The organism is Microbacterium sp. CFBP 8801 (assembly GCF_014839455.1).
Classification (GTDB): Bacteria; Actinomycetota; Actinomycetes; order Actinomycetales; family Microbacteriaceae; genus Microbacterium.
Genome location: NZ_JACYNU010000001.1, coordinates 1 through 56,403, shown reverse-complemented (window position 1 = coordinate 56,403; position 56,403 = coordinate 1). Strand labels below are relative to the sequence as shown.

The window sequence follows — 56,403 nt, the reverse complement described above, 5'->3', positions numbered from 1 at the left end:
GCGGGCGGTGCTGACGGCCGAGCGGATCGGCCTCAACTTCGTGCAGCGCATGTCGGGCATCGCCACCCTCACCCGTCGCTACGTCGACGAGGTCGCGCACACCGGCGCGCGTATCGTGGACACCCGCAAGACGACCCCGGGCCTGCGCGCGGTCGAGCGCCAGGCCGTGCGTGACGGCGGAGGCCACAACCACCGTTTCTCGCTGTCCGACGCGGTGATGGCGAAAGACAACCACCTCGCCGTGCTCACCGCCGGCGGGATGTCGGTGACGCAGGCCCTCGAGAGCGCGATCGCCCGACTCCCCCACACGACCCACGTCGAGGTCGAGGTCGACCGCCTCGACCAGATCGACACCGTGCTCGCCGCCGGGGTCGGCACGATCATGCTCGACAACTTCTCGCTCGACGACCTCCGCATCGGCGTCGCCCGCATCGCCGGAGCCGCCCAGGTGGAGGCGTCGGGAGGGGTGAGCCTCGACACCGTGCGGGCCATCGCCGAGACCGGCGTCGACGTCATCTCGGTCGGCGCCCTCACCCACTCCGCGCCCTCGCTCGACCTCGGGCTGGACATCCGCATCGAGACGGCGTGACCCTCTACCTCGACAACGCCGCCACCACCCCCGTGCGCCCCGAGGTGCTCGAGGCCATGGCGCCCTACCTCACACGGTTCTTCGGCAACCCGTCGAGCCATCACGAGATCGGCGAGGCCGCGGCATCCGCCCTCGACGACGCCCGCTCGCGGGTCGCCCGGGTGCTCGGCCTGCGCGCCGGAGACGTGATGTTCACCTCGGGAGGCACCGAGTCCAACAACGCGGCCCTCAAGGGTCTCGTGCTGGGCTCGGGGCGCACGCACCTCGTCACCACCGCCATCGAACACGAGTCGGTACTCGCCTCGGCCGACTACCTCGCCCGTTTCCACGGCACCGAGGTCACCTACGCCCCCGTCGATGCCGCCGGCACGCTGACCCCCGACGCCCTCGCCGACGTGCTGCGCGACAAGACCGCGCTGGTCAGCGTGGGCTACGCGAACAACGAGGTGGGCACGATCCAGGATGCCGCCGCCCTCGCCGCCGTCGCCCACGCCCGGGGGGTCCCCCTGCACCTCGACGCCGTCCAGGCCGCCGGGTGGCTGCCGCTGGCGGGGCTCGGGGCCGATGCGATCACCGTCGCCGGTCACAAGATCGGCGCACCGAAGGGCACCGGGATCCTCGCCGTGCGCGGCCGGCTCCCGTTCGAGCCGCTCCTGCACGGCGGCGGTCAGGAGCGCGGTCGCCGCTCCGGCACTCCCGACGTCGCGGGGGCCGTCGCGATCGCCACCGCCTTGACCCTGGCCGAGGACGAGCGCGAAGCCGAGGCGCGGCGCGTCTCGGCGCTCCGCGACGCCTTCGTCGCCCGTGTGCTCGCGCTCGTCCCGGGCGCGCGCCTCACCGGCCACCCCGAGCGACGACTGCCCGGCACCGCCAGCTTCGTGTTCCCCGGTACGAACGGTGAGACGGTGCTGCTCGAGCTCGAACGGCGCGGGGTCGTGTCGTCGAGCGGATCGGCGTGCGCCGCCGGAAGCGACGAGGCGTCGCACGTGCTGCTCGCGCTCGGCATCGCGCACGACGAGGCCCGCACCGCCGTGCGCTTCACCCTGCCGCGAGGGCTCACCGGATCTCTCGACCCCGTAGCGAATGCCGTCGTCGCCGCGGTCGCCGCCGTAGGATCACGCGGGTGAGTTCCACCGCCGTCACCGTCATCATCCCCGGCTTCGACGTGGCGGACTTCGCCGAAGAGGCGCTCGACTCCGTCCGCGGCCAGACGCACTCGAACTGGACCGCCGTCCTCGTCGACGACGCCTCCACCGATGACACGACCCGCATCTTCGCCGACGCCGCGGCCGCCGACGCCCGCTTCCGCGTCGTGCGCCACGAGGAGCAGCGCGGCCTCGGCGCCGCCCGCAACACCGGCCTCGCCGAGGTCGACACCCCCTACACGGCCTTCCTCGACGCCGACGACCGCTATCGCCCCGACGCCCTGGCACGCCTCGCCGACACCCTCGACCGCACCGGCAGCGACTTCGTCGTGGGGGCGTACGTACGCCTGCGCCCGGATGCCGACGGCCCCGGGTACACGGCCGGCGTCGTGCAGCCGTGGGTCGCCGCCGCCACCGACCCGGCGCGGCAGCGCACCACGCTGACGGAGCACCCGGCGGCATCCGGGAACATCGTCGCGTGGTCGAAGCTGAGCCGCACCGCCTTCTGGCGCGCGCGCGACCTGCGCTTCCCCGAGGGCCGCTACTACGAGGACCAGGTGCTCGCGCAGCGCATGTACACGCTCGCGTCGGCGTTCGACGTGGTGCCCGACGTCGTCGTCGACTGGCGGGAACGCCGCGACGGCGGATCGATCACTCAACGCCTGGCCGAGGTCGGCGTGCTGCGCGACTACCTCGACGCCCTGGGCGAGGGCATCGCACTGCTGCGGGCCGCCGGCGCCGACGCGGCCGTTCGCGAGCGCGGAGCGCTGATCCGCACGCTCGATCTTCCGCCCCTGTTGCGGATCGCCGAGGCGCACCCCGACCCGGCGTACCGCATCGCGCTCGAGGCGTTCCTCGAGACGCTGCCGGTCTGAGGGCACGCCGCCGGGCGACTCCGCCCGTCGAACCGTCGGGCGTCCCTTCGCTCATCGCCGCGGCCGATCCCGACCCGCGACGACGGTCGTTCACTCCGGCGGTTCATCCGCCCGGCGGGAGGGAAGTGCCGCGCGGGCGAGGCCCGCCGCGTCGAGCTGCTCGTCGGCGAGGACGAACGAGGCGGCGAGCTGCTCGGCGGCGAGGCTGGAGTACAGCCCGCCCGCGGCGAGCAGTTCGGAGTGGGTACCCGACTCCACGATGCGACCCGCGTCGACGACGTGGATCTGATCGGCGCTGATGACCGTCGACAGGCGGTGCGCGATCGACAGCGTCGTGCGTCCGTGCGACGCGGTCTCGAGGGCCTCTTGCACGATGCGTTCCGACACGGTGTCGAGAGCACTCGTCGCCTCGTCGAGCAGCAGCACGGGAGGGTCTTTGAGCAGCACGCGCGCGATCGCGATGCGCTGCTTCTCGCCGCCCGAGAGGCGGTATCCGCGCTCACCGACGACGGTGTCGTATCCGGCTTCGAAGCCGGCGATGACGTGGTGGATGTTCGCGGCGCGGCAGGCGGCCTCGATCTCGTCGTCGGAGGCCTCGGGGCGGGCGTAGCGCAGGTTCTCGCGCACCGTCGCGTGGAACAGGTACGTCTCTTGCGACACGATGCCGATCTCGTCGACGATCGAGGCCCGATCGAGGTCGCGCACGTCGGCTCCCGAGAACAGCACCGCCCCGCCCGACGCTTCGTACATGCGCGGCGTCAGGTACAGGATCGTGGTCTTGCCCGCCCCCGAGGGCCCCACGAACGCCACGTGCTGCCCGGGTTCGACGGTGAACGAGATCCCGTCGAGCGTGGGCCGCGCGTTCGCGGGTGCGTCGGGGTAGCGGAACTCCACGTCGCGGAACTCGACCCGCCCGACCGGACCGGGCGCGGCCGAAACCGGCAGGGCATCGGGGACGTCGACGATGGCCGGCCGCAGGTCGAGGTACTCGAAGATGCGGGCGAACAGCGCCGACGAGGTCTGCACATCGAGCGCCACGCGCATGAGCCCCATCAGCGGCATGAGCAGCCGCGCCTGCACGGTCGTGAAGGCCACGATGGTGCCGGCGGTGATGGCACCCGCGCCACCGGCGATGAGATACCCCGCGACGAGGTAGATCACGGCGGGGACGCTCGACATGATGACCTGGACCACCGCGAAGAACCCCTGGCCGCTCATCGCGCGCCGCACCTGCAGGTGCACCTGGTTGTCGTTCTCGGCGTCGAAGCGCGCCGATTCGGTGCGCTGGCGGTTGAACGACTTCGACAGCAGGATGCCGGACACGCTCAACGTCTCTTGAGTGATCGCCGAGAGCTCCGACAAGGACTCCTGCGTCTCGCCCGCGATGCGCGCGCGCACCTGCCCCACCCGGCGCTGAACGAAGATGAGGAACGGCATGAGCGCGACGGCGATGAGGGTCAGTCGCCAATCGATGAGGATCATCGCCACGAGCGAGGCGATCACCGTCACCGCGTTGCCGAGGATGCTGGTGACCGTGTTGGTCAGCACGCCCGAGACGCCGCCGACGTCGTTCTGCAGACGCGACTGGATGACGCCCGTCTTCGTGCGGGTGAAGAACCCGAGCTCCATCGATTGCAGGTGATCGAACAGGCGCGTGCGCAGATCGCCCGTCACGCGGTTGCCCACGGTCGCCGTGAACCACGTCTGCCCCACGTTCAGCCCCGCCGACACCAGGAACAGCACCATCATGATGCTGACCAGCACGGCGAGCAGCTGCAGATCGGGGCGCGACCCGTCGATCGGGAAGAGCGCATCGTCGAAGATGCGCTGCACCAGCAACGGCGGGATGACCGCGATCGCGGCCCCCACCACCACGAGCACCGCCGTCATGACGATGCGACCGCGATAGGGCCGGAACAGGTCGACGACCCGTCGTCCGAGGTTCGCGACGCGCGGTGCCTGAGAGTTGCGTCGGCGCTGTTCGGCGGCGTCCACGCCGCGGAACATGCTTCCGCCTACTCCACCCGGGGTCATGCGGGCCAGCCTACGTCCGACCACCGACACCGGCTCCCGCCCGGGCACCGCGGAGGGCGGCCGCGAGACCCCGACCCGCGCTTCCCCGACATCGTCCCGGCGAATTTCTCTCGACGTCGGAATATCCCGCCGGCCGCCGCCGTTCGGTCTGAGGCACGTCGCCTCTCCGGCGCCACGAAGCCCCCCGCACGAAAAGGACCTCGTCATGGCTGCCACCGGCACCCCCGTCGCTTCCCCGCCCGCCACCGCCTCGGGCGTGACCACCGAGCAGAGCCGCGTCATCTGGCTGCTGCTCACAGCCGCGTTCGTCGCGATCCTCAACGAGACGACGATGAACGTCGCGATCCCGTTCCTCATCCGCGACCTGGGCATCACGGCCGTCGCCGCGCAGTGGCTGACCACCGCGTTCATGCTGACGATGGCCGTCGTCATCCCGATCACGGGCTTCCTGCTGCAGCGCTTCACCACGCGTCAGGTCTTCATCGCGGCGATGTCGCTGTTCTCGACCGGCACGCTCGTGGCCTTCCTCGCCCCCGGCTTCGAGGTTCTCGTCGTCGCCCGCGTCATCCAGGCCTCGGGGACCGCCATCATGATGCCGTTGCTGATGACGACGATCATGACGATCGTGCCGCCGCAGCAGCGCGGTCGCATGATGGGGCGCGTCAGCATCGTCATGGCGCTCGCCCCCGCGATCGGCCCGACCATGTCGGGGCTCGTGCTCCAGTCGCTCGGGTGGCACTGGATCTTCGGCATCGTGCTGCCCATCGCCCTGGTCGCCCTCTTCGTGGGCGCCCGCTGGATCCACAACCTCGGCGAGACCCGCAACGCCCCCATCGACATCCCGTCGGTGGTCCTCTCGGCGCTCGGCTTCGGCGGCCTCGTGTTCGGCCTCAGCCAGATCGGCGGCGGCCACGGTTCCGACCCGGATGCCGCGTCGACCTCGCTCGTGACCCTCATCGCCTCGCTCGCGGTGGGTGTGATCGGACTGGGCCTCTTCGTCTGGCGTCAGACACGGCTCCAGCGCAGCGACAGCGCCCTGCTCGACCTGCGCGTGTTCCGCTCCCTCAACTTCACCCTCTCGGTGGCGCAGCTCGGCGTGATGTCGATGGCGTTCTTCGGCGCGATCACGCTGCTGCCCCTCTACCTGCAGACGGTGCTTGAGAAGACGCCCCTCGAGACGGGCCTGGCCGTGCTGCCCGGCTCTCTCGCGATGGGCCTCGCGGGTCCCGTGATCGGGCGCATCTACGACCGCTTCGGCACGCAGGTGCTGCTCGTGCCGGGCGCCGTGATCACCAGCGGCTCGCTGTGGTTCTACACGACCGTCGGCACCGACACCCCGTTCGCGCTGCTCATCGCGGTGCAGACCGTGATGATGATCGGTCTCGCGCTGTCGTTCACGCCGCTGTTCACGGCATCCCTCGGTTCGCTCGAGCCCCGGTTCTACTCGTACGGCTCCGCCGTCGTGGGAACCGTGCAGCAGGTCGCCGGCGCCGCCGGTATCGCTCTGCTGGTCACGCTGATGTCGTCGGTCTCGGCCGCGGCGGGCGGGGGCCTCGAGGCCGGAGCCGCGGGAACGCGGGCCGCATTCCTCGTCGCCGCGATCATCTCGGTGCCCCTGATCGTGGGGGCGTTCCTCATTCGCAAGCCCGCCGATCAGCCCGAGGGCGCGGCGCCGATCGCGCACTGAAACGCGCAACGCTGACCGCGCGCGGCGGTGACGACGCGCGGCGGTGACGACGCGCGGCGAGGCGCAGTGACGACAGCGCCGGGACGCACGTCCCGGAGTACAGGTCAGATCACGGTGCGCCGGACGACACGACCACGACGGGCCGGGCGCGCCGGGGGTGCAGGCTCAGAGCGAGCAGGAACCGCCGCCGCAGCACTGCGACGCCGCGGGGCGAGACTCGTCCTTCTCCTCGACGGGAGCGTTCAGAAGCGTGATCAGCGGCTTCGATGCAGAAGTCGTCTCAGACGTGGTGTCAGCGGACATGCGCTCCATGCTACGCCCGCGTGGGACTCCGGCGGGCCGCCGACGGAACCGGGCGATCGACGCACGTCACCGCTAACGCCGGGGCGCGGCATCCGCAACCCCCGCCCCCGTCCGCGCGGCGGTTTCTAGCGTGGAAGGCGTTCCTAATCGAGAAAGAGAGAGTCGCACCATGACCGATCTCACCGGCAAGCGCATCGCCTTCCTGCTCACCGACGGATTCGAAGACAGCGAGCTCACGAGCCCGTGGGAGGCCGTCACCTCCGCGGGCGCCGAAGCCGTGCTCGTCTCGCCCGCCGACGGCAGCATCACCGGCGAGAAGGGGCACCAGCAGCCCGTCGACCTCGCCGTGGGCTCGGCCTCGGCAGCCGACTTCGATGCCCTCGTGCTGCCCGGCGGCGTGCAGAACGCCGACGACATCCGCGTCGTGCAGGATGCCGTGTCCTTCACGCGCGATTTCTTCGACCAGCACAAGCCGGTCGCCGTCATCTGCCACGGGGGCTGGATCCTCACCGAGGCCGACGTGCTGAAGGGCCGCACCCTCACCAGCTACCCGACCTTGAAGACCGACCTGCGAAACGCCGGCGCCACGTGGGTCGACGAAGAGGTGCACGTCGACCAGGGGCTCGTCTCGAGCCGCAACCCCGACGACCTGCCCGCGTTCAACGCCAAGCTCGTCGAAGAGGTCGCCGAGGGGAAGCACTCCGGCCAGACCGCCTGAACGTCTTCGTCGGCAACGGCCCCGGGCTTCGGCTCGGGGCCGTCGTCGTTTCGGCCGAGCGGGCGTCGGTGGGGCGATGGTCCGACTGGTCTCCCACGAGTCGCGCCCCCGGACACGTCTCGGTCCCGCGCCCGCCCGCCATGGTCCCCGCACCTCCGACGATCGAGGCGAGCGGCCGATCAGCCCGGCAGCACCTGGCACGACGGGCAGTACTGCCCGCCGCCCTTCGTACCGGGGATGTCCTCGATCACACCGCCGCAGTCGGGGCAGGGCTCGCCCGTGCGCCCGTGCACCGCCATGGCCGCCACCTTGGCGGCCTTCTGCTGGGCGATGGGGACGCCCCGCCGCGCCAGCACCGCGGCGGTCAGCGTGTCGTGCAGCGCCGCGTGCAACCGCGAGACGTCGTCGCTCGAGAGGCTCGACGCGTGCGCGACGGGCGACAGTCGGGCGGCGAAGAGGATTTCGTCGGAGTACGCGTTGCCGATGCCGGCGAGCGACTCCTGCTCCTGCAGCAGCGCTTTGAGCTGTTTGCGCCGTCCGCCGAGAGCGTGCGCCAGCGCCTCGCGCGAGAACGCGGGGTCGATGGCATCGGGTCCGAGCTTCGCGACCGACGGAACCTCGTTCGCCGCATCGACGACGTGCAACTGCACCGAAAGCCAGTCCCCCGCGTCGGTGATCCCCAGGATGCCGTCGTCGAGCACGAGGCGCGCGATCACCGCCGCCGGTGCGACGGCATCCACCGAACCGGAGCCGAGCTCGGCGTCGGACTCCGCGCCCGCGTCCGTCCACGTCGCCCACCCGGCCCGACCGAAGCCCACGCCGAGGTGTACGCCGTCGAGGTCGAGGTCGAGGTGCTTGCCGTGCCGGGTCACCCCGGTCACGGTGCGCCCCACGAGCTCGTCGAGCGGCCGCGGCCGTGTCTTGAGCGCACGCCCCTCGACGAGCTCGACGTCGCGCACCACGTGCCCGCCGAGGCGCTCACGCAGGAACAGCGTGAGCGCCTCGACTTCGGGGGCTTCGGGCATGGAACGACCCCGCGCTCAGGCCCCGGGCTCGGGGGCCGTGGGCGTCGTCGCCGGGGTGGGAGCAGCCGCAGCGGTGGTCGGGTGCTGCGCGTTCGCGAACGCGTCGGCCATCGCACGGCCCTGGATGATCTGCGTCAGGTCGATGCCGGTCGCCGCGCGCACGGCCTCGAACGACGAGCGCAGGCCCGTCGCCGATTCGGCGGCGAGGTGTCCGCTGGCACCCTCTCCGCCGAGCACCGTGATGGAGCCGACGCGGTCGAACCCCTTCGCGAACTCGGTCATCATCGGCACGAGCGCCTCGAGGGCACGCTGCGCCAGCAGAGCCTCCTGGTTGTGCGCCAGGGCCTCGGCCTCGGCGCGGATCGCCTCGGCGCGGGCCTCACCGGCCAGGCGCACCGACTGCGCGTCGGCCTCGGCGCGCACCCGCACGGCCGCGGCCTCTTGCTCGGCGATCTGCGCGCGGGCCTGCGCGGCCTTGATCTGCGCGTACGAGTCGGCGTCGGCGTTCTTCTGACGCTGGTACAGGTCGGCGTCGGCGACGCGGTTGACCTCGGACTCCAGGCGCGCCTCGGTGTTCTGCGCCTCCTGCTCGAGCACGGCCTGGCGGCGTTCGGCGCGCGCGAGGGCCTCGGCCTGCTCGGCCTCGGCGTTGGCACGGCCGACCTCGGCCTTGGCCGCGGCGCTGTTCTTGTCGAGCGCGGTCTGCTCGATCAGGTTGGCCTCGTCGGTGGCGATCTGGCGCGCACGGATCTCGCGCACGGCGTTGATGCGGGCGACCTCGGCCTCGCGCTTGACGCGCTCGACCTCGGTGGCACCGAGCGCCGAGATGTAGCCGTTCAGGTCGGTGATGCCCTGGATCTGGAACGAGTCGAGGATGAGCCCCTGCGACGAGAGGTCCTGCTTGATGCCCTCGGCGATCTGGTCCGACAGCCGCTGGCGGTCCCGCATGAGCTCTTCGACGGTCAGGGTCGCGACCACTCCGCGCAGCGCACCCTCGAGCTGCTCGGTGGTGAACTGCTCGATCGCCTTGTCCTGCGAGGCGAAGCGCTCGGCCGCACGACGCACGGATTCGGGGTCGGAGCCGATCTTCACCAGCGCGACACCGCTGACGTTCACGGTGACGCCCGTCGACGACTGCGCCGTGGGCTCCATCTTGATCTGGCGGGCACGGAGCGAGATCATCTCGCCGCGCTGGGTGAGCGGGTTGACGATCGCGCCACCGCCGGTGATGACGGTGATCCGCGACGAGTTGCCGTCAGAGCTCTTTTGGCGCTTACCGACGATGACCAGGGCTTCGTCGGCCTTGGCGACGCGGTACCAGCCGCGGATGATGAGCGAGAGGACCAGGAGGACGACGCCCGCCACCACCACGATGATGGCGACGATGACTCCGACGGCTCCCAATGCGGCGAGTTCCATGCTTCTCCTTCAACAGGCGCCGAAAGACCGACGCGGGGGGAATTGTCTCCAACCTATCCGGGGGGCCGCAGGCGGTGTCCACCCCTTCTGCGCACGAATCCCGTCGCCGGTCGGGTGGGGAGGAGCGTACCGTTGAGGGTGAGGCGGCCCGAACCGCCGAAAGAAGGGTCCCCCATGAAGATCGTTTCGTCGCAGGACTGGCGGGATGCCATCCGCTTCGACGCCCCTGTCCTCGTCGCCGACGTCGTCCCCGGCGACGCCACCCGCTGCGTCGCCTGTGGAACCGACGGCCGCCTGTACGAGCGCACCGAGCTGTGGGCCGTCAAGCATCGCCACCCCAAGCACCACGACGGATTCGTCCGCTTCTACTGCGAGGAGCACACGCCGGCCGCTGCTCCCCCGCCCCCGGCGCCCGTCGAGCTGAAGCGCACCCGCGCGGCCGCTCCTCGTGCCGAGCGCCGCACGCCCAGCTCCAAGCCCACGCCGATCACCGACCGGCCCGTGCGCACGATGTGCCCCGACTGCTTCGTCGAGGTGTCGGTCGGCGGCGACTGCGGGATGTGCGGAGCCCAGGTCGTCTGACGCTCGCAGAAAACGAACCGCCCCGCCGCTTCCGCGACGGGGCGGTCGTGCGTCAGAGCGCCGAGATCGTCCAGCTCGCCTCGTGCGACGCTCCCGGGGCGAGGGCGACCACCCCGGTGTCGAAGTCGTAGGCATCGTCGTTGAACGCGTCGGGCGCGCACGTCATGGGCTCCACTGCGAGTCCCGCGCGGTGCCCGGGCGTTCCGGGGCCGGCGGGCAGGTCGGCGGTGTGGATCTGCACCCACGCGCACGCGGCGTCCCAGCTCATGGCCACTCCCGTGCCCGACGGGTCGGTGAGGGTCACCGTCGCCCGTGAACCGGCATCCCGCACCAGGTCGGTGTAGGCGTGGTCGATCTCGACCGCGCCGAGCACGCGGGGCACGCGGAAGTCGAAGCGCTCGGCATCGACGGCGACGGATGCCAGCGCCACGGGTGCGAGTCGGTCCGGCGTCACCTCGAGCACGCTGTCGGCCGGCAGTCCCAGGGTCCAGGCGTCCAGCGGCGCGGAGCCGGCGACGAGGTAGGGGTGGGGACCGGTCCCCCACGGCGCCGGGGTGTCGGCGAGGTTCGTGGCGCGCACGGTCTGGGTCAGGCCGTCGGCGCCGAGGCGGTAGGTGGTCGAGACGACGAGCCACCACGGGTACCCGGCCTGCGCCGGCACGGCCGCCGTCAGCGTGACGGCGTCGGCGGTGGCATCCGAGACGTTCCAGCTGACCCACGACAACAGGCCGTGCAGGGCGTGACCGCGATCGGGTTCGGTGAGGGCGAGCTGGTGCTCGGCTCCTCCGAAGCGATGAATTCCGTCGACGATCCGGTTCGGCCACGGGGCGAGGGTCGTCCCGCGGTAGGCGGGGCGCAACTCGTCGGCGTCGAACGGCACGACGAGATCGCGCCCCTCGTGGGTCAGGGAGCGCAGCGAGGCGCCGACACTGGCGATCGCGGCCTCGTAGCCGTGGGCGCGCAGGACGACGGGGGTGCCCGAGACGACGGTGGGGGTCTCGGTGGGAGCGGCATCGGTCATCCCGCCATTATCCCGGCCCGCCGCGTCGACTCCCGCACCGCGGAACGACGAATGCCCCGATCCGCGCGGGACCGGGGCATTCGGGGAGGGCGACTTACTTGAAGGCGTCCTTGACGTTTTCGCCGGCCTTCTTGACGTTGGCCTTGCTCTGATCGGCCTGGCCCTCGGCTTCGAGGCGCTCGTTGTCGGTCGCCTTACCGAAAGCTTCCTTGGCCTTGCCGGTGATGTCCTCTGCGGCGTTCTTGATCTTGTCGTCGAGTCCCATGTCGGCTCCTCCCATTAGGTATGCGGGTAATTCCCGTTGCCATCACGGTAGATCGCCGTCCTTTCGGGCTCGGGGGGCTTGAAATTCGTCGCGACCTGAGCAAGCCGACCGGGTTAGGTTCGAAGCGTGCGCCCTGACCCTCGCCTCATCCCGTCGATCCAGGTTGCGCCGTGAGCGCGTCGTCCGGCCCGGGAACGCTCGACGACCTCGTCGACCTTCTCGACGAGTCGCCCGGCGCGCAGCGCGGGAGTGGACGAGCCGGTCGGATCGCCCTGGTCACCTTCCTCGTCGTGGTTCTGATGGTGCTCGCCGGCGGCGGCGGATACGTGTGGTGGGCGTCCTCCGCCGCCCTCCCCGCACCGACCGTCACCTCGGAGGCATCGGCCGTCGCGCCCGGCGCGCCCGCGACGATCGCCCTTCCCGCCGAGGGGGCCATGCTCGTGAGCGTGGCGGGCGGAGAGGACTACCTCGGGCCCGATGCCGCCGGCGCCTTCGCCTCGTCGGGCGGCAACGATCCGCGGCCCCTCGCGAGCGTGACGAAGCTCATCACGGCGATGGTCGTGCTCGATGCGCACCCGCTCGACGGGCCGAACGACCCCGGACAGACCATCTCGTTCACCGAGGCCGACACCGATCTCTACGACCAGTTCTACGTGCAGGGCGTCACGATCGCCCGCATGCCCGATGGCACGTCGATGTCGCAGCGCGACGCGATGGCGACGATGCTGCTGCCGTCCGCGAGCAACTACGCCGTCGCCCTGGCCCGCTGGGGCTTCGGCTCGGAGGGCGCTTTCGTGCAGGCGGCCCGGTCGTGGCTGAGCGCGAAAGGGCTGAACGACACCCGGATCGTGGATGCCACGGGCGTCGACGAACGCAACAGCAGCACGCCCGGTGACCTCGTCGCCCTGGGCCGCCTCGCCGCCGCCGATCCGGTGATCGCGACCCTCACCGCCACCCGCTCGATCAGCGTCGTCGGTCCGGGAACGGTCACGAACACCAACGACCTGCTCGGAACGCTCGGCGTCAACGGGCTGAAGACCGGCAACCTCGGCGACGGCCTGTTCAACCTGCTGTTCACGTCGACCCTCGACGTGGGCGTCAGTGGACCGTTGAAGATCACGGGGGTGCGCATGGGCGGGGCCACGCACGACAGCACCGACGCCGACGTGCGCGCGCTGCTGCAGAGCATCGAAGACGGGTTCCACGATGTCTCCGTCGGCCGGTTGGGCGATGAGGTCGGCACGATCACCACGCCGTGGGGGTCCACGGCCACCATCGTGCTCGCGAAGAACGCCGCATTGCGCACCTGGTCGGACACCCCCGTCGCCGCCTCGCTCATCACCGTCGCTCCGCGCAGCTACGCCGACGGCGAGGTCGTCGGCACCGTCACCTGGACCGCCGGCCCGAACACGGCGAGCGCCGACGTGAAGATCTCCGGCACCATCGAGGAGCCCACGCTCTGGTGGCGGCTGACCCACCCGGACGACCTGGGCTGAGGGGCCGGGGCTTCCGGCATCCCGGGTCCGCGGCCGCGGTCGTCCCCGTCTGAGGTCGCGCCCCGAGGGAGTCGAGTCCGGCTGCTCTTGGTGTGACCGCGGTGTCGAGGGTGGGGGCCCCGACGAACCCCGAGGCACAGCGCGGCGCGCCTAGGAAGTGTGCGACCCCCGGAGCGCGTCCTCGATGACACGGGCATCGACATCGAGGTAGTCGGCCGCGATCGAACGGCGACGTCGCTTGCCTCCGTCGTGACGGGTGAACTCGACGCGCGCCTTCTGCAGACCGGACGCACGGACGATCTCGACGCTCGTCCCCTCCCGCGGCCACTCCTCCGCACGAAGGCGAGGCGCCAGCGCCGACGGCCGCTCGATGGCCGGAAACAACACGGAGGTGGGGGTGATCGTGACGGCGACCTCGGGCAGGCGCGGACGCCGCCGCAGCTGCCGCACTCCCAGCACGATCAGCACGAGGGGAACGACGAGGAGCGCACCTACGACGAGGAAGAAGGCGGCGTCGACGCCGTCACGCGCCGCGGCGATGAACGGCACCAGCACCAGTACTCCGAGCAACGTCCCGAGGATCAGCATCAGGGTGCCCTGCGTGCGCACGAGCTTGCGGAGGGTCTGCTCGACGGCCGTTCTGTCGGCCTCGTCGTAACGCACGACCACGGTCGCGTCGGAGGTCATCGATCCTCCTCAGCGGATGCGTCGCTCCCACCGTCTGAGTCGTGCACGTAGGTCCAGCCGTTGAGCTCCTCCTCGCGAATGGAGTCCGCCGCGAGGGTCGCCCGACGCATGACATCGGCGGCGTCGGACGCCGCCTGCTCCTCCGACACGGGTGCCGCTTGTTGCCGCGCCCTGTCCACAGCGTCGTCGAGTGCCCGGCGTTGCTGCTCATCGAGCGCCGGCGGCTCCGCGAGAACCTGCATCTGAGACCCGAAAGCCTCGCGCCACTGTGGGTCCGCCAGCAAGGTACGCAGCGGTCGCTTTCCGCTCGCGACGAGGCGCAAGCGGCTGGCGTAAGCCTCGTCGTCCGTCGTGGCGGCGAGTTCCAAGAGCCTCGTCTTCAGGTTCAGGGCGAAGTCGTCACCCGTGGTGCGCAACAGCGCAGCGGACACGTCGGGTCGGTCCATGTCAGGCCTCCGGGATCGAAACGAACTCGATGGTGGTGGTTGCGGAGCCGATGACCGCTCCGGCCGCGATGGCCGTCGACGTCGCGGTCATCATCACGCCCCAGGCCGAAGAGAACGCCTGCACCGCAGCGATGACCGCTGTGACGATGGCGGCGGGCGCCATTCCCCCGAGGGTGAAGAGCGCGGCGACCGCCTCAGCGACCGAAGACACTCCCATCGCCGCGGCGATGATCGCATCGACGAGCGCGTCGAGCGCCGAGAGCATGGCCTGACATGCCCCGTAGGCGGCCCACGCGGCGTTGGTGTACTTCGTCTCGAGGTCGCTGTACACATCGGGCTGGGCCGCGAACGCAGCGACGAGCTCGGCGAAGTACTCGCCCGCCTGGTCCGCACCTTCCCCGCTCGTCCAGGAGGCGAAAACCCCCACGGCGAGGTTGTGAACAGTCCCTGCGAGTTCGTCGAAGAAATCCCCTACGTGACCGAAGGCGCTGCCCGCGAGTGCAACCTTGTCCCAATCACCGCTGAGCTTCTGCGCGAGGAACTCGAAGACATCCTGGCCGCCAGTCCATCCCGGCTGAACCAGCTGAATAGCGCCATTGATGAGCTTACGAGTCAAGAAGGACAGCGAAAGATAGTCGGGCCAGGTGAGGATGCCCCACACGACCTGAAATGCCGGGTCGGCCAAGGACGATTCGGGTGCCACGAGAGCGCCGACGGGAGAGTCGAACGCGAGGCTCTGACGAGCCGTGTCCGCGTCGATCGGCGTCGTCACCGCCGTCGGGTCGAGGTCTCCGAACAGATCGCGGACAGTGACCTGAGCGTCGTACTCGTTCTCGTCGAAGCGCTGAGCGACGTCGTTCAACGCGCCCTGAGTGGCGGCCATCAGCGATTTCGAGCGCAGCAGCCCCGACTCGACACTCGCGGCAAATGAGCTGTGCTCGGCGAGGAGCCAGTTCATCAATTCGCCGGCCACCCACGACTGCGACTTGTCGATATGGGAGTCGAAGTACTCCAGCGCGCGATTGACGTCGGACGCGAGCTCTCCAGATGCCTCGGCGCCCCCTCGAACGACAGACGTGTCGACCTCGATGGTCATGTGTCCCCCCCTGGGTCGTCGACAGCCTACACAGACGGGTCCACGCGACCCGTGCGACGGTCACAGCAGCTTCGCTGACCATCACAAAAACGACGGCGCACGCTCCATACGCGGCCCACATCCACGCTGACAGCGAGCTGATCACGGCTCCTGCAGAATCGCGTCCGTCGGCCGCTACGCGGCACGTCCGGTTCGGTATTGCGGGAGTTGTGCACCACCCCGACGCGAGGCCACGCTCGGGGTCTCCTCAGTTGTTGAAGCGGAACTCCACCACGTCGCCGTCCTGCATCACATAATCCTTGCCCTCGAGACGCGCCTTGCCCTTCGCGCGGGCCTCGGCGACCGAGCCGAGCTCGACGAGGTCGGCGAACGAGATGACCTCGGCCTTGATGAAGCCCTTCTCGAAGTCGGTGTGGATGACACCCGCCGCCTGCGGCGCCTTCGCGCCCTGCGGGATCGTCCAGGCACGGGCCTCTTTCGGACCCGCGGTGAGGTAGGTCTGCAGGCCGAGGGTGTCGAAGCCGATACGCGCGAGCTGGTCGAGACCCGACTCGTCCTGGCCGGTGGAGGCCAGCAGCTCCGCGGCGTCGTCGGGGTCGAGGTCGATCAGCTCGGACTCGATCTTGGCGTCGAGGAACACGGCCTTCGCCGGGGCGACCAGGGCGGCCAGCTCGTCCTTGCGCGCCGGGTCGGTGAGCACGGCCTCGTCGACGTTGAAGACGAAGATGAAGGGCTTCGCCGTCAGCAGCCCCAGTTCGCGAATGGGGCTGAGGTCGATCTTGGATGCCGAGAGCAGCACCCCGCGCTGAAGCGCGTCTTCGGCCGCCTTGGCCGCGTCGAGCACCGAGGGGTCGAGCTTCTTGCCCTTGACGTCTTTCTCGTAGCGCGTGATGGCCTTTTCGAGCGTCTGGAGGTCGGCGAGCGCGAGCTCGGCGTTGATGGTCTCCATGTCACCGGCGGGGTTCACCTCACCGTCGACGTGGACCACGTCGTCGTCGGCGAATCCGCGGACGACCTGGGCGATGGCATCCGCTTCCCGGATGTTCGCGAGGAACTGGTTGCCGAGCCCTTCGCCCTCGCTCGCGCCGCGCACGATGCCGGCGATGTCGACGAACGACACCGCGGCGGGCACGAGGCGCTCGCTGCCGAAGACGTCGGCGAGCTGCTGCAGTCGCACATCGGGAAGGTTGACGACCCCGACGTTGGGCTCGATGGTCGCGAACGGGTAGTTCGCGGCGAGCACCGAGTTCTTGGTCAGAGCGTTGAAGAGGGTCGACTTTCCGACGTTGGGAAGGCCGACGATTCCGATGGTAAGAGCCACGGGAGTCCAGATTACCCGGCCGCGACGGATCGCACGGCGCCGCACTGCGCCACGCGGGCGCGCGCCGCCCGTCTCAAGGCCGTCTCCTCACGACCGGCGCTTGCGCCGTGCACGAGCGATCAGGGCCGCCGCGCGCGGAACGCGTGGGTGACGTACGGCAGCGCGACTGAGCCGCCGGCGGCGAGTTCGGGAACGGATGCCACCACCTCGTCGACCGCGGCGTCGATACGCGCGCGCTTCTCGGGGTCGGCGGTGATGATGTCGCTGCGCGAGAGAACGAGGTCGCGCAGCTGCGCAAGGGTGATCGTGCGCTCCCAGCGCCACTCGTGGTGCTCGAGCTCGCCGAACGGCGCGGCCACTCGGGGTCCGGTCGTCGCGAGCAGGACCTCGGCGTTCGACCCGCCCATGGCGGAGGTTAACCGACGCACCCAGTCGACGCTCTCGTCGCGGATGTTCCAGACGAGGCCCAGCACTCCCCCGCGGCGCAGCACGCGCCCGATCTCACGAGACCCTTCTTCGGGGTCGACCCAGTGCCAGGCCTGCCCCATGACCACGGCGTCGAGGGCCCCGTCGGGAAGCGGCAGCGCCTCGGCCGTCCCGGCGAACGTGGGCACCCCGCCGACGTTGTGCCGCAGGGTCGCGAGCATGTCGGCATCCGGATCGACCGCCACCACGTCGGCACCGTGTTCCACGATCGTCCGGGTGAGCTTGCCCGTTACGTCGCCCACGTCGGCGACGCGCAGCGCATGACCCGGTTCGCGCGCGGGCTCGAGCATCCACGCCACGGCGTCGGACGGGTAGTCGGGACGCCCGGATTCGTAGGCGGAGGCAGCCTGTCCGAACGACGTCGACTTCTCGCGATCGGTCATGCCCCGACCCTACGCCGACCCTCCGACACCACCGTGGGCGTCGTTGCGGCGTCGGTCCCGGCGACACGCGGGGTTCCCGGCGCGCCTCCCCCCGTGGAGGTCGACCGGCGGTGAAGGTGGTCCCGTGGCTTTGGATTTCACCGCGATCGACTTCGAGACGGCGAACTCCAGCGGCGCCTCCGCGTGCGCCGTGGGGCTCGCCCGGGTGCGCAACGGACGGGTCGTCGCGACCGCGGCGTGGCTGATCAAGCCCCCGAGCGGGCACGACCACTTCGCACCGATCAACGTGGGCATCCACGGCATCCAGGCCGCCGACGTCGCACACGCCCCCGACTGGAGCGCCCAGCTCGCCCGGCTCACCGCCTTCGCCGGGGCCGACGTGCTCGTGGCCCACAACGCCGGGTTCGACATGTCGGTGCTGCGCCGTGCCTGCGCCGCCACCGGCGACGAGTGCCCGCCGTACCGCTACTTGTGCAGCGTGCAGATGTCGCGCAAGACCTACACGCTCGACTCGTACCGTCTTCCGCTGGTGGCCGCCGAGGCGGGCTGCTCGCCGTTCGCGCACCACGATGCCCTGGCCGACGCGGTCGCGTGCGCCGAGATCACGATCGACTGCGCCCGCCGCGCGGGGGCCGACGATGTGCAGGCCCTGGCCTCGCACCTGGGCGTGCGCATCTCGCGCATCCCCGTCGAGTCCGCCGAACGCGCCGTCGCCTGACCTCCCGGCCCGTCTCTCGGGCGATGTCGGAGGTCTGGTGCATGCTGACCCCATGGATGCCATCACCCTCGTTCTCGTGATCCTCGCGCTCGCCCTCGGCGTAGCCGGCGGGTGGGTCGTCGCCTCGGCGCGCGCGGCGGCTCGGGGTGCGGTCGAGCGGCAGGCGCTCGGCGCCCGCGTGGCGGCAGCCGAGACCGCCCGCTCCGGTCTACAGGCGCAGCTCGATCACCAGGTCGCGTTGTACCGCGAGCTCGTCGGACAGTCCCGCTCCGACCAGGCCGCGCGCGAAGAGCGGGAGCGGCGCGAGCAGACGGTGCTGCGGGCACTCGATCCCGTGCGCGAGACCCTCGACGCGATGCAGCGCAAGGTCGACGGCCTCGAGCGCGACCGCGTCGAGCAGTATTCCGCGCTCGGCGAGCAGCTGAGACTCTCGCGAGAGGCCGACGAAGCCCTGCGCGCGACCACCGAATCCTTGGCCTCTGCGATGCGCTCGGGAACGACCCGAGGCGTATGGGGCGAGACCCAGCTGCGGCGCGTGGTCGAGGCCGCGGGCCTCACGCGGTACGTCGACTTCGATCTGCAGGCGGCGGTGTCCAGCGACGCCGGCGCCGGTCGCCCCGACATGGTGGTGCGCCTCCCCGGGGGAAAGGCACTGGCGGTCGACGCCAAGGTCCCCCTCGAGGCGTATCTGCAGGCCAGCGCCATCGCGGTCACCGCCCAGGGCGACGAGGGCGCGCGCCGGGCGAGCCTGCTGTCGCGCCATGCCAAGGCGGTGCGGGCGCACGTCGACGCGCTCGCGAAGAAGACCTACTGGGCAGGTCTCGCCTCGAGCCCCGAGTTCGTCATCTGCTTCCTCCCGAGCGAATCGCTGCTCGCCTCGGCCCTCGACGAAGACCCGGCCCTGCTCGACTATGCGTTCACTCGGCGCGTGGCGCTCGCCTCTCCCGTCAACCTCTGGGCGGTGCTCAAGACCGTCGCGTTCACGTGGACCCAGCAAGACGTCTCCGACGAGGCGCGCACCCTCTTCACACTCGGCACCGAGCTGTACGAGCGGGTCGGCGTTCTGGCCGGGCACGCCAACGACCTTCGTCGAGCGATCGAGAAGACCGTCGACAGTTACAACAGGTTCGCGGGCTCGCTCGAGTCACGCGTCCTGGTGACGGCCCGCAAGTTCCCGGGTATCGACGAGACCAAGCTCGACGCCGTCGCCGCACCCGCCGCGCTCGACGCGACCCCGCGTCGGTGGACGGCGCCCGAGATGATCGAACTCGACGACATCACGACGACGGCCGACGCCACGGCCGATCCGCACGAAGCGGAGTCCCTCGGGTCACCGACCGGCGTCGCGGTTTCGGCCGATCTGGGGGGCGTGCGCGAGCGCGCCGGATTGGCCGACGAGAATCCTCACGGCTGAGACCCGCCGGGCCTCGAGCTCAGGAGCCGCCCGGAACCCAGCTGAGCAGGCTGATCACCGCGGCCGAGACGCCCACGAAGGCGCCGACCATCCACCAGGCGCTGATCTCGTGCCCCTCATCGCGGCGAACGCGAAGCAGGACATCGGGGCGACGTGCGGGGTCCACCGCGCTGGCCACCACCGCGTGCGCACCTGTCTGAGGTGCGGTCGAATTCGTCGGAGCTGCTGCCATGGACGATCCCCCTTCGGGTCTCGGAAGTCACAGCGTCGCCGTTGACACTGCTGACGATTCTGCCAGACAGCCCCTCCGACACCGGTCACGCTTGCGTCACGACACGCCCGGCTGTAGGTGCGCATCCGCTGAGCGCGGCGTGCCGGGGCGGCCTGCACGGCCCGTCGGGGTGAGACTGCACGCCCCGAAGCCGCGGCTCCTCCCCTAAGGGGTCAGAGCCACTTCGACGTGAGGTGCTCCGACGTGATGCGACGCAGAGTTCCCGAGGCGCCGCGCAGCACGACACTCTCGGTGTACAGGAAGTCCCCCTCGCGGCGAACGCCCGCGACGAGCTGACCATCGGTCACGCCGGTGGCGACGAAGATCGTGTTCTTACCCTTCACCAGACCATCGGCCTCGTAGACCTCGCCGTCGACCTGCAGTCCGGCATCGCGGCCCTTCTGCTTCTCGTCGTCGTTGCCCGGGGTCAGAATGCCCTGGATGTGACCGCCGAGCGCCTTGATCGCGCACGCCGTCACGATGCCCTCGGGGCTGCCGCCGATGCCGACGCACATATCGGTGCGGGCGTTGTGGCGGGCCGCGTTGATGCCGCCGGCGACGTCGCCGTCGCTCATCAGGCGGGTACCGGCTCCGGCTTCGCGGATGTCGGCGATGAGCTTCTCGTGGCGCGGACGGTTCAGCACCGACACGACGATCTCGTCGACGGGCTTGCCGAGCGCCTTGGCCAGCAGACGGATGTTCTCGCCGATCGGCAGGCGGATGTCGACGACACCGACGCCCGCGGGACCGGTGACGAGCTTGTCCATGTAGAACACGGTCGAGGCGTCGAGCATCGTTCCGTGATCCGAGACCGCGATGACCGACAGGGCGTTCTGGCGGCCGGCGGCGGTCAGCGAGGTGCCGTCGATCGGGTCCACGGCCACGTCGCAGCGGGGGCCGCGGCCGCTGCCGACGCGCTCCCCGTTGTAGAGCATGGGGGCGTTGTCCTTCTCGCCCTCACCGATGACGATCGTGCCGTCGAAGTCGACGGTGCTGAAGAAGGCGCGCATCGCGTCGACCGCGGCGCCGTCGGCGGCCTCTTTGTCGCCGCGACCGATGAAGGGAACGGCGCGGATGGATGCCGCTTCCGTCGCCCTCACCAACTCGAGAGCCAGGTTTCGGTCGGGATGCAACGGGCTCATGTCGGCAGTCAGGCTCACCATGTGGCCACTGTATCCACCGGGAGCGCGACAATCCCGGGATTTGACCGACGCCAAGGCGAAGGAATCGCTCTTCTTAACGAATGGGCAGAAGTGCACCGTTCCTACCGAGGTCGCACCGTCACGATCCGGCGCCTTCGCTAGGCTGACGGTGTCCCGACAACACCAAGGAGCACCTCCATGCCCGTCGCTTCCCCTGAGCAGTACGCCGACATGCTCGACCGCGCCAAGGCCGGCAGCTTCGCGTACCCCGCGATCAACGTCTCGAGCTCGCAGACCATCAACTCGGTGCTCCAGGGCCTGACCGAGGCCGGCTCCGACGGCATCATCCAGGTCACCACCGGTGGTGCCGACTACTTCGCCGGCCACACGGTCAAGGCCCGCGCCACCGGCGCCCTCGCCTTCGCCCGCTACGTCACCGAGGTGGCGAAGAACTACCCCATCACGGTGGCCCTGCACACCGACCACTGCCCGAAGGACGCCCTTCCCGGCTTCGTCCTGCCGCTGCTCGAAGCCTCCGAAGAAGAGGTCAAGGCCGGTCGCAACCCCATCTTCCAGTCGCACATGTGGGACGGCTCGGCCGTTCCCCTCGACGAGAACATCGACATCGCGGCCGAGCTCCTCCCCCGCATGAAGGCCATCAACGCCATCCTCGAGATCGAGGTCGGCGTCGTCGGCGGCGAAGAAGACGGCGTGCAGCACGAGGGCTCGAACGACGCGCTCTACACCACCGTGGCCGACGTCACGAAGGCCGTCGAACGTCTCGGCCTCGGCGAGAACGGTCGGTACATCTCGGCCCTCACCTTCGGCAACGTGCACGGCGTGTACAAGCCCGGTGGCGTCAAGCTCCGTCCCGAGCTGCTCGGCGAGATCCAGGAGGGCATCGCCGCCAAGTTCGGCACCGGCCCCAAGCCCCTCGACCTCGTCTTCCACGGCGGCAGCGGCTCGACCGATGAAGAGATCGCCCTCGCGGTGGCCAACGGCGTCGTGAAGATGAACATCGACACCGACACCCAGTACGCCTTCACGCGCTCGATCGCGGGCTACATGTTCTCGAACTACGAGGGCGTGCTCAAGCTCGACGGCGAGGTCGGAAACAAGAAGCAGTACGACCCCCGCGCCTGGGGCAAGGTCGCTGAGTCGGCCATGGCCGTTCGCGTGGTCGAGGCCACGAAGCAGCTCGGCTCGTACGGCCAGTCGAAGAGCTGACCCACCCGCATCACCGCGAACGCCCCGGCCTCGGCCGGGGCGTTCGTCGTTTCCGGATGCCACGGCCCGAGCCCGGGCCGCAACGCGCGCCCGCCGTGCACAACGGCGGCTCGGCCCGGCGACATGCCGATCTCACGCCGCCTCGAGCGGCGTGTCATCGAAACGCCCCGCCGTTGTGCGCGCACCCCGCCTCAGGTGACCGGATGCCAAGACCCCGCGTCTCAGCCCCGGTACACCTCGAGCACCGTCGGCGCGCCCTCGGGCGACGACACGATCTCGATCGCATCGCCCGCCCGCACCTCCCCCGCGCGTCGCACCCGCAGGTACGCGCCGAGGCGCCCCTCGTCGGAGAACCGCTTCACCCATCCGCGCGCCGCGGCGCCTCCGACCCAGCGCGCGAACGTCGCGCAGGGGGTGCGGGGCATCGTCACCTCGACCTCGACGGTGTCGCCGATGCGCCACACCTCACCGATGCGGGCGCCGTTGACGTCGAGACCGTCGACGCGCAGGTTCTCGCCGAACCAGCCGGCGGGCAGCTCACGGTCGAGTTGCCCCTCCCAGAACTCGGCGTCGTCCTGCGCGTAGGCGTACACCGCCTTGTCGGGGCCGCCGTGGTGCTTGCGGCTCGCCTGCACGTCGGCGCGGACGCCCAGCTTGCCGACGCGCACCGCCCCGTCGAGCGGGCGCTTGTCGATCGCGGTGACGCCGATCGACCCGGCATCCGGGTGCAGGCTGTGAACGGCGCAGACGGCGACGAGACGGGGCATGCGACGATGCTACGGCCGTCCCGATCGCCGCGCCGACCTGCCGAGGTGGCGCCGCGCGTCAGGGCGTCGCGAAGTCGCGCCGCATGATCACGCGGTCGCCCTCGACGGTGCGGATCTCGACCGAGCCGATGCTCGAAGCCGCCAGATCGGTGCCCGCGCTCAACTCGGTCGTCGCCCCGGGGCCGGCCCGCCAGGTCGACAGCACGCTCGTCGCCCCGGCCTCGTCGGTGATCGCGAGCGCGTAGGGCCAGCCACCCGGAGGCGCGTCGAGAACCTGCCCGGTGTACTCGCACACCAGGTCGATGCGGGTGCCCCACGGCACCGACGTGAGCTTGACCGAGGCTTCGATGGGCGCCCCCGCGACGTCGTCGAGGGCGTAGACCGCGCCCGACGACGAGCTGACGGCATTCGTCACCGCGATTCCCGCCGGCACGGCGACCGCGATGAGGGCGATTGACGCCGCGAGCGTCCAGGCCGTGGCGCGCCGCGCCCGTCGACGCCGCGCCGCCTCGACCACCCGACCCCGCAGCGACGGGTCCGGCGCCGCGATCGGCACCGGTCCCGTCGTCGCACCGACCGCGCGGGCGCGATCGGCGGACACGCGTGAGAGCAGTCCGGCGGTGGGCGCGAGGTCGGCGACCGCGGCACGGCACTCGGCGCAATCGGACAGGTGCGCTTCGAACTCGGCTCGGTCGGGAGCGTTCAACGCCCCGAGCACGTAGGCGCCGTCCCACATCGACAGACGTTCATGATCGACGCTCATCGGGTCACCCCTCTTTCCTGCAGCGCGAGCCTCAGCGCTCGCACCGCGTAATGCAGTCGCGACTTCACCGTTCCGGCCGGGATGCCGAGTTCTTCGGCGGCCTGCGCGACGCTACGACCCCCGTAATAGGCGCTCACGATGACCGCACGGTGGTCGGGGGTGAGGGTGGCGAGCGCCTCCTCGACGAGGAGCGCATCGAACATGGCATCCGTGTCGTCGTCGCGCACCGTCTCGGGCAGTTCGTCGACCGGCAGCTCGTGCCGGCGCCGCGCGCTGCGCGCTTCGTCGATGACGAGGTTGCGCGCCACGGTGTACATCCACGAACGAAGGGTCGCGGGCTCGTCGTTCATCACGCGCGGCGTGCGCCACGCGCGCAGCAGCGTCTCTTGCACGACGTCGTCCGCGCCGGCGTGATCGCCGGTGAGGCTGACCACGTACCGCCACACGGGCACGGCGTGAGCGTCGTACAACGCCGTCAGCTGCGCGTGTTCATCTCGCACCACGCCGGTCCCCTCTCTTCGTTCACGGGGAACACGGGATACCGGGCCGGACGGTTCAGTTCGGGACGCTGCCGATGATCGCCGTCATGAACTGCTGGTCGCCGACCAGGGCCAGCGTCACGCAGAGGCCGGCCAGCAGCGCCGTGACGACGAAGCCCGCGAGCGGGATCCAGAACGCGACGCGCCCGCGCCGCAGGCGGCGCCAGGTGAGCACCGCGGTGAGCAGCCAGCCGATGCCGTAGACGAAGGCGGCCGCCGCACCCCAGAGGTATCCGGCCGACAGGTTGGTGTAGCTCGCGTCGACACCGAGGATCTTGGCGGCGGTCTCGGCGTACGTGGGGAAATCGAGCAACTGCACGATCGTCGACACCGTCGACACCAGTCCGTACGCGAGCAGACCGCCCGTGAGGATCCGGTCCCAGAGCGGCCCGCGCAAGCCCACACGCCCGGTACCGGCCGACGGGGTCGCCTTCTCGGCCACCGGCGCGACGGGTTCGGGCTGCGGTGCGACCCCGGCCTCGAGCGCCTCGGTCACCTCGGGACGCTGGATGCGCGCGCGCTGTTCCTCCGGCGTCGCGTACTCGCCGTACTGTGGGCGGGGGCGCGCGTCGTCGCCCGGGGCGGTCGACCGTTCTGCGCCGTCGCTCACGCGCTGCTCCGGCCGCCGAGCGCGCGGCTGTCGCGCTTGCCGCTGGCATCCTGTCGCAGTTCCTTGGGGAGCGAGAAGATCAAGTCCTCCTCGGCGGTGCGCACCTCTTCGACATCGCGGTATCCGGCGCGGGCGAGCTCTTCGAGCACCTCGCTCACGAGCACCTCGGGCACCGAAGCGCCGCTGGTGACTCCGACGGTCTCGACACCGTCGAGCCACTCCTGCTTCACCTCGTCGATGTAGTCGACGCGATAGGCGGCCTTGGCGCCGTACTCGAGGGCGACCTCGACCAGACGCACGCTGTTCGAGGAGTTGGCCGATCCCACGACGATGACCAGGTCGGCGCCGACAGCGACCTTCTTGATCGCGACCTGACGGTTCTGGGTGGCGTAGCAGATGTCGTCCGAGGGCGGGTCCTGCAGCTGCGGGAAGCGCTCGCGCAGGCGCCGCACGGTCTCCATCGTCTCGTCGACCGACAGGGTGGTCTGCGAGAGCCAGACGACCTTCGACGGGTCACGCACCTCGATGGCATCGGCGTGCTCGGGAGAGTTGACCACCGTCACGTGCTCGGGGGCCTCGCCCGCGGTGCCCTCGACCTCTTCGTGGCCTTCGTGGCCGATCAGCAGGATCTCGAAGTCGTCACGCGCGAAGCGCACGGCCTCGCGGTGCACCTTGGTCACGAGGGGGCAGGTCGCATCGATCGCCTGCAGACCCCGATCGGATGCCGCCGACACCACGGCGGGCGACACCCCGTGCGCGCTGAAGACGACGTGCGATCCCGGGGGAACTTCGTCGACCTCTTCGACGAAGATCGCCCCCTTCTTCTCGAGCTCGGTGACCACGTGGATGTTGTGCACGATCTGCTTGCGCACGTACACGGGCGCGCCGTAGCGCTCCAGGGCCTTCTCGACGGCGATGACCGCGCGGTCGACGCCCGCGCAATAACCGCGCGGCGCCGCCAGCAGCACCTTCTTCTTTCCCTGTACGGGGATATCCTGGAGCCGCCCGCGTCGACCCGGGATACGGGGAACGGGCAGTTGGACGACAGGTGTGCTCACCCCTCGATTCTATCGGGGCGCCCCTGGATGCCGGCCGAACCGGCCACCTCGACCCTTCCGGAGACCATGACCTCGTTCCAGCCCGAGACCATCGCGGGGCAGGCGCCGCCCGCCGACTCCGTGCACCCCCGCGAGTCGAGCACCGATGCGCCCACCTCGGTGTCGCGGCTGAACGACACCATCCGCGGCTTCATCGAACGATGGGGTTCGGTCTGGGTCGAGGGCGAGATCACCTCGTTCAACCGGCGCGGCGGCAACGTGTTCGGCCGTCTGAAGGACCTCGGCACCGAATCGACCGTGGCGTTCCGCATCTGGTCGAGCACGCTCAACCGCCTCCCCGCAGACCTCAAGGTGGGCGACCGCGTCGTCGCGTGCGTGAAGGCCGACTACTTCCCCCGCACGGGCGACTTCTCGTTCGCCGTGTCGGCGATGCGGCACGTGGGGCTCGGCGAACAGCTCGAGCGCCTCGAGCGCCTGCGCGTGCAGTTGGGGTCCGAGGGTCTGTTCGACCCGGTGCGCAAGAAGAAGCTCCCCTTCCTCCCCCACTGCATCGGGCTCATCACGGGTGAGAACTCGGATGCCGAGAAAGACGTGCACCGCAACGCCGAACTGCGGTGGCCCCGAGTGAACTTCCGCACGAAATACGCCGCCGTGCAGGGCGAGCGCTGCGTGCCCGAGACGCTCGCCGCGCTCAAGGCGCTCGACGCCGACCCCGAGGTCGACGTCATCGTCATCGCCCGCGGCGGGGGCGATCCGCAGACGCTGCTGGGCTTCAGCGACGAACGACTCGTGCGGGCCGTGGCCTCGGCATCCACCCCGATCGTCAGCGCCATCGGACACGAGAACGACCGCCCCCTGCTCGACGACGTCGCCGATGTGCGCGCATCGACCCCCACCGACGCCGCCAAGCGCGTCGTGCCCGACGTGGCCGAGCAGCGGGCGATCGTGGCGCAGCTGCGGGCCCGGCTCACCGGCCGACTGACCCAGCGCGTGCTGCACGACATCGCGCAGCTCGAGCAGATCCGCTCGCGCCCGGCGCTGCGCACTCCGCACTCCATGCTCACCTCCCGTGCGCAGGAGCTGTGGATGCTCTCGAATCGGGGCCGCGACATCGTCGACCGTCGGCTCGAGAGCGAACGTCGCCGCACGCGCGAGCTCAGCGCGGGCCTGCGCGCGCTCTCCCCGCTCGCCACCCTCGCCCGCGGATACGCGATCGTGCAGAGCGACGGCGGCTCCGTCGTGCGCGACGCCCGCGACGCCCCCGCCGGCGCCGCCCTGAAGATCACGGTCGAACAGGGCACGCTCGCCGCGCGATCCGAGGGCGCCCTGCCCGACGACCGACCGCTCGACGCCGAGGCACCGGGCGACGGCGCGACCGCGCGTCCCGCCTAGAATGGATGCCATGACCGCGACGACCCCGGGCTCCGCCTCCGACGTCGCCACCCTCTCGTTCGAGCAGGCCCGCGACGAACTCGTGCGCGTGGTCGCCGAGCTCGAGCAGGGTGCCCCCACGCTCGAGGAGTCGCTGGCGCTCTGGGAACGCGGCGAGAAGCTCTACGCGCGCTGCGAAGAATGGCTCCTGGGCGCGAAGCGCCGGCTCGATGCCGCTCGCGGTGACGCAGGGGACAACTGATGGCCCGCGTCGTCGCCCATCTCGGCCGCCCCGAGACCCCGCAGGAGGCGGCCGACCGCAAGGCCGAGTCGTCGCGCCGGTATCGCTCCAGCAAGACCTTCCGCAACCTCATCGCCGCGCTGCTCGTGACCGTGGCCGTGGTGCTCGTCGTCGTGGCCGCCGTGCCGCGTGGCGAACCCGCCCCCCGTCCCGAGCCCGACGTGGTCGCCCTGGCGGCTGATCTCGGAAGCGATCGCGGGCGTCCGGTGCTCACCCCCTCGCTCGGCGAGGGGTGGCGCGTCAACCAGGCCACCATCGAGGGCAGCGGCGGCACGCAGGCGTGGACCATGGTCTACGTGCGCTCCGGTGAGTCCGGCTTCCTCCGGATCGCGCAGGGCTTCGACGCCGACGAGGCCTGGGCCGGACAGCTGCTCGACGGAACCCGGGCCACCGACACCGTGACGATCGACGGCATCGAGTGGAGCGTCTACCGCCCGGCGAACCCCGCGGGCACCGGCAACATCGACTACGCGCTGGCCACCGCCGCCGGCCCCGACTACGTGCTCGTGTACGGCGACGCCGCCCCCGAGACCGCGGCCCTGGCGGCCGCCTCCGTGACATCCCAGATCGAGCAGTTGAGAGAGGTCCCGTGAGCGAGCGCATGACCCCCCACCAGGTGTGGGAGCAGATGGTCGAGGGAAACCGTCGTTTCATCTCCGGCGCACCCGCCCACCCCCGGCAGGACGTCGAGCGTCGCGCCGAACTGGCCTCCGCGCAGCACCCTTCGGCGGCACTGTTCGGCTGCTCCGACTCGCGCCTCGCGGCCGAGATCATCTTCGACGAGGGCCTCGGCGACCTGTTCGTCGTGCGCAACGCCGGCCAGGTCATCTCCGACTCCGTGATCGGCAGCCTTGAATACGCCGTGGGCGTGCTCGAGGTCCCCCTCATCGTGGTCCTCGCCCACGACGCGTGCGGCGCCGTCGGTGCGGCCATCGAGAGCACCGGGGTCGATGCGCCCACCCTGCCCGCGTACATCTGGCGCCAGATCGCCCCGATCGTCCCCGCGGTGCGCCGCGTCCAGCGCGCCGGCGCCGTCGAGGGCCGCGTCCCCGACGCCGTCGATCCCGAGCTGGTCGGCCGCGAACACCTGCGCTACACCGTGGGCGAGCTGCTGCGGGCGTCCGAGCTGATCAGCGAAGCCGTCGCCGAGGGCCGCTGCGCCGTGGTGGGCGCGAACTACCGACTCGACGAAGGGGAAGCCTTCCCCGTCGTCATCGTGGGCGACATCGACGACTCGCGCGTCGAAGCGCCCGCGTGATGAGCCCCAACTGAAGCAGAACGACCGACCTGGAGGAACGACGACGTGACCGACATCGAGTACCGCATCGAACACGACACCATGGGTGAAGTGCGCGTGCCGAAGGACGCCCTGTACGCCGCGCAGACGCAGCGCGCCGTCGAGAACTTCCCCATCTCGGGCTCGGGCCTCGAGTCGACGCAGATCGCGGCCCTCGCCCGCATCAAGAAAGCCGCCGCCCTGGCCAACAAGGAGCTGGGAACGCTGGATGCCGGTATCGCCGACGCCATCGCGCAGGCCGCCGACGAGGTCGTCACCGGTCAGCACGACGCGCACTTCCCCGTCGACACGTACCAGACCGGCAGCGGCACCTCGTCGAACATGAACATGAACGAGGTGCTCGCGACGCTCGCGACCCGCATCCTCGGCTCGACCGTGCACCCCAACGACCACGTCAACGCGTCGCAGTCGTCGAACGACGTCTTCCCGACCTCGGTGCACATCGCCGTCACCCAGGCGCTCATCACCGACCTCATCCCCGCCCTCGACCACCTCTCGGTGGCGCTCGAGGCCAAGGCCGACGCGTGGAAGGGCATCGTGAAGTCGGGGCGCACCCACCTCATGGATGCCACCCCCGTCACCCTCGGTCAGGAGTTCGGCGGCTACGCCCGCCAGATGCGCCTGGGCATCGAGCGCGTGCAGGCCGTACTCCCCCGCGTCGGCGAGGTCCCGCTCGGCGGCACCGCCGTCGGCACCGGCATCAACACCCCGCTCGGCTTCCCGCAGAAGGTCATCGAGCTGCTCGCGGCCGAGACCGAGCTGCCCATCACCGAGGCCAAGGACCACTTCGAGGCCCAGGCCAACCGCGACGGTCTCGTCGAGGCATCCGGAGCCCTCCGCACGATCGCCGTGTCGCTGACGAAGATCAACAACGACATCCGCTGGATGGGATCGGGGCCGAACACCGGCCTCGGCGAGCTGCACATCCCCGACCTGCAGCCCGGATCGTCGATCATGCCCGGCAAGGTCAACCCGGTCGTCCCCGAGGCCACCCTCATGGTGTGCGCCCGCGTCATCGGCAACGACGCCACGGTCGCCTGGGCCGGTGCGTCGGGCTCGTTCGAGCTCAACGTCGCCATCCCCGTCATGGGCACGGCGCTGCTGGAGTCGATCCGCCTGCTCGCCAACGCCATGCGGGTGCTCGCCGACAAGACGATCGACGGCCTCGAGGCCAACGTCGCTCGCGCCGAGGCGTTCGCCGGCATGTCCCCCTCGATCGTCACCCCGCTGAACAAGGTCATCGGCTACGAGGCCGCCGCCAAGATCGCGAAGCACTCGGTCGCCAAGGGCATCACCGTGCGCGAGGCCGTCATCGATCTCGGCTACGTCGAGCGCGGCGAGATCACCGAAGAGGTGCTCGACGCCAAGCTCGACCTGCTGTCGATGACGCACCCGGGCTGAGCCGCACGACGACGACGCCGAGGCGCGCCATAATCGGAGGATGAGCCCCACGACGAGACCGATCTCGACGCGGGTGCGAATCCTCGGCGCGATCCTCGGCGTCGTCCTGCTCGGCATGATGATCGCCGGCGGCATCACCTTCGCCGCTCAGCGCGAGCGTGTGCTGGCGAACGCGCAGAAGCAGCTCGACGGTTTCGCCTCGTCGGTGGCGTCGAGCTCCGACGACCCGGTCGACCTGGTCGCGGGAACGATCCCCGGCCGCACCGACGGCACGCTCGCTTTCGACGGCGACCAGGTGCTCGCCGCGACCCCCTCGCCCCCCGGTCTGGCCATCGCCGACGATCCGGTGCTCCTGGCCTCGCTGACCGCCCGTCTCGCCGACCAGCAGCTGAGCGGGCAGGCCGACAGTTCCCACGGGCCCGTGCTGTACGTCGCCGTCGCGGATCGCGGAGCGACCGCCGTGCAGGTCATCTCGATCGACCAGCGCATGGAGCTGGTGGCGCTGTCGACGACCACCTACGCCCTCTCGGCGGTGGGAGTCCTGCTGCTCGTGGCAGTCGCGGGGTGGTTCGTGACGGGCCGCCTCTTCTCGCCACTCAAGCGCCTCCGCGACACCACCGACGCCATCACGATCGACGACCTCGGTACGCGGTTGCGCGCACACGGGTACGACGAGATCTCCGACCTCACGACGTCGGTGAACGGCATGCTCGACCGCCTCGCGATGTCGGTCGACGCGCAGAGACACCTGCTCGACGACGTGCGGCACGAGCTGAAGACGCCCATCACCATCGTCCGCGGACACCTCGAGATGATGGACCCGTCCGATCCTCAGGACGCCTCCGATACCCGTGATCTCGGGATCGCCGAGCTTGACCGCCTGGCGCGCCTGGTCGACGACATCGACGCCCTGGCCGATGCCGAGACGGCCACCCTCTCGGCATCCCTCATCGACGTCGGGGGTCTCACCGACCGGGTGGCCGAACTCGTCGGGGCCATCCCCCATCACACCTGGAGCATCGAGGCACGGGCATCGGGCCGTGTCCACGGTGATGCCGACCGTCTCGTGCAGGCGTGGTTGCAGCTGGCCGACAACGCGGCGAAATACACCCCCGCCGGCTCCGCCATCGAGATCGGCAGCAGCGCCGACGACACGACGGCGCGGCTGTGGGTGCGCGATCACGGGCCGGGCATTCCGCCCGCCGCCCGTCACCGCGTCTTCCGCCGCTTCGATCGGATCTCCCCCGGGCGCGGGATCGAGGGCTCTGGTCTCGGCCTCGCCATCGTCGACGCCATCGTGCGCGCGCACGACGGACACTGCTCGGTGGGCGACACCCCGGGCGGCGGCGCCACGATGACCCTCCACCTCCCCCTCGTGCGCGGACGCTCCGCCGCCGAGCTCCCCACCCCGGTTCGCGCCGGAGACGTGGTCCTGCAGAGAGAGGCAACCGGATGACGCGCATCCTCATCGCCGAGGACGAAGAACGCATCTCGGCTTTCGTGGCCAAGGGCCTCGCGTCGGCGGGGTATCAGACGGTCACCGTCGGCGACGGCGCCGAAGCGCTCGACACGGCGCTGTCCGGTGAGGTCGACCTGGTGCTCCTCGACGTCGGCCTTCCCTCGCTCGACGGCTTCGAGGTGCTCCGCAGCCTGAGGGGGCAGGGTTCGTCGGTGCCCATCATCATGCTGACGGCTCGTACCGGCACGCGCGACACCGTCGAGGGCCTCGACGCCGGGGCCAACGACTACGTCGCGAAGCCGTTCAAGTTCGACGAGCTGCTCGCGCGCATCCGGTCGCGCCTGCGCGAACCCGTCCCGACGGGCACGATGACCGTGGCCCACGGCGACGTGACGCTCGACGTGCTCGCCCGCCGCGCGACCGTCGGCAGCCGCGCGATCGATCTCAGCGCCCGCGAGTTCGCCCTCGCCGAGGAGCTCATGCGCCACGCGGGCCAGGTACTCAGCCGCGAGCAGTTGCTGAGCCGGGTGTGGAACATGGACTTCGATCCCGCGTCGAACGTCGTCGACGTGTACGTGCGCTACCTGCGCGCCAAGCTCGGCGCCGCGCACATCGTCACGGTCCGAGGCGCGGGGTACCGCTGGGAGTGACAGGCACGGGGCGAGGTGCGGTGCCACCGCCCCGGGGCCGGCCGAGCACGGCGGCGACCGTGCGCGGAAACTCGAAACCCCCGGTGGTGTACCGGGGGTTTCGAGGAGATCACGTTCACTACCGGCCGACGTACCCGAACGACGGCGGCAGGGGTGGAACGGATCTCGGGTTTCCTCAGGGGGAACCGCCGAGGCGGTGACGAGGTTTCCCTCGCCTATGTGTCCAGCCTGAGGGGTCAAAGTGAGAGCGCGGGGAGGTGGACATGAGAAAGCTCTCATGTGGACCCGCAAGCACGAGAAGAGGGTCGGGACACCGTGGCATCCCGACCCCTCCTCGACCGCGGATCAGGACAGTTCGCCGGCCTCCAGCAGCTCGGTGACCAGGGCGGCGATGGCGGAGCGCTCCGAACGGGTGAGCGTGACGTGGCCGAAGAGCGCGTGCCCCTTGAGCGTCTCGATGACCGAGGCCACCCCGTCGTGCCGACCCACCCGCAGGTTGTCGCGCTGCCCCACATCGTGGGTGAGCACCACCCGCGAGTTCTGGCCGATGCGGCTCAGCACCGTCAGCAGCACGTTGCGTTCGAGCGACTGGGCTTCGTCGACGATGACGAAAGCGTCGTGCAGCGACCGACCGCGGATGTGCGTGAGCGGCAGCACCTCGAGCATGCCCCGCGCCAGCACCTCCTCCAGTACGTTGCCCGAGACGACCGAACCCAGGGTGTCGAAGACCGCCTGACCCCAGGGGCCCATCTTCTCGGCCTGGTCGCCGGGCAGGTAGCCGAGCTCCTGACCACCCACGGCGAACAGCGGCCGGAACACGATGATCTTCTTCTGCTGCTGACGCTCCAGCACGGCCTCCAGCGCCGCGCACAGGGCCAGCGCCGACTTCCCGGTACCGGCACGTCCGCCGAGCGACACGATGCCGACCTCGGGGTCGAGCAGCAGGTCGAGCGCGATGCGCTGCTCGGCCGAGCGACCGTGCAGCCCGAAAGCGTCGCGGTCGCCGCGCACGAGCCGGTACTCGCCGTTCCCGGTCACGCGCCCGAGGGCTGATCCCCGCTCGGAGTGGATGATGAGACCGGTGTTGACCGGCAGCCCCACCACCGACTCGCTGACGGCGACCTCGCTCTCGTACAGGTCGGTCATCTCGTCGCCCGACACGTCGAGCGAGGTGATGCCCGTCCACCCCGAGTCCATCGCCTGCTCGGCGAGGTACTCCTCGGTGTTCAGGCCGAGCGATGCCGCCTTCACGCGCATCGGCAGGTCCTTCGACACGACGGTCACCTCGGCGCCGTCCTGGGCGATGTTCATCGCCACGGCGAGGATGCGACTGTCGTTGCCGCCCATCCGCATGCCCGAGGGCAGCACCTGGGGGTCGGTGTTGTTCAGCTCGACACGCAGGGTGCCGTCGGTGCCCACGGGGACGGGGAAATCGAGGCGGCCGTGCTCGACGCGCAGTTCGTCGAGGTGGCGGAGGGCCTGGCGGGCGAAGTAGCCGATCTCGGGGTCGTGACGTTTGCCCTCGAGTTCGGTGATCACCACGACGGGGATCACCACCGAGTGCTCCGCGAAGCGGAAGAAGGCCCGCGGGTCACTGAGAAGAACGGAGGTATCCAGGACATACGTGCGCAGGGCCTGGTCGGATCCGGTTTCGGATCCGGTGTTCTCGACGACGCGACGCTGGTCGTATGGTGCTCGTGCAGTCACAACCCACTCCCGACCCGGGTGAATCACCCGGTTGCCTCGAGTCGACCTGTGGGTCACGAGTCGCGATCCGAAGGTCGACCCGACCGGGCTCCGTGCCCGATGTGATCACCGTACGTCTCCGCGACACCGACGCGGGTCGTTAACACGCCACGAATGTGACGACTTCGTGAACAGCACGTTTTGGCGCCCGGCGGCGTGGAGATCACTCGCCTCGGAGGTCGCCCCTCGGCGCCCGAGCGGGTCGTCCTGCTACTGCCCGTAGCGTCGGTCGCGCGCCGAGAAGTCGCGGATGGCCCGCAAGAAGTCGACCTCGCGCAGATCCGGCCCCAGCGCCTCGACGAAGTAGAACTCGGAGTGCGCCGACTGCCACAGCAGGAAGTCGCTCAGCCGCTGCTCCCCCGACGTGCGGATGACGAGGTCGGGATCGGCCTGACCGCCCGTGTACAGGTGCTCGCCGATCTGCTCGGGGGTGAGGCTCGCGGCCAGCTCTTCCATCGAGCCGCCCGAGGCGTCGTGCTTGCTGATGATGGAGCGCACGGCATCCACGATCTCGCTGCGCCCGCCGTACCCGACCGCGAGGTTCACGTGCAGACCCTCGTGACCGCGCGTGCGCTCGGTGGCCTCGTGCAGCACCTCGGCGAGCTCGGGCGGGAGCCCTTCGGCGCGACCGACGTGCTTGACGCGCCAATCGGGCTCGTGCGAAAGCTCGCCGGCGAGCTGGGCGATGATCTCGAGCAGGTCCTGCAGCTCTTTGCTGTCGCGCTTGACGAGGTTGTCGTTGGACAGCAGGTAGAGCGACACCACCTCGATGCCGAGGTCGTCGCACCACCGCAGGAACTCGTGCATCTTCGCGGCGCCCGCGCGATGCCCGTGAGCGGCGCTGTCGTACCCGAGCTGACGTGCCCAGCGGCGGTTGCCGTCGATCATCATGGCGACGTGGTGCGGCACGGTGGCCGGCATGCGGCGACGCAGGCGCGAGATGTACAGACGGTAGAGGGGGCCTCGCCCCTCGTTCCTCCACACGCGCGCCACCTTCCTACGCTACCGCGTCCCGGCCCGTTCACCGTGAACGTTCAGGTGCCCCTCGCTGGGGAAAGGGTGAGCCCTGCCCCCATGTACGCACCCTGGCATGGGGGCGGACGTAGGGTCGAAGACGTGACGCGCACGACCCCCTCAGACGGACCCGACATGCCCCAGCTCCCCCTCCTCGACGCCGGGGCGGTCGGCGCGCAGGCCGAGGTCAAACCCACCTGGCGCGGCTGGATCCACGCCGGAACGTTCCCCGTCGCGATCGTCGCGGGCATCGTGCTGATCGTTGTGGCCCAGGGAACCCCGGGCAAGTGGGCCGCGGCCGTGTTCACGGCCACCTCGATGCTGCTGTTCGGCAACTCCGCCCTGTACCACCGCTTCCACTGGAAGCCCAAGACGCTCGCGGTGCTCAAGCGCATCGACCACGCGAACATCTTGCTTCTGATAGCGGGCACGTACACGCCCCTGGCGGTCCTGGCCCTGCCGACGCCCAAGACGGTGCTGCTGCTCTCGATCGTCTGGGGCGGCGCGATCCTCGGCATCCTGTTCCGCGTGTTCTGGATCAACGCCCCGCGCTGGCTCTACGTCGCGCTCTACCTCGCCCTCGGGTGGGCGGCGGTGATGTACCTCGGCGACCTGCTCGCGGCGAACGTCGCGATGATGGTGCTTGTCGTGGTCGGCGGGCTGCTCTACACCGGCGGCGCGGTGGTCTACGCGATCAAGAAGCCCAACCCGTGGCCCGGGCACTTCGGGTTCCACGAGATCTTCCACGTGTGCACCGTGTTGGCGTTCCTCTGCCACTGGACGGCGTGCCTGCTGATCGCCCTCGCCCCGGCGTACCACGGCGGATGACCCCGGATGCCGGGACCTCCGGCAGGAGTCAGACGCGCGGGGCGGTGGGGTCGGTGTCGTCGGCCGACGCCTCGCGTGCCCGCGCTTCTTCGGCGTCGAGCTCCGCGTTGACCTCTTCGCGGTACCGGCCGCGGCGGATGCGACGCAGCATGTCCCAGACGAGCAGGAACACGGCGACGCCGATGAACGCGATGGCGGCGAAGCCGAGCGGACCCGGCGTGACGATCGCGGGGTCGGGAGTGACGGCCGGGGTGGGCGTTGTCGCGAGAGCGACGAGCACGGGGAGCATGGAGTCCTTCGGTCCGGGCGGAAGCGCGTAGCCTGGATGTCCAGCCTAAAGCCCGGAGAGACCATGACGACGCAGGCCCAACTCGACGACCGCTACGGACGCACGCGTTCGCCGCGGCGGCGCATCGTGGGGTGGTCGATCGTGGCCGTGCTCGCCCTCGGCGCGATCGGGTACCTCGGCTGGACGACGGTGGCCGGCAGCCTCGGTTCGGTCACCGCGACCGACACCGGGTTCACGGTCGAGAACGAGCGCTCGGTCTCGACGACGTTCCAGATCACCGCCCCGGTCGGCGAGCCCGTCGCCTGCGCTCTCGAGGCGCGCGACGAGGAGCACGGGACGGTGGGATGGCGGGTCGTGCAGTACCCGGCATCCGAGGAGCATTCCCGCGCGTTCACCGAGCAGATCCCGACGCTCGCGCTGGCGACGACAGGTTTTGTCAACGCCTGCTGGGTGCCGTAAACTCGCGGGATCACGACGCGCCCCGGCTCGATGCCGGGGCGTTCGACATATCCCCCGCCGACGGCTCCCGAACCCGCGCCGTCTGCGTTTCGACGAAGGAGTAACCGTGTCCAACGACGCTCAGGTGACGTTCCTCACGCAAGACGCCTACGACCGCCTGCACAACGAGCTCGAGCGCCTCTCGACCACGGGCCGTGAAGAGATCGCCAAGCGTATCGAGTCGGCGCGCGAAGAGGGCGACCTCAAAGAGAACGGCGGCTACCACGCCGCGAAAGACGAGCAGGGCAAGCAAGAGGCGCGCATCCGCACCCTCCAGCAGCTGCTCAAGGACGCCAAGGTCGGCGAGGCTCCCGAAAGCCACGGCGTCGTCGAGTCGGGCACCGTCGTGACTGCCATCGTCGCTGGCGGCGAAGAGGTCTTCCTCCTCGGCAACCGCGAGATCGCCGTCGACTCCGAGCTCGACGTCTACAGCGAGGCCTCGCCGCTGGGCGCGGCGATCCTGGGCCTCAAAGAGGGCGACAAGGGTTCGTACACCGCGCCGAACGGCAAAGAGATCAAGGTCGAGATCGTCAAGGTCGAGACCTACTCGGGCCAGTAAGCCCCACCGTCCGCGAGCCGCTCTCCCCTTCGGGGTGGGCGGCTCGCGGCGTTCGCGGCACGGGTGGTGCGCTCAGCGCCTCAGTTGGGAACGACCGTGGCCACGAACCCGGCGTCTTCCAGCGTGCGGATGACGAGGGCCCGGTGCTCTTCGCCGCGGGTCTCGACGCTCAGTTGCAGCACGACCTCGCTGATCTGCATGCCCTGACCGTGACGCGTGTGAAGCACCTCGATGACATTGGCGCCCGCCTGGGCGAGGAGTTCCGACACGCGGGCGAGCTGGCCCGGACGGTCGGGAAGCGGGATGCGCAACGACATGTAGCGACCGGATGCCGCGAGGCCGTGCGCCACGACGCGCTGCAGCAGCAGCGGGTCGATGTTGCCACCCGACAGGATCGCCACCGTGGGGCCGGTCGCCGTGACCTTTCCGGCCAGGATGGCGGCGACACCGACGGCACCCGCGGGCTCCACGACCTGCTTGGCGCGCTCGAGCAGCACGAGCAGGGCCCGGGCCATGTCGTCTTCGGTGACCGTGACGACCTCGTCGACGAACTGTCGGACGAGCTCGAACGGGAGATCGCCGGGCCGCGCCACGGCGATGCCGTCGGCGATGGTCGGCGTGGTCTCGATCTGCATCGGGTACCCGGCGGCCAACGACGACGGGTACGCCGCGGAGTTCTCGGCCTGTACGCCGATGACGCGCACGGTGCGCCCCTCGGCGGCAGCGCGCGTCTTCACCGCCGTGGCGACTCCCGCGGCGAATCCCCCGCCGCCGATGCCGACGATCACCGTCTCGAGGTCGGGCATGTCTTCGACGAGCTCGAGCCCGAGCGTTCCCTGGCCCACGACGATGTCACGGTGGTCGAACGGGTGGATCAGCACCGCGCCGGTGCGCTCGGCGAACTCGGCGGCCAGACGCAGCGGGGTCTCGACGGTGGCGCCCTCGAGGATGACCTCGGCGCCGTACCCGCGCGTGGCCAGGAGCTTCGGCAGCGGCACACCCAGCGGCATGAAGATCGTCGCCGCGATGCCGAGCTGCTGCGCGGCGAGGGCGACGCCCTGCGCGTGGTTTCCGGCGGAGGCGGCGACCACGCCCCGGGCACGCTCCTCGGCGGTCAGGCGCGAGAGACGGTATGTCGCGCCGCGGATCTTGAACGAGCCGGTGCGCTGAAGGTTCTCGAGCTTGAGGTTGACCGGCACGCCGAGCAGTTCGGTGAGGTGCAGCGATTCGTCGAGGGGCGTCCGCGTGATGATGCCGCGCAGAGCCTGCGCGGCATCTTCGAACTCGGCCAGGGTGGGAGTGTCGTTCATGTCTTCCTTCCGCGCTCGCGCGGGACGGTCTGCCAGATGAGATCTCGGGATACCAGGGCCTCGCCGTCGTGCTGCCACGCCTTCGAGCTGAGGTATACGGCGACGACGTTGACGAAAGCGGCGAGGGGCACGGCGAACAGCGCGCCGGCGATCCCGCCGATCATGGCACCCCCGGCGACGACCAGAACGACGGCGAGCGGATGCACCTTGACGGCCGAGCCCATGAGGATCGGCTGAAGGATGTGGCTCTCGACCTGCTGGACGCCCAGCACCACGATCAGCATGAACAGCGCGATGAGCGGTCCGTTGTAGACCAGCGCGATGAACACCGCGAGAGCGCCGGTGGCGACGGCTCCCACGAACGGGATGAACGCGCCGAGGAACACCAGCACGCCGATCGGGATCGACAGCGGAACGCCGAGCAGGAAGGCACCGAGGCCGATGCCGACCGCGTCGATGGTGGCGACGAGCAACTGCGTGCGGGCGTAGCTCTTCACCGTTCGCCAGCCGGCCCGACCGGCGCCGTCGACCGCGGGGCGGGCGACGCGCGGGAAGAGCCGCGTGGTCCAGCGCCAGATTCCGCCGCCGTCGGCGAGCAGGCACAGGAGGATGAAGAAGGTGAGCAGCAGCCCGGTGCCCACGTGCCCGAGCGTCGTTCCGATGGCGAGGGCCCCGGTCCACAGCACCTCGGCCTGCTGCTGCAGGAACGTGCCCGCGCGGTTCAGGCCGTCGTCGATCTGCTGCGCACTGAGGTGCAGCGGGCCGTCGATGAGGTACTGCCGGAACTGACCGACCGCGGCGACCGTGCGCTCGCGTACCGACCCGGACTCTCGGGCGATCTGCCAGACCGCGAGCCAGACCAGGCCCGAGATGATCGCGATGGTGGTGAGCACCGTGACGACGATGGCGAGCCACTTGGGCCACCGGTGTCGGAGCAGGAACGAGAAGCCGGGCCACACCAGCGCGGTGACGAGGATCGCCACCAGCAGCGGGATGACGAGCAGCTTCAACTGGATGACGATGAAGATGACGACACCGAGGGCCGCGGCGATGATCAGCAGCCGCCACGCGTAGGCCGTGGCCTGGCGCAACGCCGGCGGAACCGGGGGCTGCAGATCGCTCGAGACGGTGCGCCGCTTCAGGGCGTCGAGGAAGGATCCGCGGGGTTCGGGATCGGTTCCGGTCATTCCGTCAGCCTACCGCCGCTCTCCCCGGCGATCGCTGCGATGTCGGCGGTGGTGGATACGGTGAGGAGCATGACCACGACGCTTCGTCGCGCCGACGCGCGCCGTATCGCCCTTGCCGCGCAGGGCTTCGCCCGCGCCCGTCCCGAGATGGTGGGCACGCGCCAGATCACCGGGGCGCTGCATCGCATGCGCATCCTTCAGATCGACTCGGTCAACGTCTTCGCGCGCTCCCACTACATGCCGCTGTTCGCCCGCCTCGGCGCCTACGACACCGGGCTGCTCGACAAGCTCGCGTTCTCGCGGCGGCCGACCTGGGTCGAGTCGTGGGCGCACGTGGCGTCGCTCGTCTCGGTCGACGATTGGCCGCTGCTGCAGTTCCGCCGCGACGCGATGCGCGCCAAGTACGGCGACGACGAGTGGGCGCGGGCGAACCGGCCCCTGCTCGACTGGCTGCGCGACGAGCTGGCCGCGCGCGGTCCGCTCCGACCGGCCGACATCGACCATGACGCCCGAAGCGGCTCGCGGGGGTCGTGGTGGGGCTGGGACGACGTGAAGAACGGGCTGGAGCGACTGTGGCTGAGCGGTGACGTCGCCATCGCCGGACGCCGGGGGTTCGAGAGACGCTACGGGCTGGCATCCGATGTGCTGCCGGCCGCGGCGCTCGAGACGTCGGTCCCCCGCGCCGCGGCCATCGCCGAGCTCGTGCGCCGCGCCGCCGTCGCGTACGGCGTCGCCACCGCGGCCGACCTGGCCGATTACTGGCGCATCCGCGACCGCCCCGCGGTCCTCGCCGCGATCCGCGATCTGGTCGACACCGGCGAGCTGCTTCCCGTCGAGGTCGAGGGCTGGCGCGTGGCGGGTCGCCCCGCGAAAGCCTGGCTGCATCGCGACGCCGCCCGCCCCCGCAAGCTCGACGTCGCGGCCATCCTCACCCCGTTCGACCCGATGGTGTGGTTCCGCGACCGTGCCGAGCGGCTCTTCGACTTCGACTACCGGATCGAGATCTACACGCCCGCGCTGCAACGGCGGTTCGGCTACTACTCGCTGCCGGTCGTGGTGGGCGACGACGTGGTGGGCCGCCTCGACCTGAAAGCCGACCGCGCGAACAGCACCCTCCGCGTGCAGTCGGCGTGGTGGGAGCGGGGGGCGCCGCCCGATGCCGCCGACCGCGTCGCCGAAGAGCTGCGAACCGCGGCGCGGTGGCAGGGCCTGGAGCGCGTGACGGTCTCGCGCTGGGGCGACGCGGTGGACGCCATCGCCGGGGCGTTGCGTGCGGAGCGGCACGACCACCCCGACGACCGCGCCAACGAGAACGCGCCCCCTCCGGTGAGAGGGGGCGCGTGACGTCAGAACTGCACGCGTGGGGGTTCCGCGATCGCCGCGCCATCGACGACCTCGAAGAACTCGCGCTCGCGGAAGCCGAGCTGGCGCGCGAAGAGGTTGTTGGGGAAGACCTTGATCTTCGTGTTGAGCTCCCGCACGCCACCGTTGTAGAACCGGCGCGACGCCTGGATCTTGTCTTCGGTGTCGACGATCGAGTGCTGCAGCTGCAGGAAGTTCTGGCTCGCCTGGAGCTGCGGGTACGCCTCGGCAACGGCGAACAACGACTTGAGCGCCTGCTGCATGTGTCCCTCGGCAACACCGGCCTCGGCCGGGCTCTGGGCCGACAGCGTCTCGGCACGGGCACGGGTGACGTTCTCGAACACGGCCTTCTCGTGGGCCGCGTAGCCCTTCACCGTCTCGATGAGGTTGGGGAGCAGGTCGGCACGACGCTTGAGCTGGACGGTGATGTCACTCCACGCCTCGTCGACACGCACGTTCAACGCGACCAGGGCGTTGTAGGTGGCCCACAGATAGATCCCGGCGATCGCCAGAATGCCGACGATCACGATGACCGGTACAAGCCACTCCCACATAAGTCCCCACCCTCAGTTCGCGAGATTGCCCTTCAGTGTAACTGCGGGGCGCCGGCCGGAACGGGTGGGTGGCGGGGACTCCCAGAGAACGCGCATAGTACGCGGAGCGTCCGTGAGCGCGAGGATACGGCGTACCCCCGGTGGGACTCGAACCCACACTGAAGCGATTTTAAGTCGCCTGCCTCTGCCATTGGGCTACGGGGGCCCGACCTCCACCGTATCGCTCGACGGCGCGGCATCCGGGGCCGCTAACGACGAGACCCCCGTACCCGGCGGGGTACGAGGGTCTCGATCAGCGGAAGGTCACTTCGCCGCGACGGGCTCGGCCTTCTTCTCGGCCGGAGCTGCCGGCGCCGGAGCGTCGGCCGCGGGCGCCGCCGGACGCGGGCGCGCGGCGAACTCCTCGAACGCGGCGCGGGGCTGCTGGACGGCCTCGAGATTGACGACCTCGCGACCGTGCAGGAAGTTCTGCACCCAATCGCCGACGACGCGGAACTTGCGCTCCCACGTCGGCATGGCCAGACCGTGGTAACCGCGGTGGGCGAACCAGGCGATCAGGCCGGTCAGCGCGATGTTGCCCGACTGGAATGCGCCGTTGTAGAGCCCCAGGCCGGCGACGGCGCCGAGGTTCTTGTGGTTGTACTCCTTGGGCTCCTCGCCGCGCAGCACCGCGACGAGATTCTTCGCCATGAGCTTGCCCTGGCGCACCGCGTGCTGGGCGTTGGGAACGCAGAAGCCGCCCACGCCGCCACCCGACAGGTCGGGGACAGCCGAGACGTCTCCGGCGGCCCAGGCACCCTGGACGATCTCTTCTTCGGTGCCGACGCGCAGGTCGGGGCGCGTGCGGATGCGACCGCGCTCTTCGACGGGCAGGTCGCTGCCACGGACGACCGTGGGGTTGGCCATGACACCGGCGGTCCAGATGATGAGGTCGGTCGGCAGGTTCTCGCCGGTCGACAGCTCGATGACGCCGTCGACGGCGCCCTTGACCTGCGTGTCGAGGTGCACGAAGGCACCCTTCTTCGCGAGGTCGGCGAGCACCCACTCGCTCGTCTTCTGCGACACCTCGGGCATGATGCGGCCCATCGCCTCGATGAGGTGGAAGTGCGTGTCCTCGAACGCGAGCGTGGGGTACTGCTTGAGCAGCGACGACGCGTAGGCGCGGAGCTCCGCGAAGACCTCGATGCCGGCGAAGCCGCCACCGACGACGACGACGGTCAGCAGGCGGTCCCGCTCGGGACCGGCGGGCAGCACCGACGCCTTGTCGAAGTTCGACGTGAGGCGGTCGCGGATGGCCACGGCCTCTTCGATGGTCTTGAGCCCGATGGCGTTGTCGGCGATGCCCGGGATCGGGAACGTGCGCGACACGGCGCCGGCGGTCACGACGATGTGGTCGTAGCTCTGCTCGAAGGTCTCGTCACCGGCGATCGGAGAGATCGTCGCCGACTTGGTGGCGTGCGAGATCCCGGTGATCTTGCCCGCGATGACGGTGGTGCGCTTGAGGTGGCGGCGCAGGCTCACCACGACGTGGCGCGGCTCGATCTCGCCGGCGGCGACCTCGGGGAGGAACGGCTGGTACGTCATGTACGGCAGCGGGTCGACGAGCGTGACTTCGGCCTCGTTGCGGCCGAGGAGCTTCTCGAGCTTCCACGCGGTGTAGAAACCTGCGTAGCCCCCACCGACGATGAGGATTCTGGGCACGGTAGTGGTCACGATGTGAGGGACTCCTCGTTTGTGGTGCGGCTCGGCTCGCGGGAGATGCGCGCCTGTCTTATTCGCCGGGCAGCAGCAGTGACACCGAGCGCAATCATTATAGCGGCCAGTGTGCCCGCGCCGAGCGGCAGCGATCCGTACAGAACGCTATCGCGCGACGGCAGCAGAGGCGAACCCGCCTCGGGCGCCGATGTCACCGGCGGCAGCGGTGGAATCTCGACCGCCGTGGCGGTCGGGGTAGGCGCGGGTTCCGCGTCGGCCCGACGGTAGAGCCGGATCCACTCCGACAGGCTCCCGAGCGGGTTCTCCGAGACGGTGTCGACCCGCGCCGAGATGGCTGCCGCCGCGTTGACGAGTCCGTAACCGTAGAGCTTGTCGGGCACGGTCGTGGCGCCGGCGGCGGGCTTCGCGGTGCTGATCAGACGGTTGAGGACGTTATCGGCATCCAAGTCGGGGTGGGCCGCGCGAACGAGGGCGGCGATTCCGGCGACGATGGGAGCGGCCCCGCTCGTGCCGTTCCATTGCACGAGCGTGCCGTCGGCCGACACCCCGCGCAGGCGCTCACTCGGCGCCGACAGCCCGATCGTGATGCCCTGCGTCGACGCGCTGCTGCTCGCGGTGCCGTTCGGGTCGACGCCGCCCACGGCGAGGACGCCCGGGATCGTGGCGGGCGCCCCGACGCGGTCGGTGCCACTCCCCCGGTTGCCCGCGGCGACGACCACCACGACGTCGTTGTCGAAGGCGTACTCGAACGCGTCGTCCCAGCTACGGTCCCAGTCGAGGGTGTTGGTGGTCAGTGACAGGTTGATGACGGTCGCACCGTTGTCGACCGCCCACCTCATGGCCTCGGCGATCTGCTCGGTGAACGGTTTGGTCGTCGAGGCGCCGAACCCGACCGAGATCGACAGCAGCTCCGCTTCGGGTGCCACGCCGATCATGCCGCGGCCGTTACCGGTCCCCCGCGAAGCCGCGAGCGAGGCGACCCAGCTGCCGTGGTTGGCATCCACGGCGCCGACCGGGGTGCGCCCGTCCGACGAACCGACACCCGACACGTCGGTGCCCCCCGCGATCGCGCCGTTGAACTCGACGGGGCCGCGCCCGATCCCGGTGTCGATGATCGCGATCTTCTGCCCCGCGCCGCGCGTGGTGTTCCACGCCTCGCGCACGCCGTACTGGTCGAGCCAGTACTCCGACGCGCGGACGGAGTCGGTGGGGTCCTCGGGCACGGGCGGAGCCGGTGTCGCGTTCGCGGGCGCCGAGGGAGCTGTGCCGGTCAGCACGGGCGGAGCGATCGCCGCGCCGGTCAACACCATCGCGACGACGATGGATGCCACCCCCGCGACGACGCGTTTCATCCGCCGGTCCCGGGGCTCTCGCACTCGCAGCGCTCGGGCGAGAAGGTGCCGCGCTCCAGTGCACGGTCGCCGATGGGGTTCACACCCGGCCCGGCGGCCAGGGAGTGACCGGCGAGGGCGTGCAGACACTTCACCCGGGTGGGCATGCCGCCCGCCGAGATCCCCGCGATCTCCTCGGGCTCGCCGTACGCCGCGCGATCGCGCAGATAGGCCTCGTGCGCGGCGAGGTACTCGGCGCGCAGGTCTTCGTCGGCAGCGAGCTCGTCGGTGAACTCCACCATGACGTGACCGGCTTCGAGCACCGACATCGCTGCCGTGGCCGCGGGGTGCGTGAGGTAGTAGAACGTCGGAAACGGGCTGCCGTCATCGAGTCTGGGCGACGTGGCCACGACGGTCGGGTTGCCGCAGACGCACCGCGCGGCGATGCCGATGACCCCGCGGGGCACACGGCCCAGCTGCGCCTGCAGCACGGCGAGGTCGGCGTCGGACGCGGGGGGAAGGTGCGTGGTAGTCATCGCTCCCAGGGTACCGGTCCGGTCTCGGCGTTCCGCGAGATCGGCGTCGGCGGTCGGAGTCCGAGCGCGACGGGAGCCCCGCGGGTCGCGCGACGGGCGCGCCCGTCGCTGTCGCCGCTCACGGGGCGGGCGTCGCCTCGGGTGCGGGCGTGGGGTCGGGCACGCCGATCTCGACCGTGGTCGGCACGGCCACCTGCGCGGCACCTGAGTCGGCGACCGAGCGCACGAGCTGCGCCATCCAGTCGGTGCGGGTCTGACCCACGTCCTCGCTGACGTCCTGCTGCTCTTGGGGGGTGGCCGAGACGGGCAGGTCGTTGTCGATGAGGTACACGACCTCGCCGGGGAACGTGTAGTACAACCGCTCGCGTGCCTGAGTGGTGATGTAGGCGGGGTCGGACCAGCGCTCTCGCTGCGACTCCAGTTCGGCGACGTCGTCGCGGCTGACGGCGACCGCGTTCTCCAGCGCCTGGATCTGCTGACGCTGATCCATGTAGGTGCCCACAGTCGGCACGAGCACGAAGGTGCCGAGCACGACGAGCCCCAGCATGATGACGACGAAGCCCGACACGCGCACCTTGCCGAGCCACTCGCGCACGTCGACGCGCCGCGGGGTCGACGGCGTCGAGCGGGACGCACGGGGGGACGGGGCGGCCTTCGCCGACTTCTTCGTGCCGGTCTTCTTCGCGGGCGTGGCACCGGATGCCACGGGCCGGCGGGGAGGCAATGTCGGTCGGTCCACGGCATCCCCTCTCGTTCTCGCCCGCGCGGTCACGGGCGACGGGCGGAGCCGAGTCTACGTCGCCGACCTGCGGGGCCCCGGGGACGCGCCGAGCCCCCGGCGCGTGCACGGAAACGCGAAAGGAGAGGAAGCCGTAGGGCTCCCTCTCCTTTCGTCGGACGATCAGCCCTTGAAGCGGGGGAACGCCGAGCGGCCCGCGAACACCGCGGCGTCGCCGAGGTCTTCTTCGATGCGGAGCAGCTGGTTGTACTTCGCGACGCGCTCGCTGCGCGCCGGGGCACCGGTCTTGATCTGGCCGGCGTTCACGGCGACGGCGAGGTCGGCGATCGTGGTGTCCTCGGTCTCACCCGAGCGGTGCGACAGCATCGAGGTGTAGCCCGAACGGGTGGCCAGGTTGATGGCATCCAGCGTCTCGCTCAGCGTGCCGATCTGGTTGACCTTCACGAGCAGCGAGTTGGCGATGCCGAGGTCGATGCCCTTCTGCAGACGCTGGGGGTTGGTGACGAACAGGTCGTCGCCGACGAGCTGCACCTTCGAGCCGATGGCGTCGGTCAGCTTCTTCCAGCCGTCCCAGTCGTCCTCGGCGAGCGCGTCTTCGATCGTGACGATCGGGAAGTTGGCGACGAGGTCGGCGAAGTAGTCGACGAGCGTGTCGACGCTCCACTCCTTGCCCTCGACGGTGTAGACGCCGTCCTTGAAGAACTCGGTGGCGGCGACGTCGAGGCCGACGGCGATGTCCTGACCGGGGGTGAAGCCGGCCTTCTCGATCGCGCGGATGAGGAAGTCGAGGCCCTCGCGGTTGCTGGGCAGGTCGGGGGCGAAGCCGCCCTCGTCACCGAGACCGGTGTTGTAACCCGCGGACTTCAGCTCGCCCTTGAGGACGTGGTAGACCTCGGTGCCCCAGCGGAGCGATTCGCTGTAGGTCTCGGCGCCGATGGGCGCGAGGAAGAACTCCTGGAAGTCGATGCCGTTGTCGGCGTGCTCGCCACCGTTGATGACGTTGAACAGCGGAACGGGCAGCAGGTGCGCGTTGGGTCCGCCGAGGTAGCGGAACAGGGGCAGGTCGGCGCTGTCGGCGGCGGCCTTGGCGACGGCGAGCGAGACGCCGAGGATGGCGTTGGCGCCGGTGCGCGACTTGTTCTCGGTACCGTCGGTCTCGATGAGGATCTCGTCGATGATGCGCTGCTCGCTGGCTTCGACGCCCTCGATGGCGGGGCCCAGCTCGTCGACGACAGCGGCGACGGCCTTGAGCACGCCCTTGCCGCTGTAGCGGCTCTTGTCGCCGTCGCGCAGCTCGTAGGCCTCGAAGGCGCCGGTGGATGCGCCGGAGGGAACAGCCGCACGCTGAACGATGCCGTCGTCGAGGAGCACCTCCACCTCGACGGTCGGGTTTCCGCGCGAATCCAGAATCTCGCGCGCGTTGACAGCCTCGATAAGTGCCACGAAGGACTCCTCGTTGGTTCTTGAGTGAAAGAGGGCGGAGCGTCATCGGTCCGTGGTCGAGTCTAGTGACCGCCCCCGACGCTCGTGGGCCAGAGCGTCATTCCGCGTCGGACTCCGCTTCGCCACGCCCGCGGCCGCCTGCGTCAAGACCCGGCGCCGACCTCCCCGGCATCCACGACGATCGCGAGGGCCACACCGTCCCACCCCTTGCGGTCGAGGGTCTGCAGGGCGGTGGCGTCGAAGCGGGGGTCGCTTCCGAGCATCAGGATGCCGCGGCGCGCGCCCTGCACCTTCGAGTCGGTGGTGTCGGCATCGGCGACGTCTCCCCCGCGCACGACGTTGTCGAGCACGACGACCGTGCCCGGACGCCCGAGCCGAGCGGCCCAGTCGAGGTACAGCGTGTTGGATTCCTTGTCGGCGTCGATGAAGACGAGGTCGAAAGCGTCCTCCCCCTCGAGGGTGGGGAGCACGTCGGCGCCACGCCCGACGCGCACGTCGACACGGTCGGCCACGCCCGCGCGCCGCAGGTTGGCCCGCGCGACATCGGCGTTGGCCGATTCGGCCTCGATCGACACGACCCGCCCTCCCTCGCCGACCGCGCGGGCGAACCAGATCGTCGAGTAGCCGCCGAGGGTGCCGACCTCGAGCACGCGGCGAGCGCCGGCGATACGCGTGAGCAGGTGCAGGAACTTGGCGTTGACGGGGGCGACCTCGATCGAGGGGAGGCCCGCCGCGTGCTGCGCCGAGAGCGCTGCATCCAGGATCGGGTCGGAGCCGACGAGCGTGCGGGTCAGGAAGGCGTCGACGTCGTCGTGGGTGGGCACGGTCCCAGCCTGGCGGGGCGGCGGTCGTGGGTCAACGCGCGTCAGCGTTCGCCGCGCAGGTGCGCGCGGGTCATCTCGTCGTACTCCTCGTCGGAGAGCTCGTCGAAGCCCTGGGCCTCGACGCGGTCGGTGCGCATCCAGCGGACGAGCAGGATGACGAGGATCGGCACGTCGGCGAACTCGGCGATGAACCAGATCATGTCGCCGGCGAGATGCTGATCGTGCAGCGTCGACGGCCACCACGACATCGTCTGCACGGCATCCGGGATCAGGTCGACGACCGAGTCGTTGAGGCGCAGCAGCAGCCCGGGGACGGAGTCGATCAGCAGCTCGACGAAAGCCAGCAGGAACTCGATCGCGATGAAGGTGCCCGTGTGCACGGCCCCGAGCGCCATCATAGGCAGCACCATCGCGAGCCCGACGAGCGGCACGACCACCCCCAGCGACGCCTCGACGACGGGGTTCACACGCAGGATGCCGGCGAGCGGGGTCAAGAAGAGGCAGAACACCGCGGCGATGACGACGGTGGCCACCATTGCGTTGCCGAAGATCCGCGTGACGCGGGGTGCGAGGACGCGCTCGATCACGGCGCCCGCGCCCAGTCGGGCGCCCAGGTCGAGCGGGCGTCCGGCGGCGATCCCGGCCGGGACGGCGAAGATCAGCAGCGCGATGCGGGTCGAGAACGCCCAGCGGAGCTCGGCCGAGAAGACCGCGAGGAATCCGAGCTCGATCGCGGCGTACGGCAGGAGCCCGAGTGCGAAGAACCCGATCGTCCGGCGCAGGGGCCACTTCTCGCCTCGACGACGCAGACGCGCGACACCGACGAGGTAGGCCGCGGATGCCACGAACAGCACGCCGAGCGTGAGGGGGTCGGCGCGCCGGGTGGTCAGGAGGATGTGCAGAGGAGGCGTGGGGGAACGGTACGACCGTGAGCTATGGGTTGGCCGGGACGTCGGCGGAAGGCCGCGGCGACACCGAGGGCGACGGCTCCGCGTCGCCCCGGAGGGCGCCCAGCACCGCCGGCAGCAGGGCCTCGGCCGTGCGCCGGTAACCCAGGGCGCTGGGGTGGAAGCGGTCGATGCTGAACATCTCGTCGGGGCGTTCGGCGAAGACCGGTCCCACCGCCCGGGCCAGGCCCACCACTCGCGCGCCGGCACGCTCGGCGGCGCGGGCCTGCGCCGCCGCCAGCTGGCGCGAGGAGCGTGACGCGAGGGTGCGCAGCGGCTGCGGCACCGCGCGCAGCGTGCCGAGGTCGGGGCAGGTTCCCACGACCACGGCCGTCCCCCGGGCCGTCAAGGCGCCGACGGCCTGCTCGAGCTGCGCCGCGGCGCGCACGGGGGGAACGCGGTGCGTGACGTCGTTGCCGCCCACCACGACGACGGCGACGTCGGCGCGGTAGTCCGGCGGAAGGGCGGCGATCTGCGCCGCGAGAGCCGAGGTCTCCGATCCCACGACCGCGGCGGTGCGCAGGCGCACGGGTCGCGCGGCCGCGCGGGCGATGCCCTTGGCCAGCCGAGCCCCCAGGGTGTCGCGTCGGTGTCCGGCGCCCAGACCCGCGGCGATCGAGTCCCCCAGCACCAGCAGCTCGACCGGTCGACCGTCGTGCTTCTTCCGGCGCCAGACGCGGTCGGCATCCAGAGCCTGTTCCCCGAGCGGCTTGCCGATGCGGCGCCGCGCGATCGCCGCCTGACGCGAGATGAGGGTACGCAGGGCCACCGCCGTGGCCCCCAGCACCGCGACCGACGACGCGGCGGCGAGGGTCACCGGCCGTCGAACGGGCCGTCGAACCCTCGCGCGACGCATGTCCCGATCACACCTCGACGACGTGAACACGGGGTGACCGAGGCGTGGCCGCCGGACGACGGCGGTCGCGCAGCGACTCTCAGCCGAGCGGCTTGATCTCCAGCGACGCGCTCGTCGTTCCGGCGTTCACCGTCGCGAACGACGTGTAGCCGTCGGCGCTCGCCCGTTCGAGCAGGGCCTTGAGGTTCTTCGTGCGCTGCTCGAGACGTACACGCGCGCCGTCGGCCACGAGCTCCGCCTTCACCCGCAGCAGGTCCTCGAGTGCGACGTCGCGATCGTGCACGAGCACCACGGCTCGCTCGCCCGTGTCCACGGCGTCCTGCAGCAGGTCGACGATGCGCTCGAAACCGATCGAGAACCCGACGGCCGGAACGTCCTGACCGAGGAAACGCCCGATCATGCCGTCGTAACGACCGCCCCCGCCCAGCGAGTAGTCGACGCTCGGGTGGGCCAGCTCGAAGATCGTGCCGGTGTAGTACCCCATGCCTCGAACGAGGAACGGGTCGAAGACCAGCGGCGCGTCGGCGCCGCGTGCGGCGGCCACCGTCTCGCCGAGGGCTACGAGGTGCGCGATGACCTCGTCGGGGATGCCGTCGGGCAGAGCCGCGCGGATGCCGGCGTCGTCGAAGCGCGCGTCGTCGGGGCGAGGACGTTCGAGATAGGCCGCAACGGCGTCGGCGGCCTCGGGCGTCGCTCCGCGGTCGCGTAGCTCGGCGACGACACCCGAGGCACCGATCTTGTCGAGCTTGTCGATCGTGATCAGGACCCCGGGCCGCTCGTCGGGGGCGAAGCCGAACACGTCGAGCATCGCGTCGAGGACGCGACGATCGTTGACACGGATCGTTCCGCCCTCGAGCCCCAGCGCGTCGAGCACGTCGAGGCTCGCCGTCATCAGCTCGGCCTCGGCGCGGGCCGACGCGTCGCCGATGATGTCGATGTCGCACTGCAGGAACTGGCGGTACCGGCCCTTCTGGGGGCGCTCCGCCCGCCAGACCGGCGCCATCTGGATCGCGCGGAACACCGTCGGCAGCTGAGCCCGGTTCGTGGCGTAGAACCGGGCGAGCGGAACGGTGAGGTCGTAGCGCAGGCCGAGGTCGGCGAGAGCGGCCGGGTCGTCGGCGGCGGCGCGGATGCCCTCGGCATCCATTCCCCGCTTCAGGATGCTGAACGACAGCTTCTCGTTGTCGCCGCCGATCCCGGCGTGCAGCCGCGAGTACTCCTCCATCACGGGCGTCTCGATCTCGTCGAAGCCGTGGGCGCGGTAGCGCTCGCGGATGACGGCGAGCACGCGCTCGCGACGGGCTTTGTCAGCGGGGAGGAAGTCGCGCATGCCGCGCGGCGGGTTCACGGATGCCACGCGTCCATTGTCTCAGCCCCCGCCGGTGCGCTCGCGCCGTCGCCGTCGAGAGCACACGCCAACGCCGAGAGCACCCGCGACGACGTGTGCCCTCGGCCACGACGTGTGCGCTCGTGACGCCGGGGCGGGGGTCAGGGGGCGCCCGGCGCGGCCTCGGCCGCCGTGACGTCGGCGCGCAGGGTGCGGAGTCGCTCGCGCAGGGCGCGCTCGGCGTCCCAGCCCCGGTCGCGGCCCTGCTGCACCAGCGCCAGCAGCGCGTCGCCCAGCTCCGCCTCGGTCGCGGGATCGGCGAGCCGGTGCGTCGGCGCGTGCACGCCCACCTGCGCGGCCTTGCCGACCAGCTTCTGCGCGAGCGCGAGCGCGGGCATGTGGTCGCTGACCCCGTCGAGGACACTCGTGCGCTCGCTCTTCTCGGCCGCCTTCGCCGCGTTCCAGTGCACGAGCACTTCCTCGGGAGTGGATGCCACGGCCCCGGCGAAGACGTGCGGATGCCGGCGCACCATCTTCTCGGTGAGTCCGCGAGCGACGTCGTCGATGTCGAAGGGGTCGACGGGGTCGCCCGACGCGATCTCGGCGTGGAACAGCACCTGCCACAGCAGATCGCCCAGCTCCTCGCGCAGGTCGGCGCGAGTGCCCGACTCGACGGCGTCGATCACCTCGGCGCTCTCTTCGACGAGGTAGGGCACGAGGGCCGCGTGGTCGATCGTCTTCGTCCACGCGCAGCGTTCGCGCACGGCCCGCATGGTCTCGGCCGCTTCTCGCAGGGCATCGTCGCTCACGGCGTCTCCTCTCGCAGCGCCGACGGCGCCGGTGCCCCGAGTATCCCCCGCGCGGCCGCGACCCGTGCGGTGGACCGGCCGCGGGCGATCGTTCTGGAAACACCGCCCGAACCGACTCCGGACGATTGCGACCACAAACCCCCTTCGACGCCGATGTGTGCGGTGCGAGGCTGTTTCGCCCGGAGGATGTCCGGCTTTGGGCCACGCGGACTGCACGGCCACGGCTTCTCCCCATGCCCGTGCGCCGTCGCACGCCGTCCCGGCGTCATTCACACGTCACCGGACGCCGATAATCTGGGGCTGTGCGTGAACTGACCCCGACCGAGGCCATCGACCTCGTGGGCCGCTTCGAAGCCGGCCAAGAGCTCCCCGAACAGATGCGCGCGGACGTGCGACTGCTCGGCTCGCTGCTCGGCCGCGTCCTTCAGGAGAGCGGCTCCCCCGGCCTGTACGACGATGTCGAGCGGCTGCGCTCGGCGACGATCCAGGCCTACACCGACGAGACGCCCGAGGCGTTCGAGCGGGCCGCGGCGATCGCCGACGGCTTCTCGATCGCGCGGGCCGACGAGGTGGCCCGTGCCTTCACGGCTTACTTCCACCTCGTCAACCTCGTCGAGGAGCATCAGCGCGTGCGCGTGCTGCGCGAGCGAGGCGACAACCCGTCGCGTTCCGGCACGCCCGACACCATCGCGACGGCATACGAGCGGCTGTCGAGCGAAGTGGGCGAAGAGACCGCGCTCGCGCGCCTCCAAGCGCTGCGCTTCCACCCGGTCTTCACGGCTCACCCCACCGAGGCCCGCCGCCGCGCGATCTCCGCGAGCATCCGTCGCCTGTCGGAGCTGCTCGCCGAGCACGACGCCGCCTCCGACGGTGGCACCGAGAGCCGCCGAACCGAGCGCCGCATGCTCGAAGAGATCGACACGCTGTGGCGCACCGCTCCCCTCCGCCGCGAGAAGCCGTCGCCCGTCGACGAGGTGCGCTCGGTCATGTCGGTGTTCGACGAGACGCTCTACACCGCCGTGCCGCGCGTGTACCGCCGCATCGACGACATCCTGCAGGGCGAGCACGCCGGCTCCCGCGCCCCGATCGTGACGCCGTTCGTGCGCGTCGGCTCGTGGGTCGGCGGCGACCGCGACGGAAACCCCTTCGTCACGGCATCCGTCACCCGTAAGGCCGCTGCGATCGCGAGCGAGCACGTGCTGCTGGGCCTCGAACGCACCACGCAGCGCGTGGGTCGCGGACTGACCCTCGATGCCGAGTCCACGCCGCCGAGCGATGCCCTCGTCACCCTGTGGCACCGTCTGCGCGCCGCCGACGAAGACGCCGCGGCCGAGATCGCCGAGCGTTCCCCCGACGAGCCCCACCGCCGCATCATGCTGTTGCTGGCACGCAAGATCGCCGCGACCCGTTCCCGCGACGCCGACCTCGCGTACCGCGACCCCGAGCACCTTCTCGCCGATCTGCGGACGGTGCAGGATTCACTCGTCGCCGCGGGAGCCGCACGTCAGGCCTACGGCGCCCTGCAGCGCCTGGTGTGGCAGGTCGAGACCTACGGCTTCCACCTCACCGAGCTCGAGGTGCGGCAGCATTCGGCTGTACACCGGAAGGTTCTCGAGGAGCTCCGCGCGGGCGGTGGCCGCAGCGAGCAGACCGACGAAGTGCTCGAGGTCTTCCGTTCCATCGCCTACGTACAGGAGCGCTTCGGGCCCCGCGCCGCCGGTCGGTACATCGTGTCGTTCACGCAGTCGGCCGAAGACCTGGCCAACGTGCACGAACTGGCCGCGTTCGCGATGGGCCCGGGTGAGGACGTGCCCGTCCTCGACGTCATCCCTCTCTTCGAGACCTTCGCCGACCTGCAGGCCGCCCCCGGCATCCTCGCCGAGATCGTGTCGCACCCGTCGTTCGTCAGTCGGCTGGATGCCACGGGCCGACGACTCGAGGTCATGCTGGGTTACTCCGACTCCTCCAAAGACGTCGGACCGGTCGCGGCGAACCTCGCGCTGTACGAGGCCCAGGCGAAGATCTCGACGTGGGCCGAGACCGAGGGCATCGAGCTGACGCTCTTCCACGGTCGCGGTGGTGCGCTCGGACGAGGCGGCGGACCCGCCAACTCCGCGATCCTCGCGCAGCCCCCGCACTCCGTCGACGGCCGGTTCAAGCTCACCGAGCAGGGCGAGGTCATCTTCGCCCGCTACGGCGATGCCGACATCGCCATGCGCCACATCGATCAGGTCGCGGCGGCCGTGCTCACGGCATCCTCCCCCTCGATCGAGCGCCGTAACCGTGGGGCCGCTGAGGCGTTCGCCGATGTCGCGAGCACGATGGACGTCGCCTCGCGGGAGCGTTTCTTCGCCCTCGTGAAGGCTCCCGGCTTCGCACCGTGGTTCGCCACGGTCACGCCGATGGAAGAGCTCGGTCACCTGGCATTGGGCTCTCGCCCCGCGCGACGCGGCCTCTCGGTCGAGTCGCTCGAAGACCTCCGAGCCATTCCCTGGGTGTTCTCGTGGACCCAGGCGCGCATCAACCTCGCCGGATGGTTCGGTCTGGGCACGGCGCTCGACGCCGTCGGCGATGAGCCGCGCCTACGCGACGCGTACGAGCAGTGGCCGCTGTTCCGCACCATGATCGACAACGTCGCGATGAGCCTCGCGAAGGCCGACGAGCGCATTGCCCGCCGCTACCTGGCGCTCGGCGACCGTGACGATCTCGCCGGGCTCGTGATGGACGAGATGCTGCTCACGCGGTCGTGGGTCGAACGCATCACCGGCGGCGACCTGCTGGGCAACAAGCCCGTGCTGCAGCGCGCGGTCAAGATGCGCAGCCCCTACGTCGACGCGCTCTCGCTGCTGCAGTTGCGGGCGCTCCGCGCCCTGCGCGACGCGGCGAACACCTCCGAGACACCGGATGCCGAACAGCAGCGCCTGCTGTTGCTCTCGGTGAGCGGTGTGGCCGCGGGACTCCAGAACACCGGGTGATCAACCCCTCGCCACCGCGATGCGCCGGCTCCCTTTCGAGGGGGTCGGCGCTTCGCACGTCACGACGAGTTGTCGTCCCTGCCGCTCACCGGCCATCCCTCGCGCAGACCAACCGCGCGCGGTGGCCTCAGTCGACGGCTCGATCGGACGCGTGTCGCGACAGGCTGCGACCGTACCGCTCGGTCAGTTGCACCATCAGATCCGGCGTCTCACGATCGAGCCCGAAGACGTAGCCGGGGAAGTCGAGTTCCTTCTGCGCCGCCCAGATCTCGTCGTGCCGATCCGGCGAGAGCAGACGGAGCGGGTCGCCCACCGCGACCCACCCGATCGGCACCACCGTTTCGGGCGGCAACACGGTGCGCAGGTGCACGACGGCGTTGATCCGCACTTCGCTGCGGTCACCGATCTCGGCCCCGTTGAAGATCCGTGTGCCGGTGGCCAGGAACACCTCGTCGCCGATATCGGCTCCGGCGACGCTCGCCATCGGACCCACCAGGGTGTGCGCGCCGATGTGCACGGGGTGCGTGGCGCTCGCGCGGATGAGGGCGTTCTCCATCACGATCGTGTTCTCGCCCAGCACGATGCGGCTCCCCTCGGACGTGAGGACGGCACCATGCAGCACCTGGCATCCCGCGCCGATCACGACGTCACCGCTGATGACCGCTGTCGAAGCGACCACGGCGTCGGGGTGGATACGCGGCTCCGCGCCCAGGTGAGAGAAACGCATGGGTCGATCCTTCCAGTCGGTGCCGTCAGCGTAGCCCCGGCCTGACGCCGCGTCAGCCTCATCGACCCCGCGCGGCGAACAGCCAGGAGAGGGACGGCGCCTCTCGGCAAACCGTCGCGACCGTCGTCGGGGTACGACGAAGCGCCGGGCGGTGTCCCCCACAACAGGGAACGCCACCCGGCGCTGACCACGAACACAAAATGTGCCCGTAAATGCGAAATGGCCACCCAACATAGGGTGGCCATTCCGACTAAAAGAAG

At 70.4% G+C, this 56,403-nt stretch carries 57 protein-coding genes and 1 tRNA gene (1 of these 58 only partly in view); 22 read left to right on the top strand and 36 right to left on the bottom strand.

The genetic code is table 11. The features are described 5' to 3' along the window. The 3 genes in view from nadC to IFR11_RS00280 are tightly spaced (each overlapping or abutting the next) and all read left to right on the top strand, a layout consistent with a single transcriptional unit that may run on beyond the window. On the top strand, positions 1-589 hold the 3' portion of the coding sequence (gene nadC / locus IFR11_RS00290; protein ID WP_191914856.1) for a carboxylating nicotinate-nucleotide diphosphorylase. Its footprint begins 269 nt before the window's first position; 589 of the gene's 858 nt are visible here — the last part of the coding sequence; its start codon lies off the left edge, out of view; the stop codon is at positions 587-589. After that, positions 586-1,716 carry an aminotransferase class V-fold PLP-dependent enzyme gene (locus IFR11_RS00285; protein WP_191914855.1) on the top strand — a complete coding sequence of 377 codons (1,131 nt, stop codon included), beginning with the start codon at positions 586-588 and terminating at the stop codon, positions 1,714-1,716. The genes nadC and IFR11_RS00285 overlap by 4 nt, the downstream gene beginning before the upstream one ends. Continuing rightward, positions 1,713-2,609, top strand: coding sequence for a glycosyltransferase (locus tag IFR11_RS00280; protein WP_191914854.1), 897 nt, complete (start codon positions 1,713-1,715; stop codon positions 2,607-2,609). Before IFR11_RS00285 ends, IFR11_RS00280 begins: the two co-directional genes overlap by 4 nt. Before the next feature lie 90 nt (positions 2,610-2,699). On the opposite strand, the gene IFR11_RS00275 is transcribed toward IFR11_RS00280, so the two are convergent. Further along, on the bottom strand, positions 2,700-4,643 hold the full coding sequence (locus IFR11_RS00275) for an ABC transporter ATP-binding protein (RefSeq protein ID WP_191914853.1): 1,944 nt from the start codon (positions 4,641-4,643) through the stop codon (positions 2,700-2,702). Between the two features lie 205 nt (positions 4,644-4,848). Between IFR11_RS00275 and IFR11_RS00270 the strand changes: the two genes are divergently transcribed. Next, entirely contained in the window at positions 4,849-6,330 is a 1,482-nt protein-coding gene (locus tag IFR11_RS00270) for an MDR family MFS transporter (protein ID WP_191914852.1), read from the top strand. Between the two features lie 165 nt (positions 6,331-6,495). Here IFR11_RS00270 and IFR11_RS00265 read toward each other — a convergent pair whose 3' ends face one another. Next, the gene (locus tag IFR11_RS00265) at positions 6,496-6,633 is read right to left on the bottom strand and encodes a hypothetical protein (RefSeq protein WP_156459416.1); all 138 of its coding nucleotides are present in this window, start codon (positions 6,631-6,633) and stop codon (positions 6,496-6,498) included. Positions 6,634-6,802: 169 nt separating this feature from the next. Between IFR11_RS00265 and IFR11_RS00260 the strand changes: the two genes are divergently transcribed. Further along, on the top strand, positions 6,803-7,351 hold the full coding sequence (locus IFR11_RS00260) for a type 1 glutamine amidotransferase domain-containing protein (protein ID WP_191914851.1): 549 nt from the start codon (positions 6,803-6,805) through the stop codon (positions 7,349-7,351). Between the two features lie 179 nt (positions 7,352-7,530). Here the strand turns inward: IFR11_RS00260 and IFR11_RS00255 are convergent, their stop codons facing one another. Next, positions 7,531-8,376, bottom strand: coding sequence for a DNA-formamidopyrimidine glycosylase family protein (locus tag IFR11_RS00255; RefSeq protein ID WP_191914850.1), 846 nt, complete (start codon positions 8,374-8,376; stop codon positions 7,531-7,533). 15 nt (positions 8,377-8,391) lie between these two features. Then, positions 8,392-9,795 carry a flotillin family protein gene (locus IFR11_RS00250; protein ID WP_191914849.1) on the bottom strand — a complete coding sequence of 468 codons (1,404 nt, stop codon included), beginning with the start codon at positions 9,793-9,795 and terminating at the stop codon, positions 8,392-8,394. Between the two features lie 174 nt (positions 9,796-9,969). On the opposite strand from IFR11_RS00250, the gene IFR11_RS00245 reads away from it, so the two are divergent. After that, complete coding sequence (locus tag IFR11_RS00245) at positions 9,970-10,377, top strand: hypothetical protein (protein ID WP_055836143.1); 408 nt, start codon at positions 9,970-9,972, stop codon at positions 10,375-10,377. 52 nt (positions 10,378-10,429) lie between these two features. Here the strand turns inward: IFR11_RS00245 and IFR11_RS00240 are convergent, their stop codons facing one another. Both IFR11_RS00240 and IFR11_RS00235 read right to left on the bottom strand, forming a co-directional pair. Further along, a complete protein-coding gene (locus IFR11_RS00240; RefSeq protein ID WP_191914848.1) occupies positions 10,430-11,398 on the bottom strand; it encodes an aldose 1-epimerase family protein in 969 nt (322 codons plus the stop codon). Positions 11,399-11,492: 94 nt separating this feature from the next. Then, complete coding sequence (locus IFR11_RS00235) at positions 11,493-11,663, bottom strand: CsbD family protein (RefSeq protein ID WP_055836137.1); 171 nt, start codon at positions 11,661-11,663, stop codon at positions 11,493-11,495. A gap of 170 nt (positions 11,664-11,833) precedes the next feature. On the opposite strand from IFR11_RS00235, the gene IFR11_RS00230 reads away from it, so the two are divergent. Continuing rightward, positions 11,834-13,159, top strand: a complete 1,326-nt coding sequence (locus IFR11_RS00230) for a D-alanyl-D-alanine carboxypeptidase (protein ID WP_342030226.1) — start codon at positions 11,834-11,836, stop codon at positions 13,157-13,159. A gap of 150 nt (positions 13,160-13,309) precedes the next feature. Here the strand turns inward: IFR11_RS00230 and IFR11_RS00225 are convergent, their stop codons facing one another. The 5 genes from IFR11_RS00225 to IFR11_RS00205 form a co-directional block, all read right to left on the bottom strand. Further along, complete coding sequence (locus tag IFR11_RS00225; RefSeq protein ID WP_191914847.1) at positions 13,310-13,846, bottom strand: hypothetical protein; 537 nt, start codon at positions 13,844-13,846, stop codon at positions 13,310-13,312. Beyond that, entirely contained in the window at positions 13,843-14,292 is a 450-nt protein-coding gene (locus IFR11_RS00220) for a hypothetical protein (protein WP_191914846.1), read from the bottom strand. The genes IFR11_RS00225 and IFR11_RS00220 overlap by 4 nt, the downstream gene beginning before the upstream one ends. A 1-nt stretch (position 14,293) precedes the next feature. Beyond that, positions 14,294-15,388, bottom strand: a complete 1,095-nt coding sequence (locus IFR11_RS00215; RefSeq protein ID WP_191914845.1) for a hypothetical protein — start codon at positions 15,386-15,388, stop codon at positions 14,294-14,296. Between the two features lie 247 nt (positions 15,389-15,635). Then, a complete protein-coding gene (gene ychF, locus IFR11_RS00210; RefSeq protein WP_191914844.1) occupies positions 15,636-16,709 on the bottom strand; it encodes a redox-regulated ATPase YchF in 1,074 nt (357 codons plus the stop codon). Between the two features lie 119 nt (positions 16,710-16,828). Next, positions 16,829-17,578 (bottom strand): class I SAM-dependent methyltransferase, encoded by a 750-nt coding sequence (locus tag IFR11_RS00205; protein ID WP_191914843.1) that lies wholly within the window; start codon positions 17,576-17,578, stop codon positions 16,829-16,831. A 124-nt stretch (positions 17,579-17,702) separates the two neighbouring features. On the opposite strand from IFR11_RS00205, the gene IFR11_RS00200 reads away from it, so the two are divergent. Next, positions 17,703-18,296: an exonuclease domain-containing protein gene (locus IFR11_RS00200; RefSeq protein ID WP_191914842.1), complete on the top strand. Its 594-nt coding sequence runs from the start codon at positions 17,703-17,705 to the stop codon at positions 18,294-18,296. Between the two features lie 52 nt (positions 18,297-18,348). After that, the gene (locus IFR11_RS00195) at positions 18,349-19,710 is read left to right on the top strand and encodes a DNA recombination protein RmuC (protein ID WP_191914841.1); all 1,362 of its coding nucleotides are present in this window, start codon (positions 18,349-18,351) and stop codon (positions 19,708-19,710) included. A 19-nt stretch (positions 19,711-19,729) separates the two neighbouring features. Here IFR11_RS00195 and IFR11_RS00190 read toward each other — a convergent pair whose 3' ends face one another. Both IFR11_RS00190 and glpX read right to left on the bottom strand, forming a co-directional pair. Further along, positions 19,730-19,942: a hypothetical protein gene (locus IFR11_RS00190; protein ID WP_055836109.1), complete on the bottom strand. Its 213-nt coding sequence runs from the start codon at positions 19,940-19,942 to the stop codon at positions 19,730-19,732. Between the two features lie 212 nt (positions 19,943-20,154). Beyond that, on the bottom strand, positions 20,155-21,144 hold the full coding sequence (glpX, locus tag IFR11_RS00185; protein ID WP_055836106.1) for a class II fructose-bisphosphatase: 990 nt from the start codon (positions 21,142-21,144) through the stop codon (positions 20,155-20,157). Between the two features lie 177 nt (positions 21,145-21,321). Here glpX and fbaA point away from each other — a divergent pair, with 177 nt between their 5' ends. Next, on the top strand, positions 21,322-22,350 hold the full coding sequence (gene fbaA / locus IFR11_RS00180) for a class II fructose-bisphosphate aldolase (RefSeq protein WP_055939551.1): 1,029 nt from the start codon (positions 21,322-21,324) through the stop codon (positions 22,348-22,350). Between the two features lie 221 nt (positions 22,351-22,571). Here fbaA and IFR11_RS00175 read toward each other — a convergent pair whose 3' ends face one another. From IFR11_RS00175 to IFR11_RS00155, 5 genes are read right to left on the bottom strand one after another with little or no spacing between them, the layout of a single operon-like run. Further along, entirely contained in the window at positions 22,572-23,117 is a 546-nt protein-coding gene (locus tag IFR11_RS00175) for an MOSC domain-containing protein (RefSeq protein WP_191914840.1), read from the bottom strand. Between the two features lie 58 nt (positions 23,118-23,175). Further along, entirely contained in the window at positions 23,176-23,880 is a 705-nt protein-coding gene (locus IFR11_RS00170) for a zf-HC2 domain-containing protein (protein WP_191914839.1), read from the bottom strand. Further along, a complete protein-coding gene (locus IFR11_RS00165; protein ID WP_083285890.1) occupies positions 23,877-24,383 on the bottom strand; it encodes a sigma-70 family RNA polymerase sigma factor in 507 nt (168 codons plus the stop codon). The genes IFR11_RS00170 and IFR11_RS00165 overlap by 4 nt, the downstream gene beginning before the upstream one ends. A 52-nt stretch (positions 24,384-24,435) precedes the next feature. Continuing rightward, a complete protein-coding gene (locus IFR11_RS00160; RefSeq protein ID WP_191914838.1) occupies positions 24,436-25,029 on the bottom strand; it encodes a DUF6264 family protein in 594 nt (197 codons plus the stop codon). After that, positions 25,026-26,087, bottom strand: coding sequence for a 4-hydroxy-3-methylbut-2-enyl diphosphate reductase (locus IFR11_RS00155; protein WP_181015947.1), 1,062 nt, complete (start codon positions 26,085-26,087; stop codon positions 25,026-25,028). Before IFR11_RS00155 ends, IFR11_RS00160 begins: the two co-directional genes overlap by 4 nt. A 66-nt stretch (positions 26,088-26,153) precedes the next feature. Between IFR11_RS00155 and xseA the strand changes: the two genes are divergently transcribed. The 7 genes from xseA to IFR11_RS00120 are packed head-to-tail and all read left to right on the top strand — an operon-like array spanning position 26,154 to position 32,566. After that, the gene (gene xseA, locus IFR11_RS00150; protein WP_191914837.1) at positions 26,154-27,479 is read left to right on the top strand and encodes an exodeoxyribonuclease VII large subunit; all 1,326 of its coding nucleotides are present in this window, start codon (positions 26,154-26,156) and stop codon (positions 27,477-27,479) included. Between the two features lies 1 nt (position 27,480). Continuing rightward, complete coding sequence (locus IFR11_RS00145) at positions 27,481-27,720, top strand: exodeoxyribonuclease VII small subunit (RefSeq protein WP_441005403.1); 240 nt, start codon at positions 27,481-27,483, stop codon at positions 27,718-27,720. Further along, positions 27,720-28,352: a DUF4245 family protein gene (locus tag IFR11_RS00140; protein WP_191914835.1), complete on the top strand. Its 633-nt coding sequence runs from the start codon at positions 27,720-27,722 to the stop codon at positions 28,350-28,352. Before IFR11_RS00145 ends, IFR11_RS00140 begins: the two co-directional genes overlap by 1 nt. Beyond that, a complete protein-coding gene (locus IFR11_RS00135; protein ID WP_082509617.1) occupies positions 28,349-29,017 on the top strand; it encodes a carbonic anhydrase in 669 nt (222 codons plus the stop codon). Before IFR11_RS00140 ends, IFR11_RS00135 begins: the two co-directional genes overlap by 4 nt. A gap of 45 nt (positions 29,018-29,062) precedes the next feature. Beyond that, the gene (locus IFR11_RS00130; protein ID WP_070409673.1) at positions 29,063-30,457 is read left to right on the top strand and encodes a class II fumarate hydratase; all 1,395 of its coding nucleotides are present in this window, start codon (positions 29,063-29,065) and stop codon (positions 30,455-30,457) included. A 40-nt stretch (positions 30,458-30,497) separates the two neighbouring features. After that, positions 30,498-31,913: a sensor histidine kinase gene (locus tag IFR11_RS00125; RefSeq protein WP_191914834.1), complete on the top strand. Its 1,416-nt coding sequence runs from the start codon at positions 30,498-30,500 to the stop codon at positions 31,911-31,913. Next, positions 31,910-32,566 carry a response regulator transcription factor gene (locus IFR11_RS00120; RefSeq protein ID WP_191914833.1) on the top strand — a complete coding sequence of 219 codons (657 nt, stop codon included), beginning with the start codon at positions 31,910-31,912 and terminating at the stop codon, positions 32,564-32,566. The genes IFR11_RS00125 and IFR11_RS00120 overlap by 4 nt, the downstream gene beginning before the upstream one ends. A gap of 345 nt (positions 32,567-32,911) precedes the next feature. On the opposite strand, the gene IFR11_RS00115 is transcribed toward IFR11_RS00120, so the two are convergent. Together IFR11_RS00115 and IFR11_RS00110 are read right to left on the bottom strand one after the other, a co-directional pair. After that, the gene (locus tag IFR11_RS00115) at positions 32,912-34,273 is read right to left on the bottom strand and encodes a PhoH family protein (RefSeq protein WP_191914832.1); all 1,362 of its coding nucleotides are present in this window, start codon (positions 34,271-34,273) and stop codon (positions 32,912-32,914) included. Between the two features lie 249 nt (positions 34,274-34,522). Continuing rightward, positions 34,523-35,296, bottom strand: coding sequence for an isoprenyl transferase (locus tag IFR11_RS00110; RefSeq protein ID WP_055837794.1), 774 nt, complete (start codon positions 35,294-35,296; stop codon positions 34,523-34,525). A 165-nt stretch (positions 35,297-35,461) separates the two neighbouring features. Here IFR11_RS00110 and trhA point away from each other — a divergent pair, with 165 nt between their 5' ends. After that, positions 35,462-36,154 carry a PAQR family membrane homeostasis protein TrhA gene (gene trhA / locus IFR11_RS00105; RefSeq protein ID WP_191915152.1) on the top strand — a complete coding sequence of 231 codons (693 nt, stop codon included), beginning with the start codon at positions 35,462-35,464 and terminating at the stop codon, positions 36,152-36,154. Between the two features lie 28 nt (positions 36,155-36,182). Here the strand turns inward: trhA and IFR11_RS00100 are convergent, their stop codons facing one another. Next, on the bottom strand, positions 36,183-36,443 hold the full coding sequence (locus IFR11_RS00100) for a hypothetical protein (protein WP_055939530.1): 261 nt from the start codon (positions 36,441-36,443) through the stop codon (positions 36,183-36,185). Positions 36,444-36,506: 63 nt separating this feature from the next. On the opposite strand from IFR11_RS00100, the gene IFR11_RS00095 reads away from it, so the two are divergent. Continuing rightward, positions 36,507-36,902 carry a DUF4307 domain-containing protein gene (locus tag IFR11_RS00095; protein WP_055836069.1) on the top strand — a complete coding sequence of 132 codons (396 nt, stop codon included), beginning with the start codon at positions 36,507-36,509 and terminating at the stop codon, positions 36,900-36,902. Between the two features lie 106 nt (positions 36,903-37,008). After that, positions 37,009-37,500 carry a transcription elongation factor GreA gene (greA, locus tag IFR11_RS00090; RefSeq protein WP_055836066.1) on the top strand — a complete coding sequence of 164 codons (492 nt, stop codon included), beginning with the start codon at positions 37,009-37,011 and terminating at the stop codon, positions 37,498-37,500. Between the two features lie 80 nt (positions 37,501-37,580). On the opposite strand, the gene ilvA is transcribed toward greA, so the two are convergent. Continuing rightward, positions 37,581-38,810, bottom strand: coding sequence for a threonine ammonia-lyase (ilvA, locus tag IFR11_RS00085; protein WP_055836063.1), 1,230 nt, complete (start codon positions 38,808-38,810; stop codon positions 37,581-37,583). Next, positions 38,807-39,997 (bottom strand): AI-2E family transporter, encoded by a 1,191-nt coding sequence (locus tag IFR11_RS00080; protein WP_055836060.1) that lies wholly within the window; start codon positions 39,995-39,997, stop codon positions 38,807-38,809. The genes ilvA and IFR11_RS00080 overlap by 4 nt, the downstream gene beginning before the upstream one ends. Positions 39,998-40,066: 69 nt before the next feature. On the opposite strand from IFR11_RS00080, the gene IFR11_RS00075 reads away from it, so the two are divergent. Beyond that, complete coding sequence (locus IFR11_RS00075) at positions 40,067-41,341, top strand: winged helix-turn-helix domain-containing protein (protein ID WP_055939524.1); 1,275 nt, start codon at positions 40,067-40,069, stop codon at positions 41,339-41,341. Positions 41,342-41,343: 2 nt separating this feature from the next. Here IFR11_RS00075 and IFR11_RS00070 read toward each other — a convergent pair whose 3' ends face one another. The 12 genes from IFR11_RS00070 to IFR11_RS00015 form a co-directional block, all read right to left on the bottom strand. Continuing rightward, positions 41,344-41,913, bottom strand: a complete 570-nt coding sequence (locus tag IFR11_RS00070; RefSeq protein ID WP_055836054.1) for a LemA family protein — start codon at positions 41,911-41,913, stop codon at positions 41,344-41,346. Between the two features lie 132 nt (positions 41,914-42,045). Further along, a tRNA-Leu gene (locus tag IFR11_RS00065) sits at positions 42,046-42,118 on the bottom strand. 98 nt (positions 42,119-42,216) lie between these two features. Beyond that, positions 42,217-43,626 (bottom strand): NAD(P)/FAD-dependent oxidoreductase, encoded by a 1,410-nt coding sequence (locus IFR11_RS00060; RefSeq protein ID WP_235561593.1) that lies wholly within the window; start codon positions 43,624-43,626, stop codon positions 42,217-42,219. Beyond that, positions 43,623-44,981, bottom strand: a complete 1,359-nt coding sequence (locus IFR11_RS00055; protein ID WP_191914831.1) for a S8 family serine peptidase — start codon at positions 44,979-44,981, stop codon at positions 43,623-43,625. The genes IFR11_RS00060 and IFR11_RS00055 overlap by 4 nt, the downstream gene beginning before the upstream one ends. After that, positions 44,978-45,496 carry a DUF501 domain-containing protein gene (locus tag IFR11_RS00050; RefSeq protein WP_055836045.1) on the bottom strand — a complete coding sequence of 173 codons (519 nt, stop codon included), beginning with the start codon at positions 45,494-45,496 and terminating at the stop codon, positions 44,978-44,980. The genes IFR11_RS00055 and IFR11_RS00050 overlap by 4 nt, the downstream gene beginning before the upstream one ends. Before the next feature lie 118 nt (positions 45,497-45,614). Then, positions 45,615-46,235: an FtsB family cell division protein gene (locus tag IFR11_RS00045; protein WP_235560599.1), complete on the bottom strand. Its 621-nt coding sequence runs from the start codon at positions 46,233-46,235 to the stop codon at positions 45,615-45,617. Positions 46,236-46,397: 162 nt separating this feature from the next. After that, the gene (eno, locus tag IFR11_RS00040) at positions 46,398-47,678 is read right to left on the bottom strand and encodes a phosphopyruvate hydratase (protein WP_055836041.1); all 1,281 of its coding nucleotides are present in this window, start codon (positions 47,676-47,678) and stop codon (positions 46,398-46,400) included. Between the two features lie 143 nt (positions 47,679-47,821). After that, on the bottom strand, positions 47,822-48,502 hold the full coding sequence (locus tag IFR11_RS00035; RefSeq protein WP_191914830.1) for a class I SAM-dependent methyltransferase: 681 nt from the start codon (positions 48,500-48,502) through the stop codon (positions 47,822-47,824). Between the two features lie 41 nt (positions 48,503-48,543). Next, on the bottom strand, positions 48,544-49,347 hold the full coding sequence (locus tag IFR11_RS00030) for a cytochrome c oxidase assembly protein (protein ID WP_342030225.1): 804 nt from the start codon (positions 49,345-49,347) through the stop codon (positions 48,544-48,546). A gap of 88 nt (positions 49,348-49,435) precedes the next feature. After that, positions 49,436-50,266 (bottom strand): SGNH/GDSL hydrolase family protein, encoded by an 831-nt coding sequence (locus IFR11_RS00025; protein WP_441005404.1) that lies wholly within the window; start codon positions 50,264-50,266, stop codon positions 49,436-49,438. Between the two features lie 118 nt (positions 50,267-50,384). Beyond that, positions 50,385-51,635, bottom strand: a complete 1,251-nt coding sequence (gene hisS, locus IFR11_RS00020) for a histidine--tRNA ligase (protein ID WP_197978904.1) — start codon at positions 51,633-51,635, stop codon at positions 50,385-50,387. A 158-nt stretch (positions 51,636-51,793) separates the two neighbouring features. Beyond that, positions 51,794-52,405 carry a MazG family protein gene (locus tag IFR11_RS00015; protein ID WP_191915151.1) on the bottom strand — a complete coding sequence of 204 codons (612 nt, stop codon included), beginning with the start codon at positions 52,403-52,405 and terminating at the stop codon, positions 51,794-51,796. A 338-nt stretch (positions 52,406-52,743) separates the two neighbouring features. Here IFR11_RS00015 and IFR11_RS00010 point away from each other — a divergent pair, with 338 nt between their 5' ends. Beyond that, positions 52,744-55,416 carry a phosphoenolpyruvate carboxylase gene (locus IFR11_RS00010; RefSeq protein WP_191914827.1) on the top strand — a complete coding sequence of 891 codons (2,673 nt, stop codon included), beginning with the start codon at positions 52,744-52,746 and terminating at the stop codon, positions 55,414-55,416. Positions 55,417-55,543: 127 nt separating this feature from the next. On the opposite strand, the gene IFR11_RS00005 is transcribed toward IFR11_RS00010, so the two are convergent. Then, on the bottom strand, positions 55,544-56,143 hold the full coding sequence (locus tag IFR11_RS00005) for a gamma carbonic anhydrase family protein (protein WP_055836021.1): 600 nt from the start codon (positions 56,141-56,143) through the stop codon (positions 55,544-55,546). Positions 56,144-56,403 lie beyond the last annotated feature (260 nt).

Coding starts and splice junctions, on each gene's coding strand:
- IFR11_RS00275 (WP_191914853.1), bottom strand. CDS start 4,643: ATGACCCCGGGTGGAGTAGGCGGAAGCATGTTCCGCGGCGTGGACGCC.
- IFR11_RS00270 (WP_191914852.1), top strand. CDS start 4,849: ATGGCTGCCACCGGCACCCCCGTCGCTTCCCCGCCCGCCACCGCCTCG.
- IFR11_RS00265 (WP_156459416.1), bottom strand. CDS start 6,633: ATGTCCGCTGACACCACGTCTGAGACGACTTCTGCATCGAAGCCGCTG.
- IFR11_RS00260 (WP_191914851.1), top strand. CDS start 6,803: ATGACCGATCTCACCGGCAAGCGCATCGCCTTCCTGCTCACCGACGGA.
- IFR11_RS00255 (WP_191914850.1), bottom strand. CDS start 8,376: ATGCCCGAAGCCCCCGAAGTCGAGGCGCTCACGCTGTTCCTGCGTGAG.
- IFR11_RS00250 (WP_191914849.1), bottom strand. CDS start 9,795: ATGGAACTCGCCGCATTGGGAGCCGTCGGAGTCATCGTCGCCATCATC.
- IFR11_RS00245 (WP_055836143.1), top strand. CDS start 9,970: ATGAAGATCGTTTCGTCGCAGGACTGGCGGGATGCCATCCGCTTCGAC.
- IFR11_RS00240 (WP_191914848.1), bottom strand. CDS start 11,398: ATGACCGATGCCGCTCCCACCGAGACCCCCACCGTCGTCTCGGGCACC.
- IFR11_RS00235 (WP_055836137.1), bottom strand. CDS start 11,663: ATGGGACTCGACGACAAGATCAAGAACGCCGCAGAGGACATCACCGGC.
- IFR11_RS00225 (WP_191914847.1), bottom strand. CDS start 13,846: ATGACCTCCGACGCGACCGTGGTCGTGCGTTACGACGAGGCCGACAGA.
- IFR11_RS00220 (WP_191914846.1), bottom strand. CDS start 14,292: ATGGACCGACCCGACGTGTCCGCTGCGCTGTTGCGCACCACGGGTGAC.
- IFR11_RS00215 (WP_191914845.1), bottom strand. CDS start 15,388: ATGACCATCGAGGTCGACACGTCTGTCGTTCGAGGGGGCGCCGAGGCA.
- IFR11_RS00205 (WP_191914843.1), bottom strand. CDS start 17,578: ATGACCGATCGCGAGAAGTCGACGTCGTTCGGACAGGCTGCCTCCGCC.
- IFR11_RS00195 (WP_191914841.1), top strand. CDS start 18,349: ATGGATGCCATCACCCTCGTTCTCGTGATCCTCGCGCTCGCCCTCGGC.
- IFR11_RS00190 (WP_055836109.1), bottom strand. CDS start 19,942: ATGGCAGCAGCTCCGACGAATTCGACCGCACCTCAGACAGGTGCGCAC.
- glpX (WP_055836106.1), bottom strand. CDS start 21,144: ATGGTGAGCCTGACTGCCGACATGAGCCCGTTGCATCCCGACCGAAAC.
- fbaA (WP_055939551.1), top strand. CDS start 21,322: ATGCCCGTCGCTTCCCCTGAGCAGTACGCCGACATGCTCGACCGCGCC.
- IFR11_RS00175 (WP_191914840.1), bottom strand. CDS start 23,117: ATGCCCCGTCTCGTCGCCGTCTGCGCCGTTCACAGCCTGCACCCGGAT.
- IFR11_RS00170 (WP_191914839.1), bottom strand. CDS start 23,880: ATGAGCGTCGATCATGAACGTCTGTCGATGTGGGACGGCGCCTACGTG.
- xseA (WP_191914837.1), top strand. CDS start 26,154: ATGACCTCGTTCCAGCCCGAGACCATCGCGGGGCAGGCGCCGCCCGCC.
- IFR11_RS00145 (WP_441005403.1), top strand. CDS start 27,481: ATGGATGCCATGACCGCGACGACCCCGGGCTCCGCCTCCGACGTCGCC.
- IFR11_RS00140 (WP_191914835.1), top strand. CDS start 27,720: ATGGCCCGCGTCGTCGCCCATCTCGGCCGCCCCGAGACCCCGCAGGAG.
- IFR11_RS00125 (WP_191914834.1), top strand. CDS start 30,498: ATGAGCCCCACGACGAGACCGATCTCGACGCGGGTGCGAATCCTCGGC.
- IFR11_RS00120 (WP_191914833.1), top strand. CDS start 31,910: ATGACGCGCATCCTCATCGCCGAGGACGAAGAACGCATCTCGGCTTTC.
- trhA (WP_191915152.1), top strand. CDS start 35,462: ATGCCCCAGCTCCCCCTCCTCGACGCCGGGGCGGTCGGCGCGCAGGCC.
- IFR11_RS00100 (WP_055939530.1), bottom strand. CDS start 36,443: ATGCTCCCCGTGCTCGTCGCTCTCGCGACAACGCCCACCCCGGCCGTC.
- IFR11_RS00095 (WP_055836069.1), top strand. CDS start 36,507: ATGACGACGCAGGCCCAACTCGACGACCGCTACGGACGCACGCGTTCG.
- ilvA (WP_055836063.1), bottom strand. CDS start 38,810: ATGAACGACACTCCCACCCTGGCCGAGTTCGAAGATGCCGCGCAGGCT.
- IFR11_RS00080 (WP_055836060.1), bottom strand. CDS start 39,997: ATGACCGGAACCGATCCCGAACCCCGCGGATCCTTCCTCGACGCCCTG.
- IFR11_RS00075 (WP_055939524.1), top strand. CDS start 40,067: ATGACCACGACGCTTCGTCGCGCCGACGCGCGCCGTATCGCCCTTGCC.
- IFR11_RS00070 (WP_055836054.1), bottom strand. CDS start 41,913: ATGTGGGAGTGGCTTGTACCGGTCATCGTGATCGTCGGCATTCTGGCG.
- IFR11_RS00055 (WP_191914831.1), bottom strand. CDS start 44,981: ATGAAACGCGTCGTCGCGGGGGTGGCATCCATCGTCGTCGCGATGGTG.
- IFR11_RS00050 (WP_055836045.1), bottom strand. CDS start 45,496: ATGACTACCACGCACCTTCCCCCCGCGTCCGACGCCGACCTCGCCGTG.
- hisS (WP_197978904.1), bottom strand. CDS start 51,635: ATGCGCGACTTCCTCCCCGCTGACAAAGCCCGTCGCGAGCGCGTGCTC.
- IFR11_RS00015 (WP_191915151.1), bottom strand. CDS start 52,405: ATGCGGGCCGTGCGCGAACGCTGCGCGTGGACGAAGACGATCGACCAC.
- IFR11_RS00005 (WP_055836021.1), bottom strand. CDS start 56,143: ATGCGTTTCTCTCACCTGGGCGCGGAGCCGCGTATCCACCCCGACGCC.